The organism is Pseudomonas sp. UBA6562 (assembly GCF_002434265.1).
Classification (GTDB): domain Bacteria; phylum Pseudomonadota; class Gammaproteobacteria; order Pseudomonadales; family Pseudomonadaceae; genus Aquipseudomonas.
In genome coordinates this window covers 631,150-686,825 of sequence record NZ_DJJS01000006.1, presented here as the reverse complement: position 1 = coordinate 686,825, position 55,676 = coordinate 631,150, and the positions used below count along the sequence as shown (strand labels likewise).

The window sequence follows — 55,676 nt, the reverse complement described above, 5'->3', positions numbered from 1 at the left end:
AATCATCGAAGAGTGCTTCGCTGAACTCGCCTGATCCGCGCCTCGCTCCATGAAAAAACCCGCTTCGGCGGGTTTTTTCATGCCTGACGGCCGGTGGCGCGCTAAGGTTGTGCCCAGGAAGGGCGCGGCCGGCAACGCCGCGTCGGATCGATCAAGGAGCGATGCATGCCTGCCGTAGAACCTCTGCCGCCTTCGGTGCTGATCGTGGAAAGCGATCCGTGGGTGCGTGACCTGCTCACCGACACACTGCTCAGCGTGCGCTGCGACGCCAGCTTGCAGGTGTGCGAGAACGGCGTGCAGGCCCTGGCCGCGCTGGCCAGCGAACCCGACCTGATCATCGCCGCGCGGGAGTTGGCCGGCGTGGACGGCTTGGACTTGCTGCGCAAGGTACGCCGCCGCCGCAGCGCTGCGCGCCTGCCGTTCATCCTGCTCAGTGCCCGGGTCGACAGCGCCAGCGTGCGTGAGGCCTTGCCCTTGCAGCCCACCGCTTACTTGAGCAAACCCCTCGACCTCGACTCGCTGCGCCGACGCCTCGAGGCTTTGCTGCTGGCGGCCGGCGAGTCGGTGGCATGCCCGGTGCCGGCGCTGTCGCCGGATGCCAGCCTGCACGGCTTTCTCGAACAGCGCCGGGCCAACGCCGACGGCGGCCCCTTATTGGTCGACGTACACACGGCGGTCAAACGCGCCTTGCAGCCTGCGGGTCTGGACTTGAGCGTGCTGGAGGCGGAGCTGCAAGACGATCCGCAAGCCACCGGCGTGCTGATCGCCGCCGCCAACAGCGCCGCCTTGCACGGTGGCGCGCCCGTGCAGCAGTTGCGCCAAGCCCTGCACCGGCTCGGCAGCGTGCAGAGCATGAACCTCATGCTTGGTCTTACGCTCAAGCGCAGTGCCTACCTGAGCGACCCGCTGCTGGCACAGTTCGCCAACCACTACTGGTACCTGGCGTTGCACACCGCCGAGCAGGGCCGCGGGCTGGCCGCCTTGCTGCGCCTGGACGAAAGCCGCTGCTATTGCGCGGGGCTGTTGCACAGCCTTGGGGAGCTCGCGGTACTGCGCTGTTTGCAGGAGTGGCGCCTGGCCGGGGGCGAGTTGAGCAGCGTGCAGGTCGGCCAGGCGCTGGCGCAGTTCGCCGCACCGTTCGGTTCGGCGTTGCGCACGCGCTGGCGCTTGCCGCTGCCGTTGCGCGAGCTGATCGCTGCGGTCTATCGATTGGGTGGGGGTGTGTATTCGCGCGACATGCTGGTCATGCACCTGGCCGGGCAACTGGCGCGCTTGCCGGCGGGCGACGGCCTGCACGCACTGGCCGAGGGCAAGACGGCGCGCCTGTTGCGGGTGAGCCTTCAACAGTTGCAGGGGCTGCCTGGTGCCGGCGCAGCACCGCCGCTGCCTGAAGTGTCGTCACCGTCCGCACCGCCCCAGACACCCGACGCTCAGGGATAAAGGCGCAGGCCTTTTAACCCTGCACGATCTGGTTCTTGCCCTGGCGCTTGGCCTGGTACATCGCCTCGTCGGCGCGGGCGAACAGGCTGTCGAGCAATTCGTCGTTCTGCGTCCGGTCGGTCAGCCCCTGGCTGACGGTGACCCGATACACCTGCTGGCCATGGCTGAAGCTCAAGCGCTGGATTTCCCGTTGCAAGCGCTGGGCGATCTGCTGCGCCGCCTCGGCCGTACAGCCCGGAAACACCGCGGCGAACTCCTCGCCGCCGATGCGTCCGAACAGGTCGCCGCGGCGCAAGGCGTTCTTGCCGCTGTCGGCGATGCGCTGCAACACCTGGTCGCCCTCCTGGTGGCCGTAGCTGTCGTTGATCTGTTTGAAGTCGTCGATGTCCAGCAGCAGGAACGACAGCGGTGTGTCGTCGGCACAGGCATCTTCGAACGCTTGGTGGGCGCACTCGAAGAAGTGCCGACGGTTGCTGCTCTGGGTCAGCACGTCGATGGTGGCCAGGCGCTGCAACTCGCTTTCGAGCTGTTTCTTTTCCGTGATGTCCTCGGCGATGCCGACGATGATCACCCGCTGGTCGCCCTCGCGGGTCTGCTTGAGGAAGCACTTGTCGCTCAGCCAGCGCACTTCGCCTGCCGCGTTGATGATGCGGTACTCGCGGTCTTCGACAGCACCGCTGACCAGTACGTCGGCCAGGCTCTGTTCGGCATAGGCCAGGTCGTCGGGATAGACCGCGTCGCGCCACTCGCAGTAGTCGGCCATCACCAGAGCGGCCGAGCGTCCGAAGATGCGCTCGTAGGCGGGGCTGACGTAAAGCACCTGGCGGGTTTCCCAGTCGAAGGCCCACAGCGCGGCATTGACGCTTTCCAGCAGCGAGCTGAACAGCCGCTCGCGTTCGCTCAGGCGCGCGACTTCGGCTTGGGCATGGAGCAGGGCAAGAAGGGTTTCGGCAGTATCTGGCGCAGAGGTGTCTGACAAGGGCGGGTCGAAGTTCTTGGGCATCGGTACGGATCGTCGGATTGCGAAGAGCATGCGGCACGACCCGGCCCGCTACAGAGGCGATGTGCCATTTATGAGTGGGGTGGTCGGATTTAGTTCCAGAGTGCCGGAGCGTTCCGTCGGGTAAAAAGTGCGCCCGTGTGGCACGGGTGGGCAGCCCTGCGGGCATTGTGCCTTATACTGGCTTTTCACTCATCGGGGGCCGACCCACCCATCATGTCCGTTTCCACTCGCGACGCCTTGCGCATGGCTGCGCTCTACCTGGTGCTCTCGATTCTCTGGCTGGTACTGGCCGGGCAGGTGCTGGATCACCTGTTCGACGATCCCACGGCACAGGCTTGGAGCCACAACGTCAGCGTGGCGCTGTGGCTGCTGGCGAGCACCGCGCTGTTGTTCGTCAATCGCGCGCGTCTGCTCGGCTCCATCGGCCTGGGCGCGCGCTTGCGCCGCGAAGACCGGCAGCGCCTGCGCATGGCCGAGGCCGTCTTCGACAGCACCCTGGAAGGCGTGCTGGTGACCGACCGCGATGGCCTGATCGTGCACGTCAACCGGGCGTTCATGCGCATCACCGGTTACCAGGAAGACGAAGTGCTGGGCCAGCGGCCGAGCAAGTTCAAGTCCGGCCACCATGGGCCGGCGTTCTATCAAGGCATCTACGCGGCGCTGGCGGCTACCGGCGAGTGGAGCGGGGAGATCTGGAACCGCCGCAAACAGGGCGAAATCTACCCGCAGTGGCAGACCATCCGTGCCATCCGCGACGAGCAGGGGCAGGTCAGCCATTACGTGGCGGTGTTCAGCGACGTCAGCGCCATCAAGCACTCCGAGCAGGAGCTGGCCTACCTGGCCCACCACGATCCGCTCACCGGATTGCCCAACCGCCTGCTGTTCAACGATCGCGTCGAGCAGGCCCTGAGCGCCGCGCAAACGCACAAGCAAGGCTGCGCCCTGTTGCTGATGGACCTCGACCACTTCCAGAGCATCAACGACGGCCTGGGCCACACCCTGGGCGACCAGTTGCTCAAACGCGTGGGCGAACGTTTGAGCGCACTGCTCGGCACAGGCGTGACCCTGGCGCGGCTGGGCGGCGACGAGTTCGGTGTGCTGCTCGAGCGTTGCCAGCAGGTGGGCCAGGCGGCGGACCTGGCGCGGACCATCCTCGAGCACATGAAGGCCCCGTTCGATTGCGACGGGCACCGCTTGTCGATCAGCGTCAGCATCGGCATCGGCCTGTTTCCCAACGACGCGCGCAGCGCCGAGCAACTGCTGCGCAACGCCGACGCCGCGCTGTACAAGGCCAAAGGCAATGGCCGTGCGGGTTATGCGCTGTACACCGAGGAGCTGACCGCCCATGCCCAGCAGCGCGTGGAAACCGCAAGCGAGCTGCGCCGCGCCCTGGAGCAGGAGGAGCTGCGCGTGTACTTCCAGCCGGTGCACGACCTGGCCAGCGGCGCACGCGTTGGCGTAGAGGCGCTGGTACGTTGGCAGCACCCCGAGCGCGGGTTGGTGCCACCGGGCGAGTTCATCCCGATCGCCGAACGCACTGGGCTGATCGCCGAAATCGACCTGTGGGTGCTGCGCCAGGCCTGCCGGCAGATGGTGCGCTGGCAGGCCGAAGGCCAGGCCTTGCAGTTCGTGGCGGTGAACATCTCCAGCCGGCTGTTCAGCCAACGCGGTCTGTACCTGGACGTCGCCCAGGTGCTGGCCGAAACCGGCATGAGCCCGGCATTGCTGGAAGTGGAAGTCACCGAAAGCGCGGTGATGGACGACCCGGAAATCTCGCTCGAACAACTGCACCGCCTGCGCGAACTGGGCCTGCGCCTGGCCATCGACGATTTCGGCACCGGCTATTCCTCGCTGTTGCGCCTCAAGCGCCTGCCGGTGCAGAAGCTCAAGATCGACCAGGGCTTCGTCGCCGGGCTGCCGGAGGACGACGATGACATCGCCATCGTGCGCGTGATCATCGCCCTGGCACGCAGCATGAACATGCAGGTGCACGCCGAGGGCATCGAGCAGGCGCAGCAGGCCGAATTCCTGCTGGAGCAGGGGTGCGAGCTAGGGCAGGGGTACTGGTTCGGGCGGCCGGTGCCTGTGGCGGACCTGGACGGCCAGTGAAGGCGCCGCGTGCCGCAACGGCATGCGGCACAAGGCGCGATAGTCGAAACCGGACGTATGACGGCGCCGCCGCCTGAGCAACGGCGCCGCGCTCGGCAGGCTTGCGCCGTTGAGCCCTCAGCGCTGCTTCAAGCCCTCAGCGCTTGTTCAAGCGCTTCGCCAGGCGATTGCCACCCAGTTGAATCACCGCCACCAGCGCCACCAGCATGGCGATCACGGTCAGCATCACCTGGCTGTCGAAGCGCTGATAACCATAGCGATAGGCGATGTCGCCCAACCCACCGGCGCCGATCGCCCCGGCCATGGCCGACGAGTTGATCAGCGTCACCAGGGTGATGGTGAAGCCGCCGACGATGCCGGGCAGCGCCTCGGGCAACAGCACGTGCCAGGTGATGTGCCAGCGTCGGCAGCCCATGGCCTGGGCCGCTTCCACCAGGCCATGGTCGACCTCGCGCAGGCTCACTTCGGCGATGCGGGCGAAGAACGGCGTGGCGGCGATGGTCAGCGGCACCACGGCGGCCCACACACCGTAGGTGGTGCCCACCAACAGGCGGGTGAAGGGGATCAGCGCCACCATCAGGATCAGGAACGGGATCGAGCGGAACAGGTTGACGAAGGCGCCCAGCACCCGGTTCACCAGCGGCGCCTCGTAAATGCCGCCCTTGTCGCTGGTGACCAGCAGCACCGCCATCGGCACGCCCACCAACAGCGCGACCAACGACGATACGCCGACCATCAGCAAAGTGTCGAGCAAGCCTTCGAGCAAACGATCAAAGCCCATGGCCGAGTACCTCCACGCGCTCGGCCCAGCGGCCGGCGCGTTCGCGCAGTCGTTCGGTGTCGTAGGGTGCGTCCTGCACCGCCAGGATCAGTTGCCCCAGCACGTGTTCGCCGATGGTCTCCACGCCGCCTTGTAGCAGGCGCACACGCCCGCCCAGGTCGGCGAACAACTCGCTCAGCGCCGGTTCGCCCAGTACGCTGAGCTTGAGCACCACGGCGCCCTGACCGTCGCCGGGGCCAGCGCGCAGCTTGGCCAGCAGCGCTTCGGGCAGGCACGTCTGCAACGGCGCCAGCAAGGTGCGCGTCACCTCATGGCGTGGGTTGCCGAACACCTGCCATACCTCGCCTTGCTCGACCACTTGGCCGCGTTCGAGCACCACCACCCGGTGGCAGATGTCGCGAATCACCGCCATCTCATGGGTGATCAGCACCACGGTCAGGCCCAGGCGGCGGTTGATGTCGCGCAGCAGCGCCAGGATCGAGGCGGTGGTTTCCGGGTCCAGCGCCGAAGTGGCCTCGTCGCACAGCAGGATCTGCGGGTCGTGCACCAAGGCCCGGGCGATGCCCACGCGCTGCTTTTGTCCGCCCGACAACTGTGCGGGATAGACGTGGTGCTTGTCTTGCAGGCCGACCAGTTCCAGCAGCCCGCGCACCTTGCGCTGGCGCTCGGCCTTGGCCACGCCGGCCACCTTCAAGGGCAGCTCGACGTTCTGCCATACGGTCTTGGCCGACATCAGGTTGAAGTGCTGGAAGATCATGCCGATGCGCCGGCGCAGCGCCACGAGCTGGTCTTCGTCGAAGGGGGCGATGTCCACGTGATCGATCAGCACCTGGCCCTGGCTGGGCAACTCCAGACGGTTGATGGTACGCAGCAGCGAAGACTTGCCGGCACCGCTGCGGCCGATGATGCCGAAGATCTCGCCGCGGCGGATGTTCAAGTCGATGCCCTGCAATGCCGGCTGCGCTTGGCCGGGGTAGGTCTTGCCCAGGCCGACGAAGCGCACGTGCGCCTGGTCGGCCTCGGGGTGCGCAGCCTCGGTTCGAGCCTGAGGGCGAACCTGGGCGTGGTCGGTGGACGCTGCCGGCAAGGGGAAGGGCGCCTTGAGCGCGCTGGCCTGGCCCATGTCAGCCTTCCCAGCCGGCCTGGTATAGGCTGCCATGGGCCTTGTCCAGGGCCGCGCGTACGGCAGGCGAGTGCTGATAGATGTCGACGAACTTGGCCAGGCGTGGGTCGTCCTTGGTTTGCGGACGGATCACGAACTGGATCACGTATTCCTTGTTTTCCAGGCCGTCGAACAGCAGCGCCGAGGTGGCGTCGAAGCTGTTGGCCAGGCGGATGTAGGCCGGGTAGCCCTGCACCAGGTCGGCGTCGTCATAGGCCCGCACCAGTTGCACGGCCTCGACCTGGAGGATCTTCAGGTTCTTCGGGTTGGCGGTGATGTCCTCTTCGGTGGCCTTGTAGCCCACGCCCGGCTTGAGCGTGATCAGGCCGGCCTTGGCCAGCAGTTGCAAGCCGCGGCCGCTGTTGATCGGGTCGTTGGCGATGGCCACGCTGGCGCCTTCGGGCAGTTCGGCGAAGGATGTGTATTTCTTCGAATACAGGCCGACGTTGTTGATGATCCCCGACGCGTAGGGCACCAGGTCGAAGCCGGCCGCGGCCTTGGCGTTTTCCAGGAAGGGGATGTGCTGGAAGTAGTTCACGTCGATGTCGCCGGCATTGAGGCTGACGTTGGGCGCGATCCAGTCGCTGAACTCGATCAGCTTCACTTCCAGGCCTTGCTTGTGCGCTTCCTCGACGGCCGCCTCCAGCGGGATGGCGAAGGCCGACGTGGTGCCGACCTTCAGAGGCTCGGCGGCTAGGGCGTTGGCGCCAAGGCTCAGGGTCAGGGCGAGGGCCGCGACGGGCCGGAACAGTTTCTCAAGCATGGTGCGGGGCTCCAGTCGGGGCAGAGGTATGGCGATAGGCCGTGCCGGGATGGTCGGCGGGCAGGTGCGGGTGATCGCTGTGGAACAGTTTCTCGCGCAGGGTGCCTTCGGCGTAGGCGGTCTTGTAGCGGCCGCGCCGTTGCAATTGCGGCACCACCAGGTCGATGAAGTCTTCGAAGCTTTCCGGGGTCACGGTGCGGGTCAGGTTGAAGCCGTCCAGACCGGTGTCGTCGATCCAGCCGATCAGTTGTTCGGCCACTTGGGCAGGGTCGCCGACCAGGGTCAGGTAGCGCCCGCCCAGGGCGTGCTGCTCCAGCAGGCGCCGGCGCGTCCAGGCGTCTTCCTGCAACTGGCGGGTGGCCGACTGGATGGCATTGCCGTTGCCGGCGGTGATGGGTTCGTCCAGGGCGTAGGTGGCGAAGTCGATGCCGGTGGAGGCGGCGAAGTGCGCGACGCCTGCCTCGGGGCTGGCATAGCGCAGGTATTCGGCGTGCTTGGCCTCGGCTTGGGCTTGGGTGGGCGCGACGATCACCGTGATGCCGAGGAATAGCTTCACGGCGTGCGGGTCGCGGCCGGCGGCCTGGGCGGCAGCGCGGACCTTGTCGACCTGGGCGCGGGTGGCGGCCTTGTCGCGGCCGCCGATGAACACGCACTCGGCATGGTTGCCGGCGAAAGCCAGGCCGCGCGCGGACGTACCGGCCTGGAACAGCACCGGCGTGCGTTGCGGCGAAGGCTCGCACAGGTGGTAGCCCTCGACCTTGTAGAACTCGCCCTGGTGGCGCACCTTGCGCACCCTGGACGGCTCGGCGTACACCCGCCGCGCGCGGTCGTTGACCACCGCGTCGTCGGCCCAGCTGCCTTCGAGCAGCTTGTACAGCACTTGCAGGTATTCGTCGGCCTGGTCGTAGCGGCGGTCGTGCTCGGGCTGGCGCTCCAGGCCCATGGCCTGGGCGGCGCTGTCGAGGTAGCCGGTGACGATGTTCCAGCCGACCCGGCCGCCGCTCAGGTGGTCGAGGGTGGAGAGGCGCCGGGCGAACAGGTAGGGCGCTTCGTAGGTGAGGTTGGCGGTGAGGCCGAAGCCCAGGTGCCGGGTGACGGCGGCCATGGCCGACACCAGCAGCAGCGGGTCGTTGACCGGCAGCTGGATCGACTCCTTGAGCGGCACGTCCACGGAGTGGCCGTAGACGTCGTAGGTGCCGACGATGTCGGCGATGAACAGCCCGTCGAACAGCCCGCGCTCCAGCAGCTTGGCCAGGTCGGTCCAGTAGGCGAGGGTCTTGTACTGGGTCGACGTGTCGCGCGGGTGCGTCCACAGACCATGGTTGATGTGCCCGATGCAGTTCATGTTGAAGGCGTTGAGCAACAGCTGCTTGGCCATCAGATCGTCCCCCGGCGTGTTGGGTGTTCGTCGTTGAGGTAGTAATTGCCGATGGCGTGGTACTTCCAGCGCACCGGGTCGTGCAGGGTGTGCACGCGGGCGTTGCGCCAGTGGCGGTCGAGGTTGTGCTCGGCCAGGGTGGCCTGGCTGCCGGCCAGTTCGAACAACGTGGTGCCGGCGGCCAGGGCGATCTCGGTACTGATCGCGCGGGCCTCGGCCACGGCAATCGAGGCGGCGGCCACGGTCTCGGCGGTGGTGTCGGCCTGGGCGCGGTCGAGGTGTTCGCCAGCCCGTTCCAACAGGGCTTCGGCCGCATGCAGACGTATCGCCAAGTGGCCGACGCTCTTCAAGGTCAGTGGGTCTTCGCTGGCCTTGCTCAAGCCGGAATCGATCCAGGGCCGGCTGCGGGTGCGCACGAACTGCAAGGTGTCTTGGTAAGCGGCGCGGGCAATGCCGGTGTCGATGGCGGCATGGAGAATCTGCGCCAGTGGGCCGACCGGCGTGGGGCGCTCGAAAGCCGTGTCGAACGGCACCACTTCGTCGGCGTCGACGTACACATGGTCGAACTGCACCGAGCCACTGCCGGTGGTGCGCTGACCGAAACCGCTCCAGTCGTCGATCACCTGCACGCCCTGGCTGTCGGCAGGGACGAAGGCCAAATGCTGGCGGCCCTCGTCGTCGACCACCGAGGTGGGGATGCGCTGCGCATAGAGCGCACCGGTGGCGTAGAACTTGCAACCGTCGATGCGATACCCGGCGCCGTCGCGGCTCAGGCGCGTGGTGCGGTCATGGGCGGTCTTGGTGCCCAGTTCGGCCAGCGCGTTGCCGAAACGCTGTCCGGCCAAGGCTTCGGCGTACAGGCGTTTTTGCTGTTCAGGGCTGCCGTTCACGCGCAGCACTTCCAAGGCATAGAAATGGTTCTGCGGAATCTGCCCGAGCGAAGCGTCGGCCTGGGCGATGCGTGCGATGACCTGGGCCAGGGTGACATTGGATACGCCGGCGCCGCCAAAGGCCTTGGGCACGCTGATGGCCCACAGGCCCGAGCGGCTGAACAGCGCCAGTTCGGCGTGGGGCAGGCGACGCTCACGGTCGCGGTCGCTGCTGCCCGCTTGCAGTTGCTGGGCGACGTCTTCGGCGACGGCCAGGGCTTGGGCGTCGCTGGTGATGAGGGGTGTAGTCATGGGGGCTCCGGGGTCGGGGCGGCGTTCGCGCTTCGTCGATGGACCGAAGCGTCGGCCGCGCCACCTACAAGGGCATGGGAGAGCCGCCAGGCAGTGGCGGCCCTGCAATCAGATCCAGGAGTGCCGAGCCGGCAACGTCCCATTGAGGTGGTAGGCGCCGACCGCGTGGTACTTCCAGCGCACCGGGTCGTGCAGGGTGTGCACCCGGGCGTTGCGCCAGTGCCGGTCGAGGTTGAACTCGGCCAGGGTCGCGCGGCTGCCGGCCAGTTCGAACAGTTTCTCGCTGGCTTGCAGGGCCACTTCGGTGGTCAGCACCTTGGCCTCGGCCACGGCGATCGACGCCCGTGCCGCCGAGGCGGCATCGATGGGCGCCGCATGGACCTCGTCGAGCACTCGCGCGGCCTTGCCGAGCAGAGCCAGGGCCGCATGCAGTTCCAGCTTCAGGCGGCCGATGTCGGCGATCACATAGAGGTCGTCGCTGGCGCGCTCCACCTTGGCCTCGATGAAGGGACGGGACTTTTCCCGTACGAAGGCGATGGCATCGTCGATGGCCGCTTCGGCGATGCCAGCGTCGATGGCGGCCTGGATCAGTTGCGAGGCGGCACCCTGGGTGTTGGGCTGGTCGCGTTGGCGCCAGTTGTCGACGACCAATGCCGCTTCGACCGGCACGTCATCCAGCAGCACGGTGCCGCTGGCGGTGGTGCGCTGACCGAACCCCGACCAATCGTCGACGATGCGCAAGCCTGGGCTGCCACGACGCACGAAAGCCAGGCGTTGCAAGCCTTGGTCGTCCAGCGCCTTGACGGCGACCCAGTGGGCGAACAAGGCGCCGGTGGAGTAGAACTTCTCACCGCTCAGGCGATAGCCGTCGTCGCTGCGCGTGATGCGCGCCTTCAAGGTCAGGGTGTCTTTGCTGCCGCGCTCGGGGCCGGCGTTGCCGATGCGCGCGCCTTCCAACACGCTGCGGAAGATGACGGCCTGCTGGTCCTCGGTGGCGGTCAGACGCAGCAGTTGCAGGATGCCGAACTGGTTTTGCGGAATCTGTCCCAGGGCGGGGTCCGCCGCACTAATGATGCGGAACACTTCGGCGATGGTAGCGAAGGAAACCTCCGGGCCGCCATATTGCTTGGGCACGCTGATGCTGCCTAAGCCACTGCGAGTGAACAGTTCGATCTCATCCCAAGGCAGGGCGCGTTCACGGTCACGCTGTGCAGCCTGTCGCCGAGCCACCTGCGCCAGCTCATGGGCAGCTTGCAGGGCCTCGTCGTCATTGCGCAATATTTTGGCAGGCAGTAGAGCGGGGGCAACGTCATGTTCCACGTGGAACACTGGATTGAATTGGCTGGACATTAGTGCTGCTCCTTGGCTGCACGCAATGCCCTGGCGATATGCACTGGGGTAATCGAGACCCTGACCATTCCTGACCTCACAAAATGAATAGGTCGCTTCGAGCGACAGACGTTTGTTGGTCCGGTGGTCCGGTGGATATACCCTAGTGGCTTATCAAATCTTTATGAAATAGCTTTTTCGAATATCTATAGAAGGGCAGCGTTCACCTGTCCGAGCTTTCCCAAGTGTGAATGCCAAGCCAAAAAAAGCCTGTTCAACCGGCTGCGGCAGTGCCCAGGAACTTCCTCAGGAATTGCTGCGTACGCGCCTGCTGCGGATTGGCGAACAGGGCCTTGGCCTCGCCTTGTTCGACGATCACCCCCTGGTCGAAGAAGACCACCCGGTTCGCCACGTCGCGGGCGAAACTCATCTCGTGGGTGACGATGATCAACGTGCGCCGCTCCTGCGCCAGGCTGCGAATGGTCGCCAGCACCTCGCCGACCAGCTCCGGGTCGAGCGCCGAGGTGGGCTCGTCGAACAGCATCACCTCAGGCTCCATGGCCAACGCCCGGGCGATCGCCACCCGTTGCTGCTGGCCGCCCGACAATCTGCGCGGGTAGGCGTCTTCCTTGCCGGCCAGACCCACCTTGGCCAACAGCGCACGGCCCAAGGTCAAGGCTTTGTCGCGTGGCACCTTCTTCACCACCACGGGACCTTCGATGACGTTTTCCAAGGCCGTGCGGTGGGGAAACAGGTTGAAGTTCTGGAAGACGAATCCAGCCTGCTGGCGCAATTGACGGATCGCCCGTTGTTGGTTGCCCAGGGAACGATCGGCATCGATGCCGATGTCACCGATGCGCACCTTGCCGGCATCCGGCGTTTCCAGCAGGTTCAGGCAGCGCAGGAAGGTGGTTTTGCCCGAACCGCTGGGGCCGATGATGGCCACCACCTCACCGGCTTCCACGCGCAGGTCGATGCGGTCGAGCACCGTCTGCCCGTTGAAGCGCTTGGTCAGGCCTTCGACGACGATCATCGCTCAGTGCTCCCGGTCATGGCGGTTGGCGCGCGCTTCGAGGCGGTGCTGCAAGTGCGCCAGAAGGCTGGCCAGCACCCAGTAGATCAGTGCGGCGGCCAGGTACATCGTGAACACTTCGAACGTGCGTGCGGTGATCAGCTGGGCCTGGCGGAAGAGCTCGGGCACCTGGATAGTGGCCGCCAGCGCGGTGTCCTTGACTAGCGAAATGAAGCTGTTGCCCAACGGCGGCAGGGCGGTGCGCATGGCCTGCGGCAGAATCGTGCGGCGCAGCGCCTGGGCGCGGGTCATGCCGAGGCTGGCGCAGGCTTCCCATTGGCCCCGATCGATCGAGGCAATGGCCGCCCGCAGGATTTCGCAGGCATAGGCGGCCATGTTCAGTGAAAAGCCGATCAGCGCGGCAGGCAACGGGTCGAGCTCGATACCGACCTGGGGCAGGCCGTAATAGATCAGGAACAGCTGCACCAGCAGTGGCGTGCCGCGAAAGAACGACACGTAGATCCGCGCCAGCCAGCTCACCGGCCACAGGCGCGACAGGCGCATCAGCGCCAGAGCGAAGCCCAGCAGCAACCCGAAGAGCATGCCGCCGACGCTGAGGATGACGGTGAAGTACGCGCCCTTGAGCAGGAACGGCAGCGAGTCGAGGGCCAGCTGCAGGCTTTGCTCGATCATTGCGTGACGTCAGCCCCGAAGTATTTCTGCGACAGCGCCGTCAGGGTGCCGTCGGCCTTGAGTGCGGCCAGGGCCTTGTTCAGTGCGTCCAGCAGTTCCGGTTCGTCCTTGCGCACAGCGATGCCCGATTCCAGGCGCGAGAAGGCTTCGCCTGCCAAAGCGGTGTTCGGCGCCTTCTTGGTGTATTCCAGCGCGGCCAGGCGGTCGATGAGGATGGCGTCGATGCGGCCGACCGCAAGGTCCTGGAATTTGACCGGATCGTCGTTGTAGGTGCGCACGTCGGCCTTCGGCACTTCCTTGCGCAGCCATTGCTCGTAGTTGGTACCAAGGCCCACGCCGACTTTCTTGCCGTTCAGGTCCGCGGCGCCTTTGATGGCCAGCTCATCGAGGTTCTTCTTCAACACCAGGGCCTGGATACCGGAAATCGTGTAGGGGGTGGAGAAATCGTACTTCTGCTTGCGCTCATCGGAAATGGTCACCTGGTTGACCACCACGTCCAGACGCTTGGAAGCGAGGGCGGCGAGAATGCCGTCCCAGGGCGTGGGTTGCAGCTTGACCTTGACGCCCATCTGCTTGGCCAACGCCTCGGACAGCTCCACTTCGAAACCACTGAGCTTGCCCTTTTCGTCGACGAAGCTGAACGGCGGATAGGTGCCCTCCAGGCCGACATTGAGCACGCCTTTTTCCTCGATGGTCTTGAGCTGTTCGCCGGCCGAAGCCTGGCCCGTCAGGCCGACGCCCAGCAGCAGGGCCAGGGCGGTGGTGAGGAGCGGTTTGCCGAGTCTGATCATGGAGTGCCCTGCGTAAGGAGGTTGGAATGGCTGGCGACGATACAGCGCAGTGTTCGGCGGCGGGAAAGACGTTGTCGGTCTGTGCTTATGCGCGAATCGCTGCGTTCGCCGCTGGCCCCAGCATAGACCAAGGAAATGCTGGCATTGATAGGAGTGGGCGGCCGGGGCTTCGGTTCACCCGCGCCTACAACCCCCGCGAGTTTGTCGTAGAGTAATGGCCACTTTCCAACATCGCCCCCGACCTGCGGCAGGAGCACACCGTGAGCCAACACCCTTCGACCAGCCAGTGGCAGCTTCCGACCATCGTCAACGGGCTGCGCAGCGCCCGTGACCAGTGGCGTACCCAGAACGGCCGCAGCAGCGGCGAGAAGGGCGGCCGCGAACTGCCTTCGCGCGAAGCCATCGGCGAGGTCTTCGAGCTGTTGCGCGGCGCGCTGTTTCCCATGCGCCTGGGGCCGGTCGACCTGCGCGAGGAAAGCGAGGACTTCTACGTCGGCCACACCCTCGACACGGCCCTGACCCTGCTGCTGACCCAGGCCCGCCTGGAACTGCGCTACGCCGCACGCCAGGAGAAGAGCGACGTGGCCAGCACCGATGCCCGCGCCCTGAGCTTGATCCAGGCGTTCGCCGCCGAGCTGCCGCACCTGCGCGTGCTGCTCGACACCGACGTGCTGGCCGCCTTCCACGGCGATCCGGCGGCGCGCAGCGTCGACGAAGTGCTGCTGTGCTACCCCGGCATCCTGGCCATCATCCACCACCGCCTGGCGCACCACCTGTACCGCGCCGGCCTGCCGCTGCTGGCGCGCATCGGCTCGGAGCTGGCGCACTCGGCCACCGGCATCGACATCCATCCCGGTGCGCAGATCGGCCCGGGCTTCTTCATCGACCATGGCACGGGCGTAGTGATCGGCGAGACCGCCATCATCGGCGAGCGGGTGCGTATCTACCAGGCCGTGACCCTGGGCGCCAAACGTTTCCCGACCGACGAAACCGGCATGCTGCACAAGGGCCAGCCGCGCCACCCGATCGTCGAGGACGACGTGGTGATCTACGCCGGCGCCACCATCCTGGGGCGCATCACCATCGGCCAAGGCTCGACCATCGGCGGCAACGTCTGGCTGACCCGCAGCGTGCCCGCGCAAAGCAACATCACCCAGGCCAATCTGCAACTGGACTGCGACAGCACGCGCTGAGCCGCAGTGCCCTCAGCCCCCGCCGCAGGGGGGCTGACGCCGTTCGAGCACGTACGGAACTTGCCCGTCACGGCACCTCTCTGAACCTCACATCGACACGTGACTCCGGCTTGCCGTTCGGCCCGCTTGGGTCGCAATGGCGGGCGATCCATGTTTAACTTGAACGCTTGTTCAATATAAACGCGCTGGTCTGTTGCCGGTGTTCAACAGGAGGATTCCCTTTGCTGAACCCGTTCACTGCGAACGTTCCACCCCTCTTCGAGGTGCACTGCCCATGAGTGCATCGGTCCCTGAAACCGTTCCTGAAAAAGTCCGCATGAACCCGCCGGTGTTCTATTTCGCGGCGAGCGTCATCCTGCTGTTCGGCCTTGTGGTCATCAGCTTCCCGCAAGCGGCCGGCGACTGGCTGCTGGCGGCGCAGAACTGGGCGGCCAACACGGTCGGCTGGTATTACATGTTGGCCATGACGCTATATCTGGTCTTCGTGGTGGTCACCGCCATTTCCGGCTACGGCAAGATCAAGCTCGGTGCCGACCACGACGAACCCGAGTTCAGCTACCTGTCCTGGGCCGGCATGCTGTTCGCCGCCGGGATCAGCATCACGCTGTTCTTCTTCTGCGTCTCCGAACCGTTGACCCACATGCTGCAACCGCCGCAAGGCGAGGGCGGCACGGCCGAGGCCGGGCGCCAGGCGATGCAGATCCTGTTCCTGCACTGGGGCCTGCACGGCTGGGGCGTGTTCGCCTTCGTCGGCATGGCCCTGGCGTACTTCGCCTACCGCCACAACCTGCCGCTGGCCTTGCGCTCGGCGCTGTACCCGCTGATCGGCAAGCGCATCAATGGTCCGATCGGCTATGCGGTCGACGGCTTCGGCATCATCGCCACGGTGTTCGGTTTGGGCGCGGACCTGGGCTTCGGCGTGCTGCACCTGAACTCGGGGCTCGACTACCTGTTCGGCATCAGCCACAGCCAATGGGTGCAGGTGGGCCTGATCGTGCTGATGGTCGGCGCCGCCGTGGCGGTGGCGGTGGCCGGGGTGGAGAAGGGCGTGCGGCTGATGTCCGACATCAACCTGTTCCTGGCCTGTGCGCTGCTGCTGTTCGTGCTGTTCGCCGGCCCCACCCAGCACTTGCTCAACACCCTGATCCAGAACCTGGGCGACTACCTCGGCGCGTTGCCGAGCAAGAGCTTCGACGTCTACGCCTACGGTGAGAACCGCGACTGGCTGGGCGGCTGGACGGTGTTCTACTGGGCCTGGTGGATCGCTTGGGCGCCCTTCGTGGGACTGTTCATCGCGCGCATCTCCCGTGGCCGCACCATCCGCGAGTTCGTCTTCGGTGTGCTGCTGATCCCGCTGGGCTTCACCCTGGCCTGGATGTCGATCTTCGGCAACAGCGCCCTCGACCAGGTGATCAACCATGGCATGGCGGCGCTCGGCCAGTCGGCCCTGGACAATCCGTCGATGACCCTCTACCTGCTGCTGGAGACCTACCCCTGGAGCAAGGCGGTGATCGCCGTCACGGTGTTCATCAGCTTCGTGTTCTTCGTCACCTCCGCCGACTCGGGCACCGTGGTGCTTTCGACGCTGTCGGCCAAAGGCGGCAGCGCCGACGAAGACGGGCCGAACTGGTTGCGCATCTTCTGGGGCGGCATGACCGCGCTGGTGACCATCAGCCTGCTGTTCGCCGGCAGCATCGATTCGCTGAAGTCGGCGGTGGTGCTGACGTCGCTGCCGTTCTCGCTGATTCTGCTGTGCATGATGTGGGGGCTGCACAAGGCCTTCTACCTCGAATCGCAGCGGCGCATCGCGCAGATGCATTCCCTGGCGCCAGTGGCCCAGGCACGGCGCGGCAAAGGCCGTGGCGGCTGGCGCCAGCGCCTGAGCCAGGTGGTGCACTTCCCGTCGCGCGACGAGGTGTACCGCTTCATGGACGATGTGGTGCGCCCGGCCATCGGCGAGGTCACCGAGGTGTTCGAGCAGAAGGGCCTGACCATCATCACCCAGGACGACCCGGCGCACGACAACGTCAGCCTCAAGGTCGGCCACGGCGAGGAGCAGCCGTTCACCTACCAGGTGCAGATGCGCGGCTACTTCACGCCGTCTTTCGCCTTGGGCGGGCTGGGTTCGCAGGAACTGAAGAACCGCCGTTACTACCGCGCCGAGGTGCATCTGTCCGAAGGCAGCCAGGACTACGACCTGGTTGGCTACAGCAAGGAACAGATCATCAACGACATCCTCGACCAGTACGAACGGCACATGCAGTTCCTGCACCTGGTGCGTTGAGGCCAGCGGCAGCTTGGCGTTTCCCTCCGGCCTGCCCTGCAGGCCCGCGCGGGTGATTCGGGAGACCGGTCACCCGCGCTGTCTTTGCGCATCGCGGTCTTGTAAAGAAGCCCGCGCCCCGCTCAAAACGGCGCATCCCCCAGAATCGTCGCGCGGTGCATCACGCGGCGCTGTGGGCGGTAGTCGTCCACCGCGTAATGCTGGGTCACGCGGTTGTCCCAAAACGCCACATCGTTGGCCTGCCAACGCCAGCGCACGGTGAATTCCGGGCGCGTCGCGTGGGCGAACAGCAGCTTGAGCAGGGCCTCGCTTTCGCTAGGCGCCAGTTCGTCGATGCGCGTGGTGAAGCCTTCGTTGACGAACAGCGCCTTGCGCCCGCTGACCGGATGCGTGCGCACCACCGGGTGCGACAGCGGTGGGTGGTCGCGACGGGCGGCTTCCCAGCGCGCCAGGTCCTCGGCGGTGCTGCCGAAGCGTTCCAGCGGGAAGGAATGGGTGAAGTCGTGGGTGGCGGTCAGCCCCTCCAGCAACCCGCGCAACGGTGCCGACAGCGCTTCGAACGCGGCGATGCCACTGGCCCACAGGGTATCGCCACCGTAGGCCGGCACGTGCTTGGCGGCCAGCACCGCGCCCAGGGCCGGGGTCGGCAGGAAGGTCACGTCGGTGTGCCAGATCGCGTTGTCGCGCACGTCGGTCACGGCGGTGTCGAGGATCAGCACCTGCGGGGTGTCGGCCACTTTCGGGTAGATCGGGTGTATGTGCAGGTCGCCGAACTGTGCGGCGAAGCGCGCCTGCCGGTTGGGCGTCAGCGGCTGGTCGCGAAAGAACAGCACCTGGTGGTCGAGCAAGGCCTGCTCGATGGCATCGCGCTGCGCCGGGGAGAGGTCCGCGGCCAGGTCGACACCGCTGATCTGCGCGCCCAGGGCAGTGCCCAGGGGAGAGATGCTCAGGGTCATGGAAGTCTCCAGCGTCGTCAGGGGTTAGGGTCGAGGTGTCGAGCGTCGTTGGCGGTGCGGGCCTGCTGCGCTGTCCGCAGCCTTGGCCCGTTCGTCGAATGTGGTGCCAGCGTCCGCTGCGTCAATGCGTGGCGCCGTGCCAGGGCACCAGTTTGCGTTGCAGGGCGCGCAGGCCCATCTCCAAGGCGAAGGCGATGACCGCAATCAGTACGATGCCCAGCACCACCACGTCGGTAACCAGGAACTGAGCCGCCGACTGCACCATGAAGCCCAGGCCGCGGGTGGCGGCGATCAGCTCGGCGGCCACCAGGGTCGACCAGCCGACGCCCAGGCCGATGCGGATGCCGGTGAGGATGTCGGGCAAGGCGCTGGGCAGGATCACGTGTTTCACCAGTTGCAGCCGGGTGGCGCCTAGCGACTGCGCCGCGCGCAGCCTGACCGGGTCGACCGTGCGCACGCCGGTGGCCGTGGCGATGGCGATCGGCGCGAAGATCGCCAGATAGATCAGCAGTACCTTGGACAGCTCGCCGATGCCGCACCAGATCACGATCAGCGGCAGGTAGGCCAAGGGTGGGATGGGCCGGTAGAACTCGATCAGCGGGTCGAAGATGCCGCGCGCCACGCGGTTGTAGCCAATGGCGATGCCGATCGGGATCGCGCTCAGCGTGGCCAGCAGCAGGGCCAGACCGATACGCCCCAGGCTCGCGCCCAGGTGCTGCCAGAGGCTGGCTTCCATGTAGCCTTGGCTGAGCAACTGCCTGGCCTTGGCGACGACATCGCCGGGCGAGGGCAGGAACAGCGGCTCCACCCAGCCGGCAGCGGTGACCAGCCACCAGCCCGCCAGCAGGGCGAGCACGGTCAGCACGCTGATCCAGCGGGTGGGCAGGCTGCGCCGACGTCGCACGGGAGTGGGCTGGGGCGTATCGGTGGCGCGGCTCAAGGGCAGTTCCAGGCTGTTCATGCGCGCTCCTGACGGCGGGCGGCGAGGCGTTGATCGAAGACCTTGGCCAGCACGTGCTCGCGGGTGGCGATGAAGGCCGGGTCGGACTTGATCGCACGGGCCGATTCGCCGGCAGCGTAGCGCTGGCCGAAGTCCAGTCGCAGGCGCTCGACGATGCGCCCGGGCTCAGGCGCCAGCAGCACCAGGTCGGTGGCCAGGAACACCGCTTCCTCGATGTCGTGGGTGATCAGGAAGATCGGTTTGGGGGTGCGTTGCCAGAGGTGCAGCAGCAGTTCCTGCACCTGCTCCCGGGTGAAGGCGTCCAGGGCGCCGAACGGCTCGTCCATCAACAGCACCCGTGGGTCGGCGGCCAATGCGCGGGCCAGGCCCACGCGCTGTTGCTGGCCGCCCGACAGCTGCCAGATGCGCCGTTCGGCAAAACCGCTCAGGTCGACCAGGTCGAGCATCGCGCGCGCCTTGGCTTCACGCTCGGCGCGCGGTACGCCGGCCAACGCCAAGCCGAAGGCGACATTGCCCAGCACATCCTGCCAGGGCAGCAGGCCATGGGCCTGGAACACCACGCCGCGTTCGGCGCTGGGCCCGGTGATCGGCACGCCGTCCAGGCTGATGCGCCCGGCGCTGGGCGCGACGAAGCCGGCGATCAGGTTCAGCAGCGAAGTCTTGCCGCTGCCCGACGGGCCGAGGGCCACCAGCAACTGGCGCGGCCCCAGGCTCAGGTTGATGTCGTCCAGCACCGGAGTGCTGGCGCCGGGGTACCGGGCGCTGACGTGCGCCAGTTCGAGCAAGGCCATGGCGGGCTCCGGCGATCAGTGGGGGATGAACTGCGCGCTGACGTACGGCGCGTAGTCGGGCAGCACCGCATCGACCTTGCCCTGCTCCTTGAGGAAGGTGGCGGTGTCGGTCAGCGCCTGCACGGTCGGCGCGCCCAGCGCCGTGGTCTGGTCGGCGGCCAGCGGGTAGACGTTGCCTTGCAGCAGCAGTGGGATGTCGCTCGGTTTGGCACCGGACAGGCGCGCCACTTTGTTCACGTTGTCGGGGTTGGCCAGCCAGGCGTTCGGGTCCTGGCGGTAGTCGGCGTAGGCATCGAGGGTGACCTTGGCAAAGGCCTTGACCACGTCCGGGTGCTGGGCGGCGAAATCCTTGCGCACGATCCACGCATCGAAGGTCGGCGCGCCCTTGCTGGCCAGCTCACCGGAGGTCACCAGCACCTTGCCGGTTTCCTTGGCCACGCCCAGAGCTGGGTCCCAGACGTAGGTGGCGTCGATGTCGCCGCGCTTCCAGGCGGCGATGATGGCAGGCGGCGCCAGGTTGAGGATCTGCACCTGGGCCGGGTCGATGTTCCACTGCTTGAGCGCGGCCAGCAGGCTGTAGTGACCGGTGGAAACGAAGGGCACGGCGATCTTCTTGCCGATCAACGCCTGTGGACTGTCGATGCCCTTGCGCGCGACCAGCGCCTCGCCGGCACCGATCTGGGTGGCGATGAGGAAGGTTTCGATCGGCAGCTTGCGCGTGGCGGCGGCGGCCAGAGGGCTGGAACCCAGGTAGCCGATCTGCACGTCGCCCGAGGCCACGGCGGTGATCACGTCGGCACCGTTGTCGAACTTGCGCCAGTCGATGCTGGCTTTGCTGGATTTCTCGTAGGCGCCGTCGGCCTGGGCCACTTTGGCCGGGTCGACGGTGGTCTGGTACGCCACGGTGAGGTCGGCGGCCTGGGCCATCCAGCTGGCGCCGAGCAGGCTGAGGGTGGCGAACAGGCGCAGGGGGGCAAAGGCGATCATTGAGCGTTCCTCATCATGAACGGGGTGGAATGGCGATGAGGCTAAATGATCTAAGAATCTATTAATAAATAACTTTTGGGAATTAGCTTAGGTGCGGGTGCGAGGGCGAGAAAGCAGGACCGAATAGGTTTAGGTGAAACGATTAAGTCAGAAACCTTCCCCGCCTATAACAGCAACGCTTTGGAATAAATTGCCGCTTGCTTAAATCACTTCTCTATAAGGGTTTAGACCTTATTCCAGAAAAATCTTACCGATTATCGAGACAAGCATTCTGGTTTTATCGGATTGTCATTATTCTGTAGCGCGATTGGCGTATTAGACCAAAGTCGCGAAACGATCTGTAACGATTGACTTCGCCCGGATGCTTTGGCGCTAATCGCCAACCACGAAGAGCCTGGCAACAGACCCGGCCTTCGCGAAGCACAAAAATTAGAACGTAAAGGAGCACTTCATGTACAAGTCGAGTCTGGCCCTGGCCGTGACCTTGGGGATTTTTGCGCAACAGGCCGGCGCCGCCGGTTTCGTCGAAGACAGCAAGCTGTCGCTCAGCTCGCGCACCATGTATTTCGATAACAACAACCGTGAAGCCCACGGCGCCGTGCGTCCTGACCAGCGCGAATCGGGCCAGGGCTTCAAGCTCGATTACATTTCGGGCTTCACCCAAGGCACCGTAGGCTTCGGCTTCGACGCCCAGGCCCTGTGGGGCATCCACCTGGACGGCGGTCGCGGCTACCACAAAGGCGGCTTCTTCCCTGACGACGGCGACGGCTCTGCCGATCAGTGGTCGCGTATCGGCGGCAACGCCAAGGCGCGTTTCTCCAAGACCGAAGCGCACTTCGGTAGCGCGCTGGCACCGGCCCTGCCGATCCTGGTATCGAACGACGGTCGTCTGCTGCCACAGACCTTCGAAGGCGCCACCATCCAGTCGAAGGAAATCGACAACCTGACCATCAACGCCGGTCAACTGACCCACGCCATGGGCCGTGCGTCGAGCAACCGTACCGGTTTGTCGGTCAACGGCGGTACCGAGGAAAGCAACAAGTTCCGCTACGGTGGTCTGGACTACAAGCTGACCAAAGACCTGACCCTGCAGTACTACTACTCGAACCTGGAAGACTTCTACAAACAGCACTTCCTGGGTGCGACCCACCTGTTCCAGATCGACAAGGACCAGTCGTTCAAGACCGACCTGCGTTGGTTCAACAGCAGCAGCGACGGCAAGAACGGCGACGCCGGCTACCGCTTCAACAACAACGGCGGCTACGCCAAGACTCCGGGCGAGGTCGACAACAAGACCTGGTCGGCGATCTTCACCTACACCCTGGGCGGCAACTCGTTCCTGTTGGGCCACCAGCGCGTGAACGACGACGGCGGCTTCGTCTGGCTCAACCAGGGCAGCCTGGCCAACGAAGGTGCGGGCGGCTCGAGCTTCTACCTGTTCACCGACAGCATGATCAACCAGTTCGCCAAGGCCGGTGAGAACACCACCTTCGGTCAGTACGCCTACGACTTCGCAGGCTTGGGCGTTCCGGGCCTGAAGGCGTCGGTCTCCTACCTCAAGGGCGAAGACGGCAAGAACGCCAACGGCAACGGCACCTTCAGCGAGTGGGAACGCGATGCGCGGATCGACTACGTGATCCAGCAAGGCCCGCTCAAAGGCCTGGGCACCAGCCTGCGCCACGGCGTGTACCGCGGTGCTGGCACCAGCTCGCTGGCGGACCAGGACCAGACCCGTCTGATCTTCAACTACACCTACAACTTCCTGTAAGGCGTAGCTGCAAAGCAACAAGCCCTGCCTGGTGCAGGGCTTTTTTACAGGTCGAATTTCATATCGCCAAAAGCTATAAATAAATCGTTATTGATTCTTTTTTATTTGATCCGGATTCAGGCACAGTGGCTTCCATCTGGTAGAGAACAGCACAGGAAACGCACCCATGAGCCTCAAACTTGGCGACATCGCCCCCGATTTCGAGCAGGACTCCACCCTCGGTAACCTGCGTTTCCACGAGTGGCTCGGAGACAGCTGGGGCGTGCTGTTCTCGCACCCGGCCGACTTCACCCCGGTGTGCACCACTGAACTTGGCCTGACCGCCAAGCTGAAGGACGAATTCGCCAAGCGCGGCGTCAAGGCCATCGCCTTGTCGGTCGACCCGGCCGAGTCCCACCACCGCTGGATCGACGACATCAACGAAACCCAGCAGACCCAGGTCAACTTCCCGATCATCGCCGACGCCGACCGCAAGGTGTCCGACCTGTACGACCTGATCCATCCCAATGCCAGCGACACCCTCACCGTACGCTCGCTGTTCGTCATCGACCCGCAGAAGAAAGTGCGCCTGACCATCACCTACCCGGCCAGCACCGGGCGCAATTTCCATGAAATTTTGCGCGTGATCGATTCGCTGCAACTGACCGACAGCCACAAGGTGGCGACGCCGGGCAACTGGCAGCAGGGTGACGACGTGGTGATCGTGCCTTCGCTGAAGGACGAAGACGAAATCAAACGGCGCTTTCCCAAGGGCTATCGCGCCGTCAAACCTTACCTGCGCCTGACTCCGCAACCGGATCGTTAATCGCTGCACCGTGGTACCGCTTCAAGCCAAACAGGGATTTTCGGGCCGTTTCGACGGCCCTTTTTTTTGCATGGGCGAAACGCAGTAGCGCATAGTTCTGAAAAGAATAACCAAATGAATAAATATGATTTCTAGATATATATGCAGGCTGGTAACGTCAGCACCATCTACTTGAGGAAGCGTTGCCATGCTAGTCGTCGCCATCGGGGGAAGCCCCAGCACCCGTTCACGCTCAGGCGTACTGCTCGCGCAGACGCAGGAATGGCTACAGGAGCGCGGCGTCGAAGTGGTGACGTTCCAGGTGCGCGATTTCGCGGCCGAGGATCTGCTGCATGCCCGCTTCGATAGCCCGCAGGTCAAGCACTTCCAGGACACCGTGGCCGAGGCCGATGGCGTGATCGTAGCCACCCCGGTGTACAAGGCCTCGTTTTCCGGCGCCTTGAAGACCCTGCTCGACCTGTTGCCCGAACGCGCCCTGGAACACCGCATCGTGCTGCCCATCGCCACCGGCGGCAGCATCGCCCACATGCTGGCGGTGGACTACGCCCTGAAGCCGGTGCTGTCTGCCCTCAAGGCGCAAGAGACCCTGCACGGGATCTTCGCCGACGACAGCCAGATCGGCTACGCACAAGGCGACACCCCAGTGCGCCTGGACGGCGCTTTGCAGGCACGCTTGCTCGACTCGCTGGAAACCTTCCACCAGGCCCTGGCCCGTCGTCCGCGACCGGTTGCGCCGGGGGTACTGAACGAACGGCTGATCAGCGCTCGCTGGAGCATCTGACCCGCCACACCCGTAATTGCTTTTCCCACCTTACTCGCCCGCCAACGGGCAAGCAGGTGCAACCCGAACCTCATTCGTACAGGAGAGCGCCAATGCGCACCGTCTTCTTGCGTCGTGGTCTGGTCGCCCTGTTTGCGGCGGCCGTGTCCTTCGGCGTCATTACCCAAGCCCAGGCCGAAACCCTGCGTATCGGCTATCAGAAATACGGCACCCTGGTGCTGCTCAAAGCCAAGGGCACGCTGGAAAAGCGCCTGGCCGAGCAGGGCATCCAGGTGCAGTGGAACGAATTTCCCGGCGGCCCGCAGCTGCTCGAAGGGCTCAACGTCGGCTCCATCGACTTCGGCGTGACCGGCGAAACCCCGCCCGTGTTCGCCCAGGCCGCCGGTGCCGACCTGCTCTACGTGGCCTATGAGCCGCCTGCGCCGCACAGCGAAGCGATCCTGGTGCCGAAGGATTCGAAGATCCAGTCGGTGGCCGAGCTCAAAGGCAAGAAAGTCGCCCTGAACAAAGGCTCCAACGTGCACTACCTGCTGGTGCGCGCCCTGCAGGACGCAGGCCTGAAGTACAGCGACATCCAGCCGGTGTACCTGCCCCCCGCCGATGCCCGCGCCGCCTTCGAGCGTGGCAGCGTCGATGCCTGGGTGATCTGGGACCCGTACCAGGCTGCCGCCGAGCAGCAATTGCAGGCACGCACCCTGCGCGACGGCGACAAGCTGGTCGACAACCACCAGTTCTATCTGGCCTCGCGCAGCTACGCGAACCAGCACCCTGCCGTGATCAGTGCCTTGGTCGAAGAAGTGAACAGCGTCGGCCAATGGGCCCAGGCCCATCCCCAGGAAGTCACCGCGCAGGTCGCCCCGCTGTTGGGCCTGCCCGCCGACATCACCCTGACCTCGATGGAACGCCAAGGCTTCGGCGCCCAGTTGATCACCCCTGAAGTGGTCGCCGCGCAGCAGAAGATCGCCGACACCTTCCAGGCCCTGAAGCTGATTCCCAAGCCCTTGACCATCAAGGACGTGATCTGGACCCCACCTGCCAAGGTCGCCACCGCGCCTTGATTCGATCCTGCCCTGCGGCGCGCTGCCGGCAGGGCCACTCTTGAGGAGACCGCTCCAATGAGCCTGAACATTTTCTGGTTCCTGCCCACCCACGGTGACGGCCATTACCTGGGCACCGCCGAAGGCGCCCGCGCCGTCGACCACGGTTATCTGCAACAGGTGGCCCAGGCCGCCGACCGTCTGGGCTTCGGCGGCGTGCTGATCCCTACCGGGCGCTCGTGCGAAGACTCCTGGCTGGTGGCCGCGTCGTTGATTCCGGTGACCCAGCGCCTGAAGTTCCTGGTCGCGCTGCGCCCCGGCATCATCTCGCCGACCGTGGCCGCCCGCCAGGCGGCGACCCTCGACCGCCTGTCCAACGGCCGTGCGCTGTTCAACCTGGTCACCGGCGGCGATCCGGACGAGCTGGCCGGCGATGGCCTGCACCTGAACCACGAAGAGCGTTACGAGGCCTCGGTCGAATTCACCCGCATCTGGCGCAAGGTGCTCGAAGGCGAGTCGGTCGACTACGACGGCAAGCACATCCAGGTCAAAGGCGCCAAGCTGCTCTACCCACCGGTGCAGCAACCACGTCCACCGCTGTATTTCGGCGGCTCGTCGGCCGCCGCGCAGGACCTGGCCGCCGAGCAGGTCGAGCTGTACCTGACCTGGGGCGAGCCGCCGGCGGCGGTGGCGGAAAAGATCGCCCAGGTGCGCGCCAAGGCGGCCGCCCAAGGTCGCGAAGTGCGCTTCGGCATCCGCCTGCACGTGATCGTGCGCGAAACCAACGCCGAGGCCTGGGCTGCCGCCGACCGCCTGATCGCGCACCTGGACGACGACACCATCGCCCGCGCCCAGGCGTCCCTGGCGCGCTTCGACTCGGTGGGCCAGCAACGCATGGCCGCGCTGCATGGCGGCAAACGCGACAACCTGGAAGTCAGCCCCAACCTGTGGGCCGGCGTGGGCCTGGTGCGTGGCGGTGCCGGCACCGCGCTGGTCGGCGATGGGCCGACGGTGGCGGCGCGGGTCAAGGAGTACGCCGAGCTGGGCATCGACACCTTCATCTTCTCGGGTTATCCACACCTGGAAGAATCCTACCGGGTGGCCGAACTGCTGTTCCCGCACCTGGACGTGCAGCGCCCCGAGCAACCCAAGACGGGCGGCTACGTGAGCCCGTTCGGCGAGATGGTGGCCAACGACATCCTGCCCAAAGCCGCGTCGCAGAGCTGAGGGGCCGAGCATGAGCCGAACGAATTCGAACACGCTCGCCCAGCGCCTGGCGCCCTGGGCTCTGCCGGTGCTGTTGCTGGCGCTGTGGCAACTGGCGGTGACTGCCGGCTGGCTGTCGACGCGCATCCTGCCCGCGCCGAGCGCTGTGGTCAGCGCCGGCGTCGAGCTGGTGCGCAGCGGCGAGATCTGGACGCACCTGGCCATCAGCGGCTGGCGCGCCGGGCTGGGCTTCTTCATTGGCGGCAGCATCGGCCTGGTGCTGGGCTTCATCACCGGCCTGTCGAACTGGGGCGAACGCCTGCTCGACAGTTCCGTGCAGATGATCCGCAACGTGCCGCACCTGGCGTTGATTCCCCTGGTGATCCTGTGGTTCGGCATTGATGAGTCAGCGAAGATCTTCCTGGTCGCCTTGGGCACGCTGTTCCCGATCTACCTCAACACCTACCACGGCATTCGCAGCGTCGACCCGGCCCTGGTGGAGATGGCGCGCAGCTATGGCCTGTCGGGCTTCGGCCTGTTCCGCCAGGTGATCCTGCCCGGTGCCTTGCCGTCGATCCTGGTCGGCGTGCGCTTCGCCCTGGGCTTCATGTGGCTGACCCTGATCGTCGCCGAAACCATTTCGGCCAACGCCGGCATCGGTTATCTGGCGATGAACGCCCGCGAATTCCTGCAAACCGACGTGGTGGTGCTGGCCATCGTGCTCTACGCCGTGCTCGGCAAACTCGCCGACCTCGCCGCTCGCGGCCTGGAACGGGCCTGGCTGCGCTGGCACCCGGCCTACCAAGTGCAGAAGAAGGAGGGCGCATGACCGTGCTCGCATCACAACCGGCGCAGCTGCTGCGCGGCATTCCCCTGGCGGTCCGGCAACTGCGCAAGACCTTCGGCCAACGCGACGTGCTGCAAGGCATCGACCTGCAGATTCCGGCGGGGCAGTTCGTCGCCATCGTCGGGCGCAGCGGCTGCGGCAAGAGCACCCTGCTGCGCTTGCTGGCCGGCCTCGACCAACCCTCGGCCGGGCAGTTGCTGGCCGGCGCCGCGCCCCTGGCCGAAGCCCGCGAGGAAACCCGGCTGATGTTCCAGGAAGCGCGCCTGCTGCCCTGGAAGAAAGTCATCGACAACGTCGGCCTGGGCCTGAGTGGCGACTGGCGCGCCCAGGCCTTGCAAGCTTTGCAGGCCGTGGGCCTGGAAGAACGCGCCAACGAATGGCCGGCGGCGCTGTCCGGTGGCCAGAAGCAGCGCGTGGCCTTGGCCCGCGCGCTGATCCACAAACCGCGTCTGCTGTTGCTCGACGAACCGCTCGGCGCGCTGGATGCGCTGACCCGCATCGAAATGCAGCAACTGATCGAACGGCTCTGGGGCGAGCACGGTTTCACCGTGTTGCTGGTCACCCATGACGTCCACGAAGCCGTAGCCGTGGCTGATCGGGTGATCCTCATCGAGGACGGCGCCATCGGCCTGGACCTGGAAATCGACCTGCCACGCCCCAGACAGCACGGCTCGCCGCGCCTGGCGGCGCTGGAAAGCGAAGTGTTGAACCGCGTCATGTCGCTGCCGGGCGCCGAGCCTGCCGCAGAGCCTGTCGCGCCCTTGCCCACGCAGTTGCGTTGGGCGCTCTGAACCACTCCCGTTGTTTCCCTACTCAAGGAATACCGTCATGACCATCAAAGCGATCAACGTCCGTAACCAATTCAAAGGCACCGTGAAGGAAATCCTCGAAGGCCCGGTCTTGTCGGAAATCGACGTGCAGACCGCTTCCGGCGTGGTGACCTCGGTGATCACCACCCGCTCGGTGCGCGAGCTGGAATTGCAGGTAGGCAGCGAGGTGATCGCCTTCGTCAAATCGACCGAAGTGTCCATCGCCAAGCTGTGAGCGCGGACCTGTGGGCGTGGCCGGTACGGCCGCGCCTGCGCGGTTAGCGTTTGGGCAGGTGGGGCGCCAGATACAAGCCCAGATACGCCTCGAATACCCGCATCCCTTCCTCGGCCATGCGCGGCGTGATGCGTTCGTGCAACTGGATCGAGCGCGCATAGACCCGGTCGCTGAGCGCCATCGCCAGGGCGAACACGTCCACATCTTCGGGCAGGGCCGGCAGCTGGAAGTGCCGGTCGAACACGGCCCGCATCAAGCCGTCCAGCTCCACGTCGTGCTGTCGATCGGCATTGCTCACCTCACTCAACCCATGCTGGGCCAGGATCAACTGGCGTGCGGCGGCGTCCTCGCCATAGATGGCCTGGGTGCGGCGCTCGATCAGGCGTGCCAGGTCGTGCCAGGTGTGCAGGGTGTCGGGCTCTATGGGGGCTTGCAAGGCGGCGCGGAAGGCGCGGTGGATGTCGGCGGTCAGGGCCTGGAGCAGCGCCGGGACGCTGGCGAAGAAGTGGTACACCGACGAAGGCGGAATCTGCGCGCGTTCGGCCACGCCATAGATCGATAAGCCGCCGACGCCTTGCTCGGACAACAGTTCGCGCGCCGCGGCGAGGATCGCTTCGATCCTCGCCTGGCTGCTGGCCCGCGGCCGGCGCGGGCCCGCAACGCGGTTCATCAGGTACTGATTGCCAGGATGCTGGCCTGGTAGGAACCGACGAACAGGTCGAAATCACCGACTTCCTCCTGCTCCAGGCGCGTCTGCTCGACCAGGGAATTGCGCGCCAGTGCTTCGAAGTGCTGCTGGCGTTCGGCATCCAGCGGCTTGCTGCGCAGGGCCTCGGCGTGGGCCAGGGTCTGGCGCATGGAGAACGCGGTGAAGCCTTCACCGTGCTGCTGCATGGCGGCCAGCACGCGCGCCGATGGGGTCAGGGACGCGTCTTCGACTTTGGCCTGTTGCAGGGCCAAGGCACTGACGTGCTCGCCGCCGCCGTGGCTCTGGTCCAGCCGCTCGGCGAACGGCGCGATGCGCGCGAGCAGCTCGTTGGCCCATCCCTTCATGGCGATCGCCTGGCCGTCGCGGTGCAGTTCCAGCCCTGGACGGCGGCCTTCCTTGACCACGGCGAGGAAATTGTTCGAGCACTGTGCGCATTCGCCATTGGTCAGCTGTGGGCTGTCGTCCAGCGCGCAGAGCAGCAGGAAGGCGTCGAGGAAGCGCGACTGCGGCAGGTCGATGCCTGTCGGCAGGAAGGGGTTGATGTCCAGGCAGCGCACTTCGACGTACTGCACGCCGCGCGCGACCAGAGCCTGGATCGGGCGTTCGCCGGTGTAGGCGACGCGCTTGGGGCGGATGTTGGAGTAGTACTCGTTTTCGATCTGCAGCACGTTGGTGTTGAGCTGCACCCATTCGCCGTCCTTGTGCGTGCCCACCTCGACGTAGGGCGGGTAGGGCGTGGCCACGGCCTGGCGCAGGCTGTCGGTGTAGCTTTCCAGGTCGTTGTAGCACGGCGTGAGGGACGCCTGGGCTTCGCTCTGGTAGCCCAGGTCGCTCATGCGCAGGCTGGTGGCGTAGGGCAGGTACAGGGTATTGGCGTCGAAGGTTTCCAGCTGGTGCGCGCGGCCGCGCAGGAAGCCTGCGTCCAACGCCGGCGAGGCGCCGAACAGGTACATCAACAGCCAGCTGTAGCGGCGGAAGTTGCGGATCAGGCCGATGTACATGCGCGACTGCAAATCGCGGTCGCTTTCCTCGCTGCTTTCGTCGTCGCGTAGCAAAGGCCACAGGGCTTCGGGCAAGGAGAAGTTGTAGTGGATGCCGGCGATGCACTGCATGGTGCGGCCGTAGCGCAGAGCCAGGCCCTTGCGGTACACGTGCTTGAGCTGGCCGATGTTCGAGGTGCCGTACTCGGCGATCGGGATGTTTTCCTCGGTCGGCAGCGGGCAGGGCATCGAAGGGCTCCACAGGTACTCGTCGCCGAGCCGTGTGTAGACGAAACGGTGGATCTCTTCGAGCTGGTCCAGCACCTGGGCCGGATCGGCCAGGGCAGGGGTGATGAATTCGAGCAGCGATTCGGAATAGTCGGTGGTGATCTGCTCGTTGGTCAGCGCCGAACCCAGGGTGTGGGGGTGCGGCGTCTGGGCCAGGCGACCGTCGGCGGTCACCCGGAGGCATTCACGTTCGATGCCGTGAAGGCACTGCGCGAGCAGAGGAAGATTGGCGCCGAGCAGGCTCAGGCGGCGGTTGAGGAGGTCGCTCAAGATGGATTCCTTCACGCGTCAGTCGCCCCACTATGGGGGTAGAGGTGACGGTCTACAAGGGTAGGTAAAAAGGAACTGGCGTTGTCGCCTGATTACGCGTTCCGGCAGTGCCCCGGCACTATCGAAAATACCCTCGAAAAATACCGTAGATACCCGTTGGTGAGCTAGCGGCGGAAGAAGGTTCCCCATGCGTCGCCGACGTGCCTGTCGCGTGCGGGCACGTCGGCGTCGAGGGTCACTTCTTCTTCAGTTGCCGGGCATTGGCGAACAGCGACGCCATGGCGTTGTTGGCCGGTGCCGGGGTGGCGGTCTCACGCGGGCGCGGCGCCTGCTGCGGGCGATTGCCGGCACTGCCGCGGTTGCCGCCGCGCGGGCCGTCGACCTTCTCGCCCGGGGTGTCGCCCATGCGCATCGACAGGCCCACGCGCTTGCGCGGGATGTCCACTTCCATGACCTTGACCTTGACCACGTCGCCGGCCTTGACCGCTTCGCGCGGGTCCTTGACGAACTTCTCCGACAGCGCCGAGATGTGTACCAGGCCGTCCTGGTGCACGCCGATGTCGACGAAGGCGCCGAAGTTGGTGACGTTGGTCACCACGCCTTCGAGGATCATGCCCGGTTGCAGGTCCTTGAGGTCTTCGACGCCGTCCTGGAAGGTCGCGGTCTTGAACTCCGGGCGCGGGTCGCGGCCGGGCTTGTCCAGTTCCTGGAGGATGTCGGTGACGGTCGGCAGGCCGAAGGTTTCGTCGGTGAAACGCTTGGGGTCCAGGCGCTTGAGGAAGCCGCTGTCGCCGATCAGCGAGCGGATGTCGCGGTCGGTGTTGGCGGCGATGCGCTGCACCAGCGGGTAGGCCTCCGGGTGCACCGCCGAGGCGTCGAGCGGGTTGTCGCCGTTCATCACGCGCAGGAAGCCTGCGGCCTGCTCGAAGGTCTTCTCGCCCAGGCGGCTGACCTTCTTCAGCGCTGCGCGGGTGGCGAACGGGCCGTTGGCGTCGCGGTGGGCGACGATGTTCTGCGCCAGGGTGGCGTTGAGCCCGGAGATGCGCGTGAGCAGCGCCACCGAGGCGGTGTTGACGTCCACGCCCACGGCGTTCACGCAGTCTTCGACCACCGCGTCCAGGCCGCGCGCCAGTTTGAGTTGCGACACATCGTGCTGGTACTGGCCGACGCCGATGGATTTGGGGTCGATCTTCACCAGCTCGGCCAGCGGGTCCTGCAAGCGGCGGGCGATGGACACCGCGCCACGGATCGACACGTCCAGGTCGGGGAATTCGCGGGCGGCCAGTTCCGAGGCCGAATACACCGAGGCGCCGGCCTCGGAGACCATGACCTTGGTCATTTTCAGGGCCGGGTAAAGCTTGATCAGATCGGCCGCCAGCTTGTCGGTCTCGCGGCTGGCGGTGCCGTTGCCGATGGCCAGCAGTTCCACCGAGTGCTTGGCGCACAGCGCGGCCAGCACGGCGAGGGTGCGGTCCCAGTCGTTGCGCGGCGCGTGCGGGTAGACGGTGGCGGTGTCGAGCAGCTTGCCGGTGGCATCGACCACGGCCACCTTGCAGCCGGTGCGCAGGCCAGGGTCCAGGCCCAGGGTGGTGCGCGGGCCGGCGGGGGCGGCCAGCAGCAGGTCGTGCAGGTTGTGGGCGAAGACGTTGATCGCCTCGCTCTCGGCCTTCTCGCGCAGCTCGCCGAACAGGTCGGTTTCCAGGCTGGTGTAGAGCTTGACCTTCCAGGTCCAGCGCACCACTTCGGCCAGCCATTTGTCGGCCGGGCGGCCCTGCTGCGCGATGCCCACGTGCTGGCCGATCATCAGCTCGCACGGGTGCAGCGTGCCGGGCAGTTCCTCGCCGACTTTGAGCGCCGCGCCCAGCACGCCTTCGTTGCGCCCGCGGAAGATCGCCAGGGCGCGGTGCGAGGGGACGTTGCGCAGCACTTCGTCGTGGGCGAAGTAGTCGCGGAACTTGGCGCCTTCCTCTTCCTTGCCGGGCACCAGGCGGGCGCTGAGCACCGCTTCCTGCTTTAGGAAGGTACGCAGCTTCTCGAGCAGCGCGGCGTCCTCGGCGAAGCGCTCCATGAGGATGTACTTGGCGCCTTCCAGCGCGGCCTTGACGTCGGCCACGCCTTTGTCGGCGTCGACGAAGCGCGCCGCTTCGCTTTCCGGCGCGCGTTGCGGGTCGTCGAAGAGGGTGTCGGCCAGCTCGCCGAGGCCGGCTTCCAGGGCGATCTGGCCCTTGGTGCGGCGCTTTTGCTTGTAGGGCAGGTAGAGGTCTTCGAGGCGCGTCTTGGTGTCGGCCAGGTTGATGTCGCGGGCCAGCTCCGGGGTCAGCTTACCTTGCTCCTGGATGCTGGACAGGATGCTGGCACGGCGCTCGTCGAGTTCGCGCAGGTAGCGCAGGCGTTCGTCGAGGTGGCGCAACTGGGTGTCGTCGAGGCTGCCGGTGACTTCTTTGCGGTAACGGGCGATGAAGGGCACCGTCGAGCCTTCGTCCAACAGGGCCACGGCCGCCTCGACCTGTTGTGGGCGAACGCCCAGTTCCTCGGCGATACGGCTGTTGATGCTGTCCATGAAAACCACCTGACAATGTGTGAATACTGAAGGCTGCGGAAGGCGCCCGGCGCCGGCCACCGCGATGAAAGCGGCGCATTATACCCATCGCGTCCGGCGTGCGGTGATAGCCTCAGGCCAGCGCCGGAGGCAGGGAAGTGGCACCTTGGGAAAAATCTGTTAACAATGCACCGAACACGCGCCTTTAACGGCTACGCCATAATGCGCACCGACATCAGAGGAGCTATTCATGAGTGGCACTGCGAACAACGTTGAAGGCGAGAAGATTCTCATCGTCGATGACGATCCCGGGTTGAGCAGCCTGCTCGAGCGTTTCTTCACCAGCAAGGGCTATCGCGTGCGCGCGGTGCCCAACGTCGAGCACATGGACCGCTTGCTGGCGCGCGAAGTCTTCAACCTGGTGGTGCTCGACCTCATGCTTCCCGGCGAAGACGGCCTGTCGGCCTGCCGTCGTCTGCGTGCCTCTAACAACCAGATCCCGATCATCATGCTCACCGCCAAGGGCGACGAACTGAGCCGCATCAAGGGTCTGGAGCTGGGCGCCGACGACTACCTGGCCAAACCGTTCAACCCCGACGAACTGGTCGCCCGGGTCAAAGCCGTGCTGCGCCGGCAGTCGCCCAGTGTACCGGGCGCGCCGGGCAGCGAAGACGAAACCGTCACCTTCGGCGACTACGAGCTGTCGCTGGCCACCCGCGAGCTCAAGCGCGGCGACGAAACCCACATGCTCACCACGGGCGAATTCGCCGTGCTCAAGGCGCTGGTCATGCACGCCCGCGAGCCGCTGACCCGCGACAAGCTGATGAACCTGGCCCGTGGCCGCGAATGGGATGCGCTGGAGCGCTCCATCGACGTGCAGATCTCGCGCCTGCGCCGCATGATCGAGCCCGACCCGTCCAAGCCGCGCTACATCCAGACCGTCTGGGGCGTGGGTTATGTCTTCGTGCCGGACGGCAACGCCGGCAAATGAAGCGCCGCCGGCAGGGCGACGGTCCAGCAGCAGGGCGATCCCCAGGGGTCGCCCTGCTTGCGTCTGTATCCATCCTGCCATTTCGTCGAGCGCGTCTCGGCCTTGCCCCACAGTAGTCGTGCCGATGAAAACGCCCCTCTGGTTTCCGCAAAGCTTCTTCTCCCGCACCCTCTGGCTGGTGCTGATCGTCGTGCTGTTCTCCAAGGCACTGACATTGGTGTACCTGCTGATGAACGAAGACGTGCTGGTCGACCGCCAGTACAGCCATGGCGTGGCCCTGACCCTGCGCGCGTATTGGGCGGCGGACGAAGAGAACCGCGACCGCATCGCCGAAGCGGCCGGGCTGATCCGCGTGACCGGCGCCGGGGTGCCCGAGGGCGAGCAGCACTGGCCGTACAGCGAGATCTACCAGCGCCAGATGCAGGCCGAGCTGGGCGAGGACACCGAGGTGCGGCTGCGCATCCACGCACCGCCCGCGCTGTGGGTCAACGCGCCGAGCCTGGGGCCGGGCTGGCTCAAGGTGCCGTTGTACCCGCACCCGCTACGCGGGCAGAAGATCTGGAACGTGCTGGGCTGGTTCCTGGCCATCGGCCTGCTGTCCACGGCGTCGGCGTGGATCTTCGTGCGTCAGCTCAACCAACCGCTCAAGCGCCTGGTGTTCGCCGCCCGGCAGCTGGGCCAGGGGCGCAGCGTGCGCCTGCCGATCAGCGATACGCCCAGCGAAATGGCCGAGGTCTATCGCTCGTTCAACCAGATGGCCGAAGACGTCGAACAGGCCGGGCGCGAGCGCGAGCTGATGCTGGCCGGGGTCTCCCACGACCTGCGCACACCCTTGACGCGGTTGCGGCTGTCGTTGTCGCTGATGGGCTCGGAGGGCGATCTGGCCGACGACATGGTGCGCGACATCGAAGACATGGACGCCATCCTCGACCAGTTTCTGGCCTTCATCCGCGATGGCCGCGACGAGCCGGTCGAAGAACTCGACCTCAACGACCTGATCCACGACGTGGTCGACCCCTACAACCAACCCGAAGAGCGGGTGCGCCTGTGCCTGGAGCCGATTCCGCCGTTTCCGCTGCGGCGGATATCGCTCAAGCGCATGCTCGACAACCTGATCGGCAATGCCCTGCACCATGCCGGGCAGGGCGTGGAGGTCGCGGCCTATGTGTCCGGCGACCACAGCGCGCCCTATGTGGTGCTGAGCGTGCTCGACCGCGGCACCGGCATCGACGAATCGGAGCTGCAAAGCATCTTCAACCCGTTCATCCGTGGCGACCGGGCGCGGGGCGGCAAGGGCACCGGCCTGGGGCTGGCCATCGTCAAACGGATCGCCGCGCAGCACGGCGGCAATGTCGAACTGCGCAACCGCTCGGGCGGCGGTATCGAAGCGCGGGTGCGCTTGCCCCTGGGGTTGATGCTTCCGCGCAACGCCGTCTGACCCACTGCCGAAATGAAAAGGCCCGATACGTATCGGGCCTTGTCGTTTTCAGCCTTTACCCTTGGTACGGGTCTGGTTGGGCCCGCCGTTCTTTTCCAGATGCTCGATGATCATGCCGGCCACGTCCTTGCTGGTGGTGACCTCGATGCCTTCCAGGCCGGGCGAGGAGTTGACCTCCATGACCAGCGGGCCATGGTTGGAGCGCAGGATGTCGACCCCGGCCACGCTCAAGCCCATGACCTTGGCCGCGCGAATGGCCGTCATGCGCTCTTCGGGAGTGATCTTGATCAGGCTGGCGACACCGCCACGGTGCAGGTTCGAGCGAAACTCCCCGGGCTTGGCCTGACGCTTCATCGAAGCGATGACCTTGTCGCCCACCACGAAGCAGCGGATGTCGGCGCCACCGGCTTCCTTGATGTACTCCTGGACCATGATGTTCTGCTTCAGGCCCATGAAGGCTTCGATCACCGATTCGGCGGCCTTGGTGGTTTCGCACAGCACCACACCGATGCCTTGGGTGCCTTCGAGCACCTTGATCACCAGCGGCGCGCCATTGACCATCTGGATCAGGTCGGGAATGTCGTCGGGCGAGTGGGCGAAGCCTGTGACCGGCAGGCCGATGCCGCGACGCGACAGCAGTTGCAGCGAGCGCAGCTTGTCGCGCGAGCGGGCGATGGCCACTGATTCGTTCAGCGGGTAGACCCCCATCATCTCGAACTGGCGCAACACCGCGCAGCCGTAGAACGTCACCGACGCGCCGATGCGCGGGATGACTGCATCGAAGCCTTCCAGGGGCTTGCCCCGGTAGTGGATCTGCGGCTTATGGCTGGCGATGTTCATGTACGCGCGGAGCGTATCGATGACCACCATCTCATGGCCACGCTGGGTGCCAGCCTCGACCAGACGGCGGGTGGAATACAGACGCGGATTGCGCGAAAGCACGGCGATCTTCATGCGACACCTGTGGCGGGGAAAGTAGCGGCCGGATAGGCCGGTTTGTCCTGAACGTATTTCAATCCTGGGTTCACTACCAATTGACCGTGGACGAGAGCTTTCGAGCCAATCAAAAGTCGATATCGCATACTTTTGCGGCAGGTCAGGGTGAATTCCACGTCCCAGACCCGATCGCCCAGCGCCAAGGTGGTACGGATGACGTAGCGCGTCTGCGTGTGGCCGTTGGAGCTTCTGACCCGTTTGATCGACACCAGCGGTGCTTCGCAGGGCAGATGCCGCTGCCGGGTCAGCGTGCCCAGGTGGGCAATGAAGCGCACCCACGGCTGGCCGTCGCGCTCGAACGGCTCGATCTCGGTGGCATGCAGGCTGGAGGTGCTGGCGCCGGTGTCGATCTTGGCCCGTAGGCCGGCGACGCCCAGGCCCGGCAGGGCGACCCACTCGCGCAGGCCGATCACACTCAGATGGTCAAATGTCTTCACGAAACATGCCCTGCGGATAAGGTGGTGCACTGTAAGCACCGCACGGACTTTTTGCATCCGCAAGTGAAGGTAGTACAGTTCTTCGAACGAAAGAATTCGAGGGAAAAAGATGACGAACAAGGCCGAAGACGACGACAAGGTCCGCCTCGACAAATGGCTCTGGGCCGCACGCTTCTACAAAACCCGCGCCCTGGCCAAGGCCGCCATCGAGAGCGGCAAGGTGCACTGCCGCGGCGAGCGCTGCAAGCCGGGCAAGGAGCCCCGTGTGGGCGACCAGTTCGTGTTGCGCATGGGCTTCGACGAAAAGACCGTGGTGGTCAAGGCGCTGTCTACGGTGCGCCGTGGCGCGCCCGAGGCGCAGACGCTGTACGAGGAGACCGAAGAGAGCATCCGCCAGCGCGAGAAAGCTGCCGAATTGCGCAAGGCCGGCGCCGTGGGCATGACCACCGATGGGCGGCCGAACAAGAAGCAGCGGCGGCAGATCCACCAGTTGCACGGCCATTTCGACTGACGCGCGCCGCTCTCGACGGGCAGCGGCGGGCCAGGCGGGACGGCGCTGCAGCAGCGTCCCGCCTGCGCGTCTCAGACGCGGTTGACGATACTCATGCCCTTGATCAGCGGCAGCTTCTGCAAGCCGCGGAACAGCGGCGCCGTCCAGCGCACCAGGGCTGCGCTCGCTTTGGCGGCGAACGGGGTGAAGCAGCTCCAGCCCAGGGCCAGCACGGCCATCAACAGGCCGCCGATGTAGTCGTCCTGGCCCCAATGGGCACCGGCGACCAGGCGCGGCAGCATGAACAGCAGCGCCAAGGCCCAGATCGCCACATGCTGCAGCGAACGGCGGGCGAACAGGCTCATGAACAGTGCCCAGATCAGCAGCACCGAGGCATGGTCGCCGGGGAAGCTCTTGCTCGAACGGTCCTTCAGCTCCCAGGATTTTTCCAGGTTCGGGTAGTAGTCGCTCAGGTGCACGGCGCTGTCGAACTGCATCGACGGGCTGGCGTGTTGCCAACCCATGGCGTCGACCCACTTGGAAAACAGGGCGCGAATCACCACTAACAGGAGCAGGGTGACCAGAAAGCCGAAGAAGGCTTCGCGTACCTGGAAAGCCCTGAACACCCAATCACCGCGGATCAGCAGCGCCAGCATGATCAGGCCCACGACGATGTCGAAGGGGCGCAGGCTGCCGACGGTCCAGATCAGGCGCCAGGTGGTGTTGCTCGCCAGTGGTGCGTTGAGCGTGTGGAACAGCCACTCGTCGAAAGTCAGGCAAAGGATCTGGCCAAACGGCCACAACCAGAAACACAGTAAGGCGATGGGCAGCGCGGTGCAGGCTGCCAATGGGCCCCAACGCCACCTGGCTTGGAACAGTGGTTGATTGTCCATAAGATACCTTCTAATCAGCAGCAAAAAATAAGAGCGCTTGTGACAGCGCTCGGTAGCGGGATTTCCTCCGCTTCACAATATTTTGACATTATTTTCAGATACCCGAACTGCGGAATTTATGAGCGATATGCCCGACACCGATTTCACCCAGCGTTTCCTTTTCGACGACCGCGACATTCGCGGCGAATGGGTATCGCTCGACGACAGCTACGCCCAGGTGCTGGCCCGTCATGCCTATCCTGCGCCGGTCGCGGCCTTGCTCGGCGAACTGATGGCGGCCACGGCCCTGCTCATCGGCGCCTTGAAGTTCGACGGCCTGCTGATCCTGCAGGCGCGCTCTTCGGGCCCGATTCCCCTGTTGATGGTCGAGTGCTCGAGCGCGCACGAAATCCGCGGGGTCGCCCGCTACGAGGCCGAGCAGATCCCGGCGCAGGCGTCCCTGGCCGAGCTGATGCCCGACGGCCACCTCACGTTGACCATCGACCCGATCAAGGGCCAGCGCTATCAGGGCACGGTCGACCTCGACGGCGCCGACATCGCCGAATGCTTCACCAACTACTTCCTGCAATCGCAGCAGCTCAACACCCGCTTCTGGCTCGACGCCAGCCAGGGCAAGGCCCGTGGCCTGTTGCTGCAGCAACTGCCGGTGGATCGTCAGCCCGATGACGAAGAGCGCGAGGAAAGCTGGCAGCACGTTCTGGCCCTGGCCAGCACGCTCAAGGCCGAGGAGTGGGCCGAGAGCAACGAAACCCTGCTGCACCGGCTGTTCCACGAAGACGCCGTGCGCCTGTTCGACGGGCAGTCGCTGCGCTTCCATTGCAGCTGCTCGCGCGAACGTTCCGGCAATGCGCTGGCGAGCCTGGGCGAGGCCGACGCATTGGCCTTGGTCGAAGAGTGCGGTGGGCAGGTAGAGGTCGACTGCCAGTTCTGCAACGAGCGTTATGTCTTCGACATCAGCGACGTGGAACAGCTGTTCCACGGTGGTGGCACCGAGACGCCCTCAGAAACTCGCCACTGAAACGTTTAAGCCCAAGACATTCTCCTGTCGAATTGCGCTAAACCCCCGTTCTGACAGGAGGGGTCTACTTTTTTTGGGCGTTTCTGGCATAATCCGGCCACTTTTTTCCACTGTAGTAGTTATTTACAGACGACTACAAAAACGTTCGGAGCACTCGGCCTCGGGCCGGATGAGGAAGCCTCATGACGCAAGCCAACAACACCGTGCACACCGACCTCAGCGTCGATGAACTGGTAAAAGAAGCGCTGTCCCGCGGTGAAGGCGTGCTGGCCGATACAGGCGCGCTGGTTGTGGAAACCGGCCACCGTACTGGCCGCTCGCCGGCTGATCGTTTCATCGTCGAAGAGCCCTCCACGCAAGAAGCGATTGCCTGGGGCCCGATCAACCGCAAGTTCCCGGCCGACAAGTTCGACGCCCTGTGGGACCGCGTGCAGGCCTTCAACGACGCCCAGGACCACTTCGTTTCCTACGTCCACGTAGGGGCCTCCGCCGAGCACTACCTGCCGGTCAAGATGACCACGCAAACCGCCTGGCAGAACCTGTTCGGCCGTTGCCTGTTCATCAACCCGCAGCAGTACAACCCGGCCGGTCGCGACGAGTGGCAAGTGCTCAACGTCGCCAACTTCGAGTGCGTACCCGAGCGTGACGGCACCCACTCCGACGGTTGCGTGATCATCAACTTCGCGCAGAAAAAAGTCCTCATCGCCGGCATGCGCTACGCCGGCGAAATGAAGAAAGCCATGTTCTCGGTGCAGAACTTCCTGCTGCCGGCCGCCGACGTGCTGCCCATGCACTGCGCCGCCAACATCGGCGAAGACGGCGACGTGACGCTGTTCTTCGGCCTGTCCGGCACCGGCAAGACCACCCTGTCGGCCGACGAAAGCCGTTACCTGATCGGTGACGACGAGCACGGCTGGGGCGAGGGCGTGGTGTTCAACATGGAAGGCGGTTGCTATGCCAAGTGCATCGACCTCTCCGAGCAGAACGAGCCGGTCATCTGGAAAGCCATCAAGCACGGCGCGGTACTGGAAAACGTCGTCATCGACGAGGCCAAGCACGCCGACTACACCGACGTCAGCCTGACCCAGAACAGCCGCGCGGCCTACCCGCTGGAGCACGTGGCCAAGCGTTCGGAACAGAACCTCGGCGGCGAGCCCAACGCGGTGATCTTCCTGACCTGCGACCTGACCGGCGTACTGCCGCCCGTGTCGATCCTCAACAACGAGCAGGCGGCCTACCACTTCCTGTCCGGCTACACCGCGCTGGTCGGTTCCACCGAAATGGGTTCGGGTAGCGGCATCAAGTCGACCTTCTCCACCTGCTTCGGCGCGCCGTTCTTCCCGCGTCCGGCTGGCGAGTACGCCGAGCTGCTGATCAAGCGCATCAACGGCTTCGGCTCGAAGGTCTATCTGGTCAACACCGGCTGGACCGGCGGTGGCTACGGTGTGGGCAAGCGTTTCAACATCCCCACCACCCGCGCGGTGATCGCTGCGATCCAGAGCGGGGCGCTGATCGGTGCCGAAACCGAGCACGTCGCCACCATCAACCTCGATGTGCCCAAGGCCGTTCCGGGCGTCGATACCCAGCTGCTCAACCCACGCAACACCTGGGCTGATCAAGCGGCCTACGACGAGGCCGCCAAAGGCCTGGCCAAGCTGTTCGTCGAGAACTTCAAGAAGTTCGACGTCTCCGACGCCATCGTCGCGGCAGGCCCTCAGCTGTAAGGCGCGCCAGCGATGGAAAAGAGCCGCCCCTCGGGGCGGCTTTTTCATGCCCTATCGAGACCTCCCGATTGGAGGTAAGCTTTTTCGCATAGATATTATGGTTATTAATAAATAGCCCATTATTCCTTTAAGTATATAAAAGCAGCTTTATACTCCCCCGAAATCGACACATTTCAGGGAGCTTCCCCATGCGCAACGAAACGATCCGCTACTTGATCGTGCCGGGCTGGCAAGGATCGCCAGACGACCATTGGCAAAGCCACTGGCAGCGCACCTTGCCCAACAGCAGCCGAGTCGAGCAGGCCGATTGGATCACGCCGCAGCGCGACGATTGGGTCGCCGCGCTGGAGCAAGCCATCCTCGCCGACGCTTCGCCGGTGATTCTGGTGGCCCACAGCCTAGGCTGCGTCACCGTGGCCCATTGGGCCGCCCAGGCCGATGCGCGGCTGTTGCAACAGGTGCGCGGCGCTTTGCTGGTAGCGCCGGCCGACGTCGAGCGCGCCGGTTGCGCGCCGGCATTGCGCAATTTCGCGCCGATTCCGTTGCAGCGCCTGCCGTTCGCCACCCAGGTGGTGAGCGCCGACAACGACGCGGCGGTCAGCGTGCCACGCGCCGTGTTCCTGGCCCAGGCCTGGGGCGCGGAGATGGGGCTGTTGCCCGGCGCCGGGCACATCAACGTCAAGTCCGGCCATGAGCGCTGGGAGCAAGGCTTCGCCTTTCTTTACCGTCTTCAGGGCCGCGCCGAGCAACACCTGTTGCGCCGCGCCTGAGCGACGCCGCCACCTTTCGCATCGCCGCAGGCGCCGTGTACGGAGCGTCTGCCTGGAGCACCTCCATGAGTCTGCAACATACGTTCGGCCAGCCGCTGCTGACCTTTCCCGAACTCGATAAAAGCCCGCTGAGCATCCGCGCCAAGGCGCTGGTGTTCGTCGATGCCCGCTCCCAGCAGCTGCGTGAGCAGCTCGAACGTCTGGCGCCGCTGCCCGTACCGGTGCTGATCCGTGGCGAGACCGGCACCGGCAAGGAGCTGCTGGCAAGGCATGTGCATCGGGCCAGCGACCGCAGCGGCCTGTTCGTGTCGGTCAACTGCGCTGCGATCAGCCCCACCTATGCCGATGCCGAGTTGTTCGGCTACCGCGCCGGCAGCCAGGGCGGCACCGCCAGTGGACGCGCCGGCTGGTTCGGCTCGGCCAACGGCGGCACCCTGTACCTGGACGAAATCGCCGACCTGCCCCTGGCCATCCAGGGCAAGCTGCTGGCCGCCCTGGAAAACCGCGAAGTGACACGGGTCGGTGCGCAGCAGCCGCAGGCGGTGGACGTACGCCTGGTGGCGGCCTCGAGTATCGAACTGGCCGGCGCCGTACGCGCGGGCCGTTTCAACGAAGGCCTGTACCGTTATCTGCACGAAGGCGAACTGGTGCTGCCGGCCCTGCGCGAGCGGGTGGGCGACATTCTGCCGTTGGCCGAGTATTTCGTCGGCATCTATAGCGCACGGCTGGACCGGCCCTTGCCGCTGCTCAGCGAAGCGGCGCAACTGGCACTCGAAGCCCACGACTGGCCCGGCAACACCCGCGAGTTGGAAAACGTCATCCATTTCGCCTTGCTGACCAGCGGCGACGATGAAATCCAAGCTCAAGACCTGGGTCTGACCCCGCACGATCCGATCACGGCGTTGGCCACGGATGCCGCGCAGATCGCGCGCAGCCGTGAGCCGCAGACCCTGGCGCGCCTACGCGAAACCCTGGCCCAGGCCCTGGCGGCGCTGGGCTGAGGCAATGGCAGGGTGGGCTAGAACCTGGCCTTGAGCCAGCGGTTATAACGCTGTGCTTTTTTGGCATAAAGCACTCGTTGAAATAGATTGTGAAGGCATAAGCAATCCCGGTATCTTCCGCTTCACGCCGGCCGCAGCTTGGGGTCGGTATCCGACTCCGCCATCGCCGATGGTCATCGAATCCTTGAGGAACGCTATGAAGAAGACCCTGTTGACCACGGCCCTGGCCGCTGCTCTTTCGTTCGCGGGCCTGGCCAGTGCCGCCGAGAAACTGGTGGTCGCCGCCACGCCGATCCCGCATGCCGAGATCCTCGAGCTGATCAAGCCGACCCTGGCCAAAGAGGGTGTGGACCTGGAGATCAAGGTCTTCACCGACTACGTGCAGCCCAACGTGCAGGTCGACCAGAAGCGTCTGGACGCCAACTACTTCCAGACCCTGCCTTACCTCAACAGCTTCAACGAAGGCAAGGGCACGCACCTGGAAACCGTGGTCGGCGTACACGTCGAGCCCTTCGGCGGCTACTCGAAGAAGGTCAAGAGCCTGGACGAGCTGAAGCAGGGCGCTACCGTCGCCATCCCCAACGAGGGCAGCAACAGCGGTCGCGCCTTGTTGCTGTTGCAGAAGGCCGGTCTGATCACCCTGAAAGACCCGACCAACGCCCTGGCGACGCCCAAGGACATCGCCGAGAACAAGAAGGGTCTCAAGTTCCGCGAACTGGAATCGGCCATGCTGCCGCGCGTGCTGGACCAGGTCGACCTGGACATGATCAACACCAACTACGCGCTGGAAGCGGGTCTGAACCCGGCCAAGGACGCCCTGGTCATCGAAGGCAGTGATTCGCCTTACGTCAACTTCCTGGTAGCGCGCCCCGACAACAAGGACAGCGACGCCATCCAGAAGCTGGCCAAGGCGCTGACCAGCCCGGAAGTGAAGGCCTTCATCGAGAAGAAATACCAAGGCGCAGTACTGCCGGCGTTCTAATTCGCCGCTTCGAACCTGCTCCGGACAACGCCGACGCTTTTGCGTCGGCGTTTTCGTTTCTGGCGGTTCGAGTGGCTTGCAGGCGTAGTGAAACCAGGCATCAAAGGGCTTGAACCCAATGGCGGAGAAGGAGCGCCGAGGAGCAATTCCAGCGATGGGTTCAGGAGATATAGATATGCAATAAAGATATTTAGAAAAAAATTCTTATGCCTTTAGAGTCTACCTGCGGCGCCCACCGGCCCGCTCCCAAGATTATCTGCGACGCCGAGCCACCCTCGCGTCGCCCCTGGAATATCTACGATGCCGTACCCCGTCCAACGTGTGTCGAGACGCCTGCCATGACGTTCGATACCGCCTTCATGCTGAGCACCTTGCCAGCCTTCTTCAGCGCCGTCGGCGTCACCTTGCAGGTAGGGCTGATCGCCATCTGCACCTCGTTGCTGGTGGCCGTGCTCAATGCGGCGATCCTGGTACTGCGTACACCGTACCTGGGGCGTCTGGTCAAAGGCTATGTGGAACTGGCGCGTAACACGCCGCTGCTCATCCAACTGTTCTTCGTCTATTTCGCCTTGCCCAGCCTGGGCGTGAAGGTGTCGGGCTTCACCGCGGCGATCGTCACCATGACCTTCATGGGCGGCGCCTACCTCACCGAGGTGCTGCGCGCCGGGGTCGAGGCGGTGCCGCGCGCGCAGCTCGAATCCGGCCGTTCGATCGGCTTGTCCGAAGGCCAGTTGCTGCGCCACGTGATCCTGCCCCAAGCAGGCATCCTGAGCCTGCCGGCGCTGTTCGCCAACTTCGTCTTCCTGCTCAAGGAAACCACCGTGGTGTCGGCAGTGGCGGTGCCGGAAATCCTCTACACGACCAAGAACTACATCGCCCTGTACTACAAGACCTACGAAATGCTCACGGTGCTGACGCTGTTGTGCCTGCTGCTGTTCCTGCCCCTGTCGCTGCTGCTGCGCCACGTCGAAAGGAGGCTGCAACATGGCCAGTTCGGCAATTGAGTTGCTGCTGGTGTCCCTGCCGCAACTGGCCAGGGGCGCGGCGCAGACCTTGGCCATTTCGGCCTTAGGCATCGTCTTCGCGACCTTGGGCGGCGTGCTGTACGGCGTGTTGTCGACACTGGGCAAGCGTTGGCTGAACCTCGTCTTGCAGGTGTACCTGGAGCTGTTTCGCGCCATTCCGGTGCTGGTCTGGTTGTACCTGGTGTTCTTCGGCTTGCCAATCTTCTTCGCCTTGAGCATTCCGAGCTTCTGGTGCGCGGTGCTGGTGCTGGGGCTGTGGGGCGCCAGCGAAATCGGCGAGGTGGTGCGCGGCGCATTGACCTCGCTGCCGCGCGGCCAGCGCGAGGCGGGTTTGTCCATCGGGCTGTCGGGGCCGCAGCTGTACGGTTTCGTGCTGCTGCCCCAGGCGCTCAAGCGCATGACCCCGCCGACCATCAACATCTACACGCGCATCGTCAAGACCAGTTCCCTGGCCGTACTGATCGGCGTGGTCGAGGTCATCAAGGCCGGCCAGCAGATCATCGAGCGCACCTACGAATCGGTGCTGATCTACGGCGTGCTGTTTCTGTTCTTCTTCTTCGTCTGCTATCCGCTTTCCGCCGCCTCGCGCGCGTTGGAACGGCGCTGGGCCCACTCATGAGCGCATTGATCGAATTCCAGGGTTTCAACAAGTTCTTCGGCGAGCACCAAGTGCTCAAGGACGTCGACCTGCAGGTACAGGCCGGCGAAGTGGTGGTGATTCTCGGCCCCAGCGGCTGCGGCAAGAGCACCTTGCTGCGTTGCCTCAATGGCCTGGAGGAGGCTCACAGCGGCAGCCTGCGCCTCGACGGCCAGGAGCTACTGCATCCCGGCACCGATTGGCGCCAGGTGCGCCAGCGGGTGGGCATGGTGTTCCAGAGCTACCACCTGTTCGGCCACATGAGCGTGATCGACAACCTGTTGCTCGGCCCGCTCAAGGTGCAGCAGCGCCCACGTGCCGAGGCCCTGGCGCAGGCCGAAGCGCTGCTGGCGCGGGTCGGCCTGCTGGACAAGCGCGACGCTTTTCCCCGGCAGCTATCGGGTGGCCAGCAGCAGCGCATCGCCATCGTCCGCTCGTTGTGCATGAACCCGCAGGTGATGTTGTTCGACGAGGTCACCGCCGCCCTGGACCCGGAGATGGTCAAGGAAGTGCTGCAGGTGATCCAGGGCCTGGCCCGCGACGGCATGACCCTGCTCATCGTCACCCATGAAATGGCCTTCGCCCGCGCGGTGGCCGACCGCATTCTGTTCATGGAGGCCGGCAGGATCCTTGAACACAGCGACCCCGAGAGCTTCTTCAGCCAACCGCGAACCGCACGCGCGCAGCAGTTCCTGGACAAATTCTCCTTTGTCGAAAGCCTGCCGAAGACACCACACAAGGAACTGTCATGAAAACTGCCCCCTTCAGCAAACTGCTGCTCTCGCTGCTCGGCCTGGCCCTGCTGGCCGGCTGCGACAAACCGGCATCAAGCGACACTGCGGCGGCGGCCAAACCGGCTGCCTCGACCCGCTACCTGGAGACCATCAAGGCCCGCGACAAGCTGGTCGTCGGGGTCTTCACCGACAAGCCGCCGTTCGGCTTCGTCGATGAAAAGGGCCGTTACGTAGGCTTCGACACCGACATCGGCCGGCGTCTGGCCAAGGACCTGCTCGGCGACGAGAACAAGGTCGAGTTCGTGGCCGTGGAGCCGGCCAGCCGCATCCCGTTCCTGCAAAGCGACAAGGTCGACCTGATCCTGGCCAACATGACCGTCACCCCGGAACGCAAGGAAGCGGTGGACTTCACCAACCCCAACCTGCGTGTGGCGGTGCAGGCCCTGGTCGCCGACGGCAGCCCGGTGAAATCCCTGGACGACCTGGCCGACAAGACCACCATCGTCACCACCGGCACTACGGCCGATATCTGGCTGACCAAAAACCATCCCGATTGGAAACTGCTCAAGTTCGAGAAGAACAGCGAGTCGCTGCAGGCCCTGGCCAACGGCCGTGGCGATGCCTATGCCCAGGACAACCTGATCCTGTTCAGCTGGGCCAAGCAGAACCCAGGCTATCGCGTGCTGCCGCAATTGCTGGGCGAAGAAGCGCCGATCGCTCCGGCGGTGAAAAAGGGCAATACGGAGCTGCGCGACTGGGTCAACGCCGAGCTGGCCAAGCTGGGTGAGGAGAAATTCCTGCTCAAGCTGTACGACCAGTACGTGCGCAAGGAATTGAGCGACGACACCAAGCCTGAAAGCGTGATCGTCGAAGGGGGTAAGTGGCAGGGGTGATGAGGGCTGAAGGATAGTGTGTTGCTGCGGTTGGGCCGGCTACGCCGGCCATCGCGGCTAAAGCCGCTCCCACAGGGGTGTGAGCTGCACCCCAAAGGTGGAACGGGTGTCCAGTATTTAGGGTGCAGCTCACTGGACTGTAGGAGCGCTGGGCCGGCTACGCCGGCCATCGCGGCTAATCGGAGCGCCGAACCGGCCGCTACTACGGGGCTGGCTGACCGTCGCGGTTGATCGAAGCGCCGAGCCGGCCGTTTTCACTAGGTTAAAACTGTGGGAGCGGCTTTAGCCGCGATGGCCGGCATAGCCGGCCCTACCCAGGCCTACACCGATTCAGCGTCTTTCCGGCAGCAACCGCAACGTGCTCTGCGCCGGTATCACTCCCATCCGCACCCTGCGATAGCGCCCCTGCACATAGTCCTCGGCTTGGTCGGCATAGTGGCTGTCGAACGGCACGCCGCTCTGGCCCACCGGGTTGATGCTCAAAGCCTGGCCGGCATCGGCGAAGTCGATCAGGCGTCGCGTCGACGGGCCGTAGTTCACCGGCCAGGGCGCCGGGCCCAGCTTGGCCGAGAGGTTGTTCGGCACTTCATGGCTGCCGGGCGCGGCGAAGGGCCCCACATCGAACAGCAGGTTCAACGGCTTCTGCTGCCCCAAGGGGTGGCGGTGGGTGAGGGTGTGCGCTTTGCCCCATTGCCAGCCGTTCGGGTCGCTGCCGTACAGCTCGCCCAGATGCGCCAGGCTGCGCTGCCAGGCCAGGCGCACGATGGCGGTGCGGTCGGTGGCCTGGGCGCTGCCGCGCGAGGCCCACCAGGGCGAGTCGGCGTCGGCGGCCAGGCGCGGCAGTGCGGCGTCGATGGCACGGGTGCTGACCAGCATGTCGAACCAAGTGTCGCCCAGCTCGTCGTGCAGGGCGGCGTAGGCCAGCTCGTAGAGGAACTGGGTGAACAGCGTGGCGCTGGTCGAGTCGAGCGGGTAGTCGCCCGTCCAGCCCGCCAGCTGTTCGACCAGCTCGCGTTGCTCGACGCCTTCGGCCACCTGGCGCAGGGTGCCGAGCAGCGGCGCCAGGGTGCGCGGGCCGTAGTCGGTGGCGGTTTGCAGCTGTAGCGCCTGGCTGTTGTGCACGTCCCAGGCCATGTGCGGGTCGGCGAGCTGGCGCTGCAATTGCCGGCCGCGGTCGGGCAGGTTGTAGTAGCCAGGGATCGGCTGGGCGGCGGCGGGTTGCGCGTTGGCCGAAACGATGTAGCCCGCCTCGGGGTTCTCCTGCTGCGGGTTGGCGCTGAATGGCTGGAAACCGAGCTTGTCGGTCTGGGCGCTGCTGCCGTCGAGGATGAACGTCGGGTTCACGCCCGGCGGGCGCACCGGCAACCGCGCCGCGGCCCACCAGCCGATGTCGCCGCGGGCGTTGGCCCACACCAGGTTCAGCCCCGGCGCGTGGATCTGCGCGGCGGCCACGCGCATCTTGTCCAGACTGTCGGCGCGGTTGACCTGATAGAAGGCTTCGAGAATGGGGTTCTCGGTTTCCAGAAAGGCCCACCACAGGGCGATGGGCGCAGCGCCTGCGGCATCGCCCAGCACGTCGTTGACGATGGGGCCGTGGGGCGAGCGACGCAGGTCGAGGGTGACCGCTGCCTGGCCTTTGACCGCGATCCGCTGCTGGGTGTGTCGCAGCGCCTGCCAGCGGCCGTCGACCCACACCTGATCGGGATCGGTGGGGTGCGGCTTTTCGGCGATCAGGTCGACGTCGTCGTTCTGGAACATGGTCAGGCTCCAGCCGAAGTCGCGGTTGTGGCCGAGCAGGGCGAAGGGGTTCAACGCCTGGAAGTGGCCATGGAGGTTGAAGCCCGGTGCCGACAGCTCGGCCTCGTACCACACCGACGGCACGGCGAAACCGATATGCGGATCGCCCGCCAGCAGCGGGTAGCCGCTGCGAGTGTGGCTGCCGGCCACGGCCCAGGCGTTGCTGCCTTCGAACTGGGCGATGCCCGCCTCGCCCAGCGCCTGCCGGCTGAGCCGGGCCAGGCCTTCGAGGCTGCGCCAGTCCTGGGCTGCCAGTGTGGGCGGCACGGCTCCGTCAGGCTGCCAGTCGAGGTCGAAGATCGCCAGGTACTCGGCGCCGAGCCGATCGCGCACGTAGGTCAGCGCAGGCTCGGTGCGGAAGGCGGCGGCGAAGCTGTAGGCCAGGTAGCCGGCCACGCTCAGAGTATCTTCGGCGGTGAAAGGACGCTCGGCGATGCCCAGCAGGTCGAACTCCACGGGCCTTGGATGGCTGGCCTGCCAGGCGTTGACACCGTCCAGGTAGCGCTCCAGCGCTTGCCACGACGGCGATTGGTGGTCGGCACGCTCGACCATGCGCGCGGCCTGCTCGCGAATGCGCAGGCTGCGGAACAGGCGGTCGGTGGGCAGCAGCGCGCTGCCCAGCACCTCGGCCAGCTCGCCACGGGCCAGGCGCCGCACCATTTCCATCTGGAACAGGCGGTCTTGGGCGTGCACGTAGCCCAAGGCGCGGTACAGATCGGCTTCGCTGTCGGCTTGGATGTGCGGCACGCCACGCTCGTCGTAGCGCACGCTGACCGGCGCTTGCAGGCCGGCGAGGGCCTGTTCGCCGCTGCGCTGCGGTTGTTTGCTGTGCAGGTACCAGACACCGGCGGCGATCAGGATCGAAGTCGCGCCCAAGGCGCCGATGAGCAAACGACGTTTCACAGTGCGGCCTCGCGGTCCGACCAGGGGCAGTAGCAGCCCACGGCCAAGGTGTTGGTGGCCCTCACCGAGCGCCCGGCGCGCAGGGCGGTGAGGATGGGTTCGATGAAACTGTTGCCCGAGGTGCAGACGGCGCCTTCGCTGTACGGCCCAACGTACACCAAGGCGCCTTGGCGGTCCCAGATGGCTACGGCCGGACTGGCCGGCAGAGTCGTGCTGCCCGGCAGCCCAGGCAACTCGCGCAGAGTCTTCAGGGACGCTGGCAACCGACCTCGGCTGCCGGGCTTGCGTACCGCATAGAAGGCGACTTCGTCACCCGCGAAACGCTCCAGCAGCTCGGCCAGGTGTTGCTGGTTGCCGACGTTGCAGGGGCAGGCCGGGTCCCAGAAGTGCACCACGCGGATGGGGCCGGGGCCGGCCAGGTCGGCGGGCAGGCGCAGCGCCTCGCCCGAAAACAGCGTGGCGCGGTCGTCGAAGCTGCGCAGGTAGCGGGCCTGGAACTGGGCATAGGCCAGCCAGGCGACGACGGCGCAGGCCAGGATCGGCAAGGCGATCCACAAGGTGGAGCGAGGGCGACTGGGCATGATCGATCCATGGACGCCGCGCACGCTGCGGGCGATGAAGGGGCGCCCAGCTTGCCACGGCGCGAGCATGGGCTGAATATCGCAGGTCAATACTCGTTTGTCGTGGATTCGCCCGATGCCTGCCACTTTCCATCCCGATCAACTGCGCGCGCGCCTGGTGCCGCTGGCCGAGCGCGCCGCGCTGGACGAGCCGGCCCTCAGCTATCAGCGCTTCTACGGCCTGACGCTGCCGGGCGCGCAGCATTTGGGCACCTTCGAAGTGGCCGGTTTCCAGGTGGTCGGCCAGGTGTGGCTGCCCGTGGCGCCGGTGGCCACGCTGTTCATGCTGCACGGCTTCTACGACCACATGGGCCTGTACCGCCACCTGATCGAGTGGGCGCTGGGCCGCGGCTATGCGGTGATCAGCTGCGACCTGCCCGGCCATGGCCTGTCCAGCGGCGCGCGGGCCAGCATCGACGACTTCGCGGTGTACCAGCAGGTACTCGAGGCGCTGTTCGTGCAGGCCCAAGCCCTGGACCTGCCGCGGCCCTGGCACCTGTGCGGGCAGAGTACCGGGGGCGCCATCGTGGTCGACCACCTGTTGCACTGTGCGGGGCAGAGCCCGGTCGACGGCCAGGCGATGCTGCTCGCGCCGCTGGTGCGCCCACGGGCGTGGGGCTGGTCGAAGCTCAGTTACCAGGTGATGCGGCATTTCGTCGACGGCATCGAGCGGCGCTTCACCGACAACAGTTCCGACCCAGATTTTCTACCTTTCCTGCGCACCGACTCGTTGCAGCCGCGGCGCCTGCCCACGGCCTGGGTAGGGGCGCTGGCCTCGTGGATCACGCGCATCGAGGCGGCCCCGGCGAGCGATCGCACGGTGCTGATCGTGCAGGGCCAGCAGGACGGGACGGTGGACTGGACGCACAACCTGCGGGTGCTGCAAGGCAAGTTCAGCGGGCCGCAAATTCTCATGCTGCCCGAGGCGCGCCACCACTTGGTGAACGAGCTGCCGACGGTCCGCCAGCGCTATTTCGAGTTTCTCGGCCAGCACCTGGGCTGATCGGATGCCTTCGCAAAGCGCCTAGCGCAGGTCGACGCCGTTCTGGCCGACCGCCAGCCCTGCACGCACCGCCGCCACCGCAGCCTGATAATAGGCCTGGCCTTCCGGCGACTCGGCGAAGGTAGCGAATTCTTCCAGTTCGGTGTCGGACAGTTCGCGGTAAACGTAAAGCAAGGTGTTGTTGAGGTCCGCGCCGATCTGCTGCATCAGGCGCTGGCGCTGGCCGTCGAGCATGCCCTGGGCCTGACCGCCGCCGAGCAGACCGGGGAGCATCGAGCTCAGGCTGTCGGCGGCCACACCGGCGATCGCCAGGCTGACTTCCGCCCCGGCTTCGCGGGCCGGCAGGGCCTGGGCCAGATGGCCGATCAGCAGCAGACGGTCGTCGCTGGCCTGGATCTTCGGCAGGCCTTGGGCGTTCTTCGCCAGTTGGTCCTTGCGCGTGGCCAACAGCTCGGCGGCGACGATCTTGCGGCCCAGCGGCGACTGGAAGAACGTCAGGGCCGGGGAGGGGTCGGACAAGGTCGCGCGCAACTGCGCCAGGGCGCGACGGTCGATGGCCTCGGCCTGGAAGCGCTGGTTGCTGTTGTCGACCAGAGCCTGGAACACCGCCGGTGGCAGGCTGCTGCGGTAGCGTTGCTGGGCGGCGCTCAGGGCATCGGTGAAATGCGCGCGCTGGTCGGACCAGCCGGCGACCTTGTACAGCTGATCGAGGTTGTCGGCCCAGACAGGCAGCGCGCAGATCATCAGCACAAGCAGGGAAAACGGACGGCGCATTCAAGACTCCTGTCGGCAGTGCGCCATTGTCCGTGGCAGGGGCGCGGTTTGTCGAGATGCCCGACGCGCCCGTCGGCTCGGCGGCATGCCGATACCGCCCGCGACGGTGCTGTGCGGCGGCCGGGCTTGGGGCTATGATGCCGGCCATGACCCTACCTCTCGAACACCCGATGTCATCGACCATCGTCGACGACCTGGCCCAGCGTGGCTGGTCGCGGCAGACCCTGTTCCTGCCCGCCGAACTGACCCGCGCCTTGGCCGCCGATTGCCTGCGCCGTTCGGCCCAAGGCGAACTGAGCCCGGCGGCCATCGGCCGGGGCGATGCCCAGACCGTGCGCGAGGCCGTGCGCGGCGACCAGACGCAATGGCTCGAACCGGGCGAGACCCAGGCCTGCGACCGTTACCTGGCGGTCATGGACAGCCTGCGCCTGGACCTCAATCGCGGCCTGTTCCTGGGCTTGGAAGATTTCGAGTGCCACTTCGCCCTGTACCCGCCCGGTGCCTTCTACCGTCGTCACCTGGACCGCTTCCGCGACGACGACCGGCGCACGGTTTCGACGGTGCTCTACCTCAACGAGGCCTGGCAGCCCGGCGATGGCGGCGAGCTGCGACTGTTCCTCGGCGAACGGGACGTGCTCGACGTCGCGCCGGTGGCAGGTTCCCTGGTGGTGTTCCTGTCGGGCGAAGTCCCCCACGAAGTGTTGGCGACCCAACGCGAGCGGCTGTCGCTCACCGGCTGGTTCCGCCGCCGTGGCAACGAGCCGTTCTGACATGGGCCGTCCGCCGCTCGGAAAAGTCCTGGTCAGCGCTTGCCTGCTAGGCCGGCCGGTACGCTACGACGGCCGAGCCAGCGGCCATCCCGACCTGTTGCAGCGCTGGGAGGCCGAAGGCCGTGTGGTGCCGTTGTGCCCGGAAGTGGCTGGTGGGTTGCCGACGCCACGGCCGGCGGCGGAAATTGCGGGCGGTCAGGGTGGGCAGGTGCTCGATGGCCAGACGCGGGTGCTGACCCAGGCGGCCGACGACCTGACCGCCGCGTTCCTGACCGGTGCCCAGCGGGCGTTGGCCCTGGTGCGCGAGCACGGCATCACCCTGGCCGTGCTCAAGGCCGGCAGCCCGTCGTGCGGCAATCGCCTGACCTACGACGGCAGCTTCAGCGGGGTGAAGGTGTCGGGGGAGGGCGTCACGGCAGCGCTGCTGCGCCGCGAGGGGGTGCGGGTGTTCAGCGAATTGCAGCTGGAAGAAGCGGCTGAAGCGCTGTTGGCGCCGGCCGCCGAGGTCAGCGAGGCTCAGCGTCCGTAGACGGCGCTGCCGCAGCTGGCGTTTCGGGTGCTTTCGCCGCTTCGGAGGACGTGTTCGGGGTCTCGGGTGTCTGCGCTGCCTCGGAGGGCGCATCCGCAATCGCGGGCGTCTGCGCCGCTTCCGAGGACGCAGCCGGGGCCTTGGATGCGTTCGCCGCTTCGGCGGCCATGGCCCCAGGCTTGAGCCACTTGGTTTCCAGTTCGCCCAGCCGGCCACTCTTGTCCAGCCGTTGCAGCGCGTTGTTCACCGCGCTTTCGAAGGCGGGGTTGTCCCTCTGGAACGGGACCACCCGCGAGGCCGCGCCGTAGGATTGGCTGCTGCCGACAGCGGCCGTGGCAGGCAGCGGTTGTTCGTCCAGGGCGATGTCGTACAGACCGCTCTCGACCCCTTCCAACAGCCCATCGGCCGGCGCCTCGAGGAAGGTGGCGCGCAGGTCCAGTTCAGCGGCCAGGGCCTGGCCGAACTCGACATCGAAGCCGGTCAGGTGCTCGCCGTCCTTGAAGACGTAGGGTGCGTGCTCGGCTTGCACCGCGATACGCAGTTCGCCCCGGTCGTTGACTTCGTCCAGCAGCTCGGCCTGGGCCAACGGACTGATCAGTACTGCGAGCAGTACGCCTAGGGATGAACGCATGGGGAGTTCCTTACTGTCGTGTGAGGGTAGCGCCGGGCATTGTGCACAGCGTGGCCGGCCCGGTCGAGCGCAGCCTATGACAGTGGAGGTGGGGTTAGGTTTGCCTGGCGGCGGAGTTTTTGCCGCTGTATGGGCGCGGTCGGTCTTGCCGGCGGTAGCCGCTGCGCTTCGCACGTCGCGCACTGCCCGACGTCCGATGGCGGCATGGGTTCGCGTCGCGACCCGCAACGGCTGAACCGGAGTTCCGGTCCAGCCGCTCTGGCAAGGCGTTAGAACAATACGCGCGAGCGGATCGTGCCTTTGACGTGCTGCAGCTTCTCTTGCGCCAGGTCCGAGTATTCGGCGTCGACGTCGATGACCACGTAGCCGACCTTGTCGTCGGTCTGCAGGAACTGGCCGGAGATGTTGATGCCGTTTTCCGCGAACAGGCTGTTGATCTCGCTGAGCACGCCCGGAATGTTGCGGTGGATGTGCAGCAGACGGTGCTTGCCCGGGTGGGCCGGCAGGGCCACTTCGGGGAAGTTGACCGACGACACGGAGGTGCCGTTGTCGCTGTACTTGACCAGCTTCTCCGCCACTTCCAGACCGATGTTGGCCTGGGCCTCGGCGGTCGAACCACCGATGTGCGGAGTGAGGATGACATTGTCCAGACCGCGCAGCGGGCTTTCGAACTCTTCGTCGTTGGAGCGCGGTTCGACCGGGAACACGTCGATGGCGGCGCCGATCAGGTGCTTGTCCTTGATCGCGGCGGCCAGGTGGTCGAGCTCGACCACGGTGCCGCGGGCGGCGTTGATCAGGATCGCGCCCTTCTTCATGGCCCGGATTTCCTTCTCGCCGATCATCCACTGGGTGGACGGCAGCTCAGGCACGTGCAGGGACACGATGTCGGCCAGGCCCAGCAGTTCATTCAGCGAACCCACCTGGGTGGCGTTGCCCAATGGCAGCTTGGTCAGCGGATCGTAGAAGTAGACCTGCATGCCTAGGCTTTCGGCCAGCACCGACAACTGGGTGCCGATTGAGCCGTAGCCGACGATGCCCAGCTTCTTGCCGCGGATCTCGAACGAGTTGGCCGCGCTCTTGATCCAGCCGCCACGGTGGCAGGAGGCGTTTTTCTCGGGAATGCCGCGCAGCAGCAGGATGGCCTCGGCCAGCACCAGCTCGGCCACCGAACGGGTGTTGGAGTAGGGCGCGTTGAACACCGCGATGCCGCGCTCGCGGGCGGCATTGAGGTCGACCTGGTTGGTGCCGATGCAGAAGCAGCCTACCGCGACCAGTTTCTTCGCACAGTCGAAGATCTCTTCGGTCAGTTGCGTGCGCGAGCGAATACCGATGAAGTGGGCGTCCGCGATCTTTTCCTTGAGTTCGGCTTCAGGCAGCGAACCGGTGAGGTACTCGATGTTGGAATAACCAGCGGCCTTCAGTACGTCGACGGCGTTCTGGTGCACACCTTCCAGCAGAAGGAACCTGATCTTGCTCTTTTCCAAAGAGGTCTTGCTCATGTGCGTGAACCTGTATCCCGGAGAAAAAATGGC

The 55,676-nt window shown here is 65.5% G+C and carries 52 protein-coding genes and 1 pseudogene (1 of these 53 running past the window's edge); 28 read left to right on the top strand and 25 right to left on the bottom strand.

From position 1 onward, the window contains the following. Together gabT and B4M43_RS10550 are read left to right on the top strand one after the other, a co-directional pair. Positions 1–34, top strand: the end of a protein-coding gene (gene gabT / locus B4M43_RS10555) for a 4-aminobutyrate--2-oxoglutarate transaminase (RefSeq protein WP_296266768.1). 1,244 nt of this gene lie to the left of the window's left edge; only the last 34 of its 1,278 coding nucleotides appear in the window; its start codon lies off the left edge, out of view; its stop codon occupies positions 32–34. A 131-nt stretch (positions 35–165) separates the two neighbouring features. After that, positions 166–1,440 (top strand): HDOD domain-containing protein, encoded by a 1,275-nt coding sequence (locus tag B4M43_RS10550; protein ID WP_296266767.1) that lies wholly within the window; start codon positions 166–168, stop codon positions 1,438–1,440. 13 nt (positions 1,441–1,453) lie between these two features. On the opposite strand, the gene B4M43_RS10545 is transcribed toward B4M43_RS10550, so the two are convergent. Then, complete coding sequence (locus B4M43_RS10545) at positions 1,454–2,443, bottom strand: sensor domain-containing diguanylate cyclase (protein ID WP_296266766.1); 990 nt, start codon at positions 2,441–2,443, stop codon at positions 1,454–1,456. A 213-nt stretch (positions 2,444–2,656) separates the two neighbouring features. Between B4M43_RS10545 and dibA the strand changes: the two genes are divergently transcribed. Continuing rightward, positions 2,657–4,552, top strand: coding sequence for a phosphodiesterase DibA (gene dibA / locus B4M43_RS10540; protein ID WP_296266764.1), 1,896 nt, complete (start codon positions 2,657–2,659; stop codon positions 4,550–4,552). 136 nt (positions 4,553–4,688) lie between these two features. Here the strand turns inward: dibA and B4M43_RS10535 are convergent, their stop codons facing one another. The 9 genes from B4M43_RS10535 to tcyJ all read right to left on the bottom strand — a co-directional run bounded on the left by B4M43_RS10535 (position 4,689) and on the right by tcyJ (position 13,642). After that, a complete protein-coding gene (locus B4M43_RS10535) occupies positions 4,689–5,333 on the bottom strand; it encodes a methionine ABC transporter permease (protein WP_296266761.1) in 645 nt (214 codons plus the stop codon). Next, positions 5,323–6,456, bottom strand: a complete 1,134-nt coding sequence (locus B4M43_RS10530; RefSeq protein ID WP_296266760.1) for a methionine ABC transporter ATP-binding protein — start codon at positions 6,454–6,456, stop codon at positions 5,323–5,325. The genes B4M43_RS10535 and B4M43_RS10530 overlap by 11 nt, the downstream gene beginning before the upstream one ends. 1 nt (position 6,457) lies before the next feature. Further along, positions 6,458–7,258 carry a MetQ/NlpA family ABC transporter substrate-binding protein gene (locus B4M43_RS10525; RefSeq protein WP_296266758.1) on the bottom strand — a complete coding sequence of 267 codons (801 nt, stop codon included), beginning with the start codon at positions 7,256–7,258 and terminating at the stop codon, positions 6,458–6,460. Next, positions 7,251–8,636, bottom strand: coding sequence for an LLM class flavin-dependent oxidoreductase (locus B4M43_RS10520; RefSeq protein ID WP_296266756.1), 1,386 nt, complete (start codon positions 8,634–8,636; stop codon positions 7,251–7,253). Before B4M43_RS10520 ends, B4M43_RS10525 begins: the two co-directional genes overlap by 8 nt. Further along, entirely contained in the window at positions 8,636–9,817 is a 1,182-nt protein-coding gene (locus tag B4M43_RS10515) for an SfnB family sulfur acquisition oxidoreductase (RefSeq protein WP_296266753.1), read from the bottom strand. Before B4M43_RS10515 ends, B4M43_RS10520 begins: the two co-directional genes overlap by 1 nt. A gap of 108 nt (positions 9,818–9,925) precedes the next feature. Then, positions 9,926–11,167, bottom strand: coding sequence for an SfnB family sulfur acquisition oxidoreductase (locus tag B4M43_RS10510; RefSeq protein WP_296266751.1), 1,242 nt, complete (start codon positions 11,165–11,167; stop codon positions 9,926–9,928). A gap of 253 nt (positions 11,168–11,420) precedes the next feature. Continuing rightward, on the bottom strand, positions 11,421–12,179 hold the full coding sequence (tcyN, locus tag B4M43_RS10505) for an L-cystine ABC transporter ATP-binding protein TcyN (RefSeq protein ID WP_296266749.1): 759 nt from the start codon (positions 12,177–12,179) through the stop codon (positions 11,421–11,423). A gap of 3 nt (positions 12,180–12,182) precedes the next feature. Further along, positions 12,183–12,848, bottom strand: coding sequence for a cystine ABC transporter permease (gene tcyL / locus B4M43_RS10500; RefSeq protein WP_296267319.1), 666 nt, complete (start codon positions 12,846–12,848; stop codon positions 12,183–12,185). Beyond that, positions 12,848–13,642: a cystine ABC transporter substrate-binding protein gene (gene tcyJ / locus B4M43_RS10495; RefSeq protein WP_296266747.1), complete on the bottom strand. Its 795-nt coding sequence runs from the start codon at positions 13,640–13,642 to the stop codon at positions 12,848–12,850. The genes tcyL and tcyJ overlap by 1 nt, the downstream gene beginning before the upstream one ends. A gap of 260 nt (positions 13,643–13,902) precedes the next feature. On the opposite strand from tcyJ, the gene epsC reads away from it, so the two are divergent. After that, entirely contained in the window at positions 13,903–14,835 is a 933-nt protein-coding gene (gene epsC, locus B4M43_RS10490; RefSeq protein WP_296266745.1) for a serine O-acetyltransferase EpsC, read from the top strand. Between the two features lie 274 nt (positions 14,836–15,109). Continuing rightward, positions 15,110–17,119 (top strand): choline transporter BetT, encoded by a 2,010-nt coding sequence (gene betT, locus B4M43_RS10485; protein ID WP_296266744.1) that lies wholly within the window; start codon positions 15,110–15,112, stop codon positions 17,117–17,119. A 122-nt stretch (positions 17,120–17,241) separates the two neighbouring features. On the opposite strand, the gene tauD is transcribed toward betT, so the two are convergent. The 4 genes from tauD to tauA all read right to left on the bottom strand — a co-directional run bounded on the left by tauD (position 17,242) and on the right by tauA (position 20,814). Then, positions 17,242–18,075, bottom strand: a complete 834-nt coding sequence (tauD, locus tag B4M43_RS10480; protein ID WP_296266741.1) for a taurine dioxygenase — start codon at positions 18,073–18,075, stop codon at positions 17,242–17,244. Between the two features lie 121 nt (positions 18,076–18,196). After that, entirely contained in the window at positions 18,197–19,036 is an 840-nt protein-coding gene (tauC, locus tag B4M43_RS10475; RefSeq protein ID WP_296266739.1) for a taurine ABC transporter permease TauC, read from the bottom strand. Continuing rightward, positions 19,033–19,827 carry a taurine ABC transporter ATP-binding subunit gene (gene tauB, locus B4M43_RS10470; RefSeq protein ID WP_296266737.1) on the bottom strand — a complete coding sequence of 265 codons (795 nt, stop codon included), beginning with the start codon at positions 19,825–19,827 and terminating at the stop codon, positions 19,033–19,035. The genes tauC and tauB overlap by 4 nt, the downstream gene beginning before the upstream one ends. Before the next feature lie 15 nt (positions 19,828–19,842). Further along, positions 19,843–20,814 (bottom strand): taurine ABC transporter substrate-binding protein, encoded by a 972-nt coding sequence (gene tauA, locus B4M43_RS10465; RefSeq protein ID WP_296266736.1) that lies wholly within the window; start codon positions 20,812–20,814, stop codon positions 19,843–19,845. Positions 20,815–21,265: 451 nt separating this feature from the next. On the opposite strand from tauA, the gene B4M43_RS10460 reads away from it, so the two are divergent. The 8 genes from B4M43_RS10460 (at position 21,266) to B4M43_RS10425 (ending at position 28,302) form a co-directional block, all read left to right on the top strand. Then, positions 21,266–22,582, top strand: a complete 1,317-nt coding sequence (locus B4M43_RS10460) for an OprD family outer membrane porin (protein ID WP_296266734.1) — start codon at positions 21,266–21,268, stop codon at positions 22,580–22,582. Between the two features lie 166 nt (positions 22,583–22,748). Continuing rightward, positions 22,749–23,387, top strand: coding sequence for a peroxiredoxin (locus tag B4M43_RS10455; protein WP_296266732.1), 639 nt, complete (start codon positions 22,749–22,751; stop codon positions 23,385–23,387). A 187-nt stretch (positions 23,388–23,574) separates the two neighbouring features. Continuing rightward, positions 23,575–24,168: an NADPH-dependent FMN reductase gene (gene ssuE, locus B4M43_RS10450; protein WP_296266730.1), complete on the top strand. Its 594-nt coding sequence runs from the start codon at positions 23,575–23,577 to the stop codon at positions 24,166–24,168. A 92-nt stretch (positions 24,169–24,260) separates the two neighbouring features. After that, positions 24,261–25,226: a sulfonate ABC transporter substrate-binding protein gene (locus B4M43_RS10445; RefSeq protein WP_296266729.1), complete on the top strand. Its 966-nt coding sequence runs from the start codon at positions 24,261–24,263 to the stop codon at positions 25,224–25,226. A 57-nt stretch (positions 25,227–25,283) separates the two neighbouring features. Then, the gene (ssuD, locus tag B4M43_RS10440) at positions 25,284–26,432 is read left to right on the top strand and encodes an FMNH2-dependent alkanesulfonate monooxygenase (protein WP_296266727.1); all 1,149 of its coding nucleotides are present in this window, start codon (positions 25,284–25,286) and stop codon (positions 26,430–26,432) included. 10 nt (positions 26,433–26,442) lie between these two features. Further along, complete coding sequence (ssuC, locus tag B4M43_RS10435; protein WP_296266725.1) at positions 26,443–27,240, top strand: aliphatic sulfonate ABC transporter permease SsuC; 798 nt, start codon at positions 26,443–26,445, stop codon at positions 27,238–27,240. After that, positions 27,237–28,049 (top strand): aliphatic sulfonates ABC transporter ATP-binding protein, encoded by an 813-nt coding sequence (gene ssuB / locus B4M43_RS10430; RefSeq protein WP_296266723.1) that lies wholly within the window; start codon positions 27,237–27,239, stop codon positions 28,047–28,049. Before ssuC ends, ssuB begins: the two co-directional genes overlap by 4 nt. Before the next feature lie 37 nt (positions 28,050–28,086). Continuing rightward, positions 28,087–28,302 carry a TOBE domain-containing protein gene (locus B4M43_RS10425; protein ID WP_027595183.1) on the top strand — a complete coding sequence of 72 codons (216 nt, stop codon included), beginning with the start codon at positions 28,087–28,089 and terminating at the stop codon, positions 28,300–28,302. A 43-nt stretch (positions 28,303–28,345) separates the two neighbouring features. On the opposite strand, the gene B4M43_RS10420 is transcribed toward B4M43_RS10425, so the two are convergent. The 3 genes from B4M43_RS10420 to B4M43_RS10410 form a co-directional block, all read right to left on the bottom strand. Then, positions 28,346–28,972: a TetR/AcrR family transcriptional regulator gene (locus B4M43_RS10420; RefSeq protein ID WP_296266714.1), complete on the bottom strand. Its 627-nt coding sequence runs from the start codon at positions 28,970–28,972 to the stop codon at positions 28,346–28,348. Then, positions 28,972–30,564, bottom strand: a complete 1,593-nt coding sequence (gene gshA, locus B4M43_RS10415) for a glutamate--cysteine ligase (RefSeq protein WP_296266712.1) — start codon at positions 30,562–30,564, stop codon at positions 28,972–28,974. Before gshA ends, B4M43_RS10420 begins: the two co-directional genes overlap by 1 nt. Positions 30,565–30,784: 220 nt before the next feature. Continuing rightward, on the bottom strand, positions 30,785–33,109 hold the full coding sequence (locus B4M43_RS10410; RefSeq protein ID WP_296266709.1) for a Tex family protein: 2,325 nt from the start codon (positions 33,107–33,109) through the stop codon (positions 30,785–30,787). 229 nt (positions 33,110–33,338) lie between these two features. On the opposite strand from B4M43_RS10410, the gene ompR reads away from it, so the two are divergent. Continuing rightward, positions 33,339–34,079 carry a two-component system response regulator OmpR gene (gene ompR / locus B4M43_RS10405; protein ID WP_296266708.1) on the top strand — a complete coding sequence of 247 codons (741 nt, stop codon included), beginning with the start codon at positions 33,339–33,341 and terminating at the stop codon, positions 34,077–34,079. 124 nt (positions 34,080–34,203) lie between these two features. Further along, on the top strand, positions 34,204–35,517 hold the full coding sequence (locus tag B4M43_RS10400) for an ATP-binding protein (protein ID WP_296266706.1): 1,314 nt from the start codon (positions 34,204–34,206) through the stop codon (positions 35,515–35,517). Positions 35,518–35,565: 48 nt separating this feature from the next. Here B4M43_RS10400 and rimK read toward each other — a convergent pair whose 3' ends face one another. Beyond that, a complete protein-coding gene (rimK, locus tag B4M43_RS10395) occupies positions 35,566–36,471 on the bottom strand; it encodes a 30S ribosomal protein S6--L-glutamate ligase (protein WP_296266703.1) in 906 nt (301 codons plus the stop codon). After that, positions 36,468–36,950, bottom strand: a complete 483-nt coding sequence (locus B4M43_RS10390) for an ATP-dependent zinc protease (protein WP_296266701.1) — start codon at positions 36,948–36,950, stop codon at positions 36,468–36,470. Before B4M43_RS10390 ends, rimK begins: the two co-directional genes overlap by 4 nt. Positions 36,951–37,059: 109 nt before the next feature. On the opposite strand from B4M43_RS10390, the gene B4M43_RS10385 reads away from it, so the two are divergent. After that, positions 37,060–37,461, top strand: a complete 402-nt coding sequence (locus B4M43_RS10385; protein WP_296266699.1) for an RNA-binding S4 domain-containing protein — start codon at positions 37,060–37,062, stop codon at positions 37,459–37,461. A gap of 71 nt (positions 37,462–37,532) precedes the next feature. Here B4M43_RS10385 and B4M43_RS10380 read toward each other — a convergent pair whose 3' ends face one another. Next, complete coding sequence (locus B4M43_RS10380; RefSeq protein ID WP_296266697.1) at positions 37,533–38,333, bottom strand: phosphatase PAP2 family protein; 801 nt, start codon at positions 38,331–38,333, stop codon at positions 37,533–37,535. Between the two features lie 118 nt (positions 38,334–38,451). Here B4M43_RS10380 and hslO point away from each other — a divergent pair, with 118 nt between their 5' ends. The 9 genes from hslO (at position 38,452) to B4M43_RS10335 (ending at position 47,117) form a co-directional block, all read left to right on the top strand. After that, entirely contained in the window at positions 38,452–39,351 is a 900-nt protein-coding gene (gene hslO, locus B4M43_RS10375) for an Hsp33 family molecular chaperone HslO (RefSeq protein ID WP_296266695.1), read from the top strand. A 182-nt stretch (positions 39,352–39,533) separates the two neighbouring features. Then, positions 39,534–41,075, top strand: a complete 1,542-nt coding sequence (locus tag B4M43_RS10370) for a phosphoenolpyruvate carboxykinase (protein WP_296266693.1) — start codon at positions 39,534–39,536, stop codon at positions 41,073–41,075. A gap of 188 nt (positions 41,076–41,263) precedes the next feature. Beyond that, positions 41,264–41,845 carry an alpha/beta hydrolase gene (locus tag B4M43_RS10365; RefSeq protein WP_296266691.1) on the top strand — a complete coding sequence of 194 codons (582 nt, stop codon included), beginning with the start codon at positions 41,264–41,266 and terminating at the stop codon, positions 41,843–41,845. Between the two features lie 65 nt (positions 41,846–41,910). After that, positions 41,911–42,846: a sigma 54-interacting transcriptional regulator gene (locus B4M43_RS10360; protein WP_296266689.1), complete on the top strand. Its 936-nt coding sequence runs from the start codon at positions 41,911–41,913 to the stop codon at positions 42,844–42,846. A 196-nt stretch (positions 42,847–43,042) separates the two neighbouring features. Then, complete coding sequence (locus B4M43_RS10355; RefSeq protein WP_296266687.1) at positions 43,043–43,828, top strand: MetQ/NlpA family ABC transporter substrate-binding protein; 786 nt, start codon at positions 43,043–43,045, stop codon at positions 43,826–43,828. A 338-nt stretch (positions 43,829–44,166) separates the two neighbouring features. After that, positions 44,167–44,832, top strand: coding sequence for an amino acid ABC transporter permease (locus B4M43_RS10350; RefSeq protein WP_296266685.1), 666 nt, complete (start codon positions 44,167–44,169; stop codon positions 44,830–44,832). Further along, positions 44,813–45,472: an amino acid ABC transporter permease gene (locus tag B4M43_RS10345; RefSeq protein WP_296266684.1), complete on the top strand. Its 660-nt coding sequence runs from the start codon at positions 44,813–44,815 to the stop codon at positions 45,470–45,472. Before B4M43_RS10350 ends, B4M43_RS10345 begins: the two co-directional genes overlap by 20 nt. Then, positions 45,469–46,242: an amino acid ABC transporter ATP-binding protein gene (locus B4M43_RS10340; protein WP_296266681.1), complete on the top strand. Its 774-nt coding sequence runs from the start codon at positions 45,469–45,471 to the stop codon at positions 46,240–46,242. Before B4M43_RS10345 ends, B4M43_RS10340 begins: the two co-directional genes overlap by 4 nt. Beyond that, positions 46,239–47,117 (top strand): transporter substrate-binding domain-containing protein, encoded by an 879-nt coding sequence (locus B4M43_RS10335; RefSeq protein ID WP_296266679.1) that lies wholly within the window; start codon positions 46,239–46,241, stop codon positions 47,115–47,117. Before B4M43_RS10340 ends, B4M43_RS10335 begins: the two co-directional genes overlap by 4 nt. A gap of 330 nt (positions 47,118–47,447) precedes the next feature. Here B4M43_RS10335 and B4M43_RS10330 read toward each other — a convergent pair whose 3' ends face one another. Next, a complete protein-coding gene (locus B4M43_RS10330) occupies positions 47,448–49,817 on the bottom strand; it encodes a penicillin acylase family protein (RefSeq protein ID WP_296266678.1) in 2,370 nt (789 codons plus the stop codon). Continuing rightward, on the bottom strand, positions 49,814–50,398 hold the full coding sequence (locus B4M43_RS10325; protein WP_296266676.1) for a DUF6436 domain-containing protein: 585 nt from the start codon (positions 50,396–50,398) through the stop codon (positions 49,814–49,816). The genes B4M43_RS10330 and B4M43_RS10325 overlap by 4 nt, the downstream gene beginning before the upstream one ends. A gap of 115 nt (positions 50,399–50,513) precedes the next feature. Here B4M43_RS10325 and B4M43_RS10320 point away from each other — a divergent pair, with 115 nt between their 5' ends. After that, positions 50,514–51,440: an alpha/beta hydrolase gene (locus B4M43_RS10320; protein ID WP_296266675.1), complete on the top strand. Its 927-nt coding sequence runs from the start codon at positions 50,514–50,516 to the stop codon at positions 51,438–51,440. Between the two features lie 21 nt (positions 51,441–51,461). Here the strand turns inward: B4M43_RS10320 and B4M43_RS10315 are convergent, their stop codons facing one another. After that, on the bottom strand, positions 51,462–52,214 hold the full coding sequence (locus B4M43_RS10315) for a DUF2059 domain-containing protein (RefSeq protein ID WP_296266673.1): 753 nt from the start codon (positions 52,212–52,214) through the stop codon (positions 51,462–51,464). Positions 52,215–52,351: 137 nt separating this feature from the next. Between B4M43_RS10315 and B4M43_RS10310 the strand changes: the two genes are divergently transcribed. Both B4M43_RS10310 and B4M43_RS10305 read left to right on the top strand, forming a co-directional pair. Then, positions 52,352–52,984 carry a 2OG-Fe(II) oxygenase gene (locus tag B4M43_RS10310; protein WP_296267318.1) on the top strand — a complete coding sequence of 211 codons (633 nt, stop codon included), beginning with the start codon at positions 52,352–52,354 and terminating at the stop codon, positions 52,982–52,984. Position 52,985: 1 nt separating this feature from the next. Then, positions 52,986–53,513: a DUF523 domain-containing protein gene (locus B4M43_RS10305; RefSeq protein ID WP_296266671.1), complete on the top strand. Its 528-nt coding sequence runs from the start codon at positions 52,986–52,988 to the stop codon at positions 53,511–53,513. A 178-nt stretch (positions 53,514–53,691) separates the two neighbouring features. On the opposite strand, the pseudogene B4M43_RS10300 reads toward B4M43_RS10305, so the two are convergent. Together B4M43_RS10300 and serA are read right to left on the bottom strand one after the other, a co-directional pair. Then, positions 53,692–54,144 (bottom strand): annotated as a pseudogene (locus B4M43_RS10300) (transporter substrate-binding domain-containing protein); the annotation flags it as partial. 269 nt (positions 54,145–54,413) lie between these two features. Continuing rightward, complete coding sequence (serA, locus tag B4M43_RS10295; protein ID WP_296266668.1) at positions 54,414–55,643, bottom strand: phosphoglycerate dehydrogenase; 1,230 nt, start codon at positions 55,641–55,643, stop codon at positions 54,414–54,416. Positions 55,644–55,676 lie beyond the last annotated feature (33 nt).

What these genes read in the sequence shown, in the direction of transcription:
- B4M43_RS10550 (WP_296266767.1), top strand. Translation starts at nt 166, where the DNA reads ATGCCTGCCGTAGAACCTCTGCCGCCTTCGGTGCTGATCGTGGAAAGC.
- B4M43_RS10545 (WP_296266766.1), bottom strand. Translation starts at nt 2,443, where the DNA reads ATGCCCAAGAACTTCGACCCGCCCTTGTCAGACACCTCTGCGCCAGAT.
- dibA (WP_296266764.1), top strand. Translation starts at nt 2,657, where the DNA reads ATGTCCGTTTCCACTCGCGACGCCTTGCGCATGGCTGCGCTCTACCTG.
- B4M43_RS10535 (WP_296266761.1), bottom strand. Translation starts at nt 5,333, where the DNA reads ATGGGCTTTGATCGTTTGCTCGAAGGCTTGCTCGACACTTTGCTGATG.
- B4M43_RS10530 (WP_296266760.1), bottom strand. Translation starts at nt 6,456, where the DNA reads ATGGGCCAGGCCAGCGCGCTCAAGGCGCCCTTCCCCTTGCCGGCAGCG.
- B4M43_RS10525 (WP_296266758.1), bottom strand. Translation starts at nt 7,258, where the DNA reads ATGCTTGAGAAACTGTTCCGGCCCGTCGCGGCCCTCGCCCTGACCCTG.
- B4M43_RS10520 (WP_296266756.1), bottom strand. Translation starts at nt 8,636, where the DNA reads ATGGCCAAGCAGCTGTTGCTCAACGCCTTCAACATGAACTGCATCGGG.
- B4M43_RS10515 (WP_296266753.1), bottom strand. Translation starts at nt 9,817, where the DNA reads ATGACTACACCCCTCATCACCAGCGACGCCCAAGCCCTGGCCGTCGCC.
- B4M43_RS10510 (WP_296266751.1), bottom strand. Translation starts at nt 11,167, where the DNA reads ATGTCCAGCCAATTCAATCCAGTGTTCCACGTGGAACATGACGTTGCC.
- tcyN (WP_296266749.1), bottom strand. Translation starts at nt 12,179, where the DNA reads ATGATCGTCGTCGAAGGCCTGACCAAGCGCTTCAACGGGCAGACGGTG.
- tcyJ (WP_296266747.1), bottom strand. Translation starts at nt 13,642, where the DNA reads ATGATCAGACTCGGCAAACCGCTCCTCACCACCGCCCTGGCCCTGCTG.
- betT (WP_296266744.1), top strand. Translation starts at nt 15,110, where the DNA reads ATGAGTGCATCGGTCCCTGAAACCGTTCCTGAAAAAGTCCGCATGAAC.
- tauD (WP_296266741.1), bottom strand. Translation starts at nt 18,075, where the DNA reads ATGACCCTGAGCATCTCTCCCCTGGGCACTGCCCTGGGCGCGCAGATC.
- tauC (WP_296266739.1), bottom strand. Translation starts at nt 19,036, where the DNA reads ATGAACAGCCTGGAACTGCCCTTGAGCCGCGCCACCGATACGCCCCAG.
- tauB (WP_296266737.1), bottom strand. Translation starts at nt 19,827, where the DNA reads ATGGCCTTGCTCGAACTGGCGCACGTCAGCGCCCGGTACCCCGGCGCC.
- tauA (WP_296266736.1), bottom strand. Translation starts at nt 20,814, where the DNA reads ATGATCGCCTTTGCCCCCCTGCGCCTGTTCGCCACCCTCAGCCTGCTC.
- B4M43_RS10460 (WP_296266734.1), top strand. Translation starts at nt 21,266, where the DNA reads ATGTACAAGTCGAGTCTGGCCCTGGCCGTGACCTTGGGGATTTTTGCG.
- B4M43_RS10455 (WP_296266732.1), top strand. Translation starts at nt 22,749, where the DNA reads ATGAGCCTCAAACTTGGCGACATCGCCCCCGATTTCGAGCAGGACTCC.
- ssuE (WP_296266730.1), top strand. Translation starts at nt 23,575, where the DNA reads ATGCTAGTCGTCGCCATCGGGGGAAGCCCCAGCACCCGTTCACGCTCA.
- B4M43_RS10445 (WP_296266729.1), top strand. Translation starts at nt 24,261, where the DNA reads ATGCGCACCGTCTTCTTGCGTCGTGGTCTGGTCGCCCTGTTTGCGGCG.
- ssuD (WP_296266727.1), top strand. Translation starts at nt 25,284, where the DNA reads ATGAGCCTGAACATTTTCTGGTTCCTGCCCACCCACGGTGACGGCCAT.
- ssuC (WP_296266725.1), top strand. Translation starts at nt 26,443, where the DNA reads ATGAGCCGAACGAATTCGAACACGCTCGCCCAGCGCCTGGCGCCCTGG.
- ssuB (WP_296266723.1), top strand. Translation starts at nt 27,237, where the DNA reads ATGACCGTGCTCGCATCACAACCGGCGCAGCTGCTGCGCGGCATTCCC.
- B4M43_RS10425 (WP_027595183.1), top strand. Translation starts at nt 28,087, where the DNA reads ATGACCATCAAAGCGATCAACGTCCGTAACCAATTCAAAGGCACCGTG.
- B4M43_RS10420 (WP_296266714.1), bottom strand. Translation starts at nt 28,972, where the DNA reads ATGAACCGCGTTGCGGGCCCGCGCCGGCCGCGGGCCAGCAGCCAGGCG.
- B4M43_RS10410 (WP_296266709.1), bottom strand. Translation starts at nt 33,109, where the DNA reads ATGGACAGCATCAACAGCCGTATCGCCGAGGAACTGGGCGTTCGCCCA.
- ompR (WP_296266708.1), top strand. Translation starts at nt 33,339, where the DNA reads ATGAGTGGCACTGCGAACAACGTTGAAGGCGAGAAGATTCTCATCGTC.
- B4M43_RS10400 (WP_296266706.1), top strand. Translation starts at nt 34,204, where the DNA reads ATGAAAACGCCCCTCTGGTTTCCGCAAAGCTTCTTCTCCCGCACCCTC.
- rimK (WP_296266703.1), bottom strand. Translation starts at nt 36,471, where the DNA reads ATGAAGATCGCCGTGCTTTCGCGCAATCCGCGTCTGTATTCCACCCGC.
- B4M43_RS10385 (WP_296266699.1), top strand. Translation starts at nt 37,060, where the DNA reads ATGACGAACAAGGCCGAAGACGACGACAAGGTCCGCCTCGACAAATGG.
- B4M43_RS10380 (WP_296266697.1), bottom strand. Translation starts at nt 38,333, where the DNA reads ATGGACAATCAACCACTGTTCCAAGCCAGGTGGCGTTGGGGCCCATTG.
- hslO (WP_296266695.1), top strand. Translation starts at nt 38,452, where the DNA reads ATGAGCGATATGCCCGACACCGATTTCACCCAGCGTTTCCTTTTCGAC.
- B4M43_RS10370 (WP_296266693.1), top strand. Translation starts at nt 39,534, where the DNA reads ATGACGCAAGCCAACAACACCGTGCACACCGACCTCAGCGTCGATGAA.
- B4M43_RS10365 (WP_296266691.1), top strand. Translation starts at nt 41,264, where the DNA reads ATGCGCAACGAAACGATCCGCTACTTGATCGTGCCGGGCTGGCAAGGA.
- B4M43_RS10360 (WP_296266689.1), top strand. Translation starts at nt 41,911, where the DNA reads ATGAGTCTGCAACATACGTTCGGCCAGCCGCTGCTGACCTTTCCCGAA.
- B4M43_RS10355 (WP_296266687.1), top strand. Translation starts at nt 43,043, where the DNA reads ATGAAGAAGACCCTGTTGACCACGGCCCTGGCCGCTGCTCTTTCGTTC.
- B4M43_RS10350 (WP_296266685.1), top strand. Translation starts at nt 44,167, where the DNA reads ATGACGTTCGATACCGCCTTCATGCTGAGCACCTTGCCAGCCTTCTTC.
- B4M43_RS10345 (WP_296266684.1), top strand. Translation starts at nt 44,813, where the DNA reads ATGGCCAGTTCGGCAATTGAGTTGCTGCTGGTGTCCCTGCCGCAACTG.
- B4M43_RS10340 (WP_296266681.1), top strand. Translation starts at nt 45,469, where the DNA reads ATGAGCGCATTGATCGAATTCCAGGGTTTCAACAAGTTCTTCGGCGAG.
- B4M43_RS10335 (WP_296266679.1), top strand. Translation starts at nt 46,239, where the DNA reads ATGAAAACTGCCCCCTTCAGCAAACTGCTGCTCTCGCTGCTCGGCCTG.
- B4M43_RS10325 (WP_296266676.1), bottom strand. Translation starts at nt 50,398, where the DNA reads ATGCCCAGTCGCCCTCGCTCCACCTTGTGGATCGCCTTGCCGATCCTG.
- B4M43_RS10320 (WP_296266675.1), top strand. Translation starts at nt 50,514, where the DNA reads ATGCCTGCCACTTTCCATCCCGATCAACTGCGCGCGCGCCTGGTGCCG.
- B4M43_RS10315 (WP_296266673.1), bottom strand. Translation starts at nt 52,214, where the DNA reads ATGCGCCGTCCGTTTTCCCTGCTTGTGCTGATGATCTGCGCGCTGCCT.
- B4M43_RS10310 (WP_296267318.1), top strand. Translation starts at nt 52,352, where the DNA reads ATGCCGGCCATGACCCTACCTCTCGAACACCCGATGTCATCGACCATC.
- B4M43_RS10305 (WP_296266671.1), top strand. Translation starts at nt 52,986, where the DNA reads ATGGGCCGTCCGCCGCTCGGAAAAGTCCTGGTCAGCGCTTGCCTGCTA.
- serA (WP_296266668.1), bottom strand. Translation starts at nt 55,643, where the DNA reads ATGAGCAAGACCTCTTTGGAAAAGAGCAAGATCAGGTTCCTTCTGCTG.